46 protein-coding genes (1 of these 46 cut by a window edge) are annotated in these 57,671 nt (G+C 42.6%); 8 read left to right on the forward strand and 38 right to left on the reverse strand.

The features are described 5' to 3' along the window. Both BLT07_RS03845 and BLT07_RS03850 read left to right on the forward strand, forming a co-directional pair. On the forward strand, positions 1 to 101 hold the end of the coding sequence (locus BLT07_RS03845) for a TRAP transporter small permease (protein WP_175455245.1). 364 nt of this gene lie to the left of the window's left edge; the window shows 101 of its 465 coding nt (coding positions 365-465); its start codon lies off the left edge, out of view; its stop codon occupies positions 99 to 101. Further along, positions 98 to 1,372 (forward strand): TRAP transporter large permease, encoded by a 1,275-nt coding sequence (locus tag BLT07_RS03850; RefSeq protein ID WP_091865975.1) that lies wholly within the window; start codon positions 98 to 100, stop codon positions 1,370 to 1,372. The genes BLT07_RS03845 and BLT07_RS03850 overlap by 4 nt, the downstream gene beginning before the upstream one ends. 181 nt (positions 1,373 to 1,553) lie before the next feature. Here BLT07_RS03850 and BLT07_RS03855 read toward each other — a convergent pair whose 3' ends face one another. From BLT07_RS03855 to BLT07_RS03880, 6 genes are all read right to left on the reverse strand, one after another. Beyond that, positions 1,554 to 3,998 carry a hypothetical protein gene (locus tag BLT07_RS03855; protein WP_091865977.1) on the reverse strand — a complete coding sequence of 815 codons (2,445 nt, stop codon included), beginning with the start codon at positions 3,996 to 3,998 and terminating at the stop codon, positions 1,554 to 1,556. 38 nt (positions 3,999 to 4,036) lie between these two features. Next, entirely contained in the window at positions 4,037 to 6,328 is a 2,292-nt protein-coding gene (locus BLT07_RS03860; RefSeq protein ID WP_091865979.1) for a glycosyl hydrolase family 95 catalytic domain-containing protein, read from the reverse strand. A 39-nt stretch (positions 6,329 to 6,367) separates the two neighbouring features. Next, a complete protein-coding gene (locus BLT07_RS03865; protein ID WP_217633287.1) occupies positions 6,368 to 9,748 on the reverse strand; it encodes a ThuA domain-containing protein in 3,381 nt (1,126 codons plus the stop codon). Positions 9,749 to 10,058: 310 nt separating this feature from the next. After that, a complete protein-coding gene (locus BLT07_RS03870) occupies positions 10,059 to 11,594 on the reverse strand; it encodes a sulfatase family protein (RefSeq protein ID WP_091865984.1) in 1,536 nt (511 codons plus the stop codon). 335 nt (positions 11,595 to 11,929) lie between these two features. Next, the gene (locus BLT07_RS03875; protein WP_175455246.1) at positions 11,930 to 12,400 is read right to left on the reverse strand and encodes a c-type cytochrome; all 471 of its coding nucleotides are present in this window, start codon (positions 12,398 to 12,400) and stop codon (positions 11,930 to 11,932) included. 38 nt (positions 12,401 to 12,438) lie between these two features. After that, positions 12,439 to 13,764, reverse strand: coding sequence for a PQQ-dependent sugar dehydrogenase (locus BLT07_RS03880; RefSeq protein ID WP_175455247.1), 1,326 nt, complete (start codon positions 13,762 to 13,764; stop codon positions 12,439 to 12,441). Between the two features lie 681 nt (positions 13,765 to 14,445). Here BLT07_RS03880 and BLT07_RS03885 point away from each other — a divergent pair. Then, entirely contained in the window at positions 14,446 to 15,702 is a 1,257-nt protein-coding gene (locus BLT07_RS03885; RefSeq protein WP_091865988.1) for a tyrosine-type recombinase/integrase, read from the forward strand. A gap of 286 nt (positions 15,703 to 15,988) precedes the next feature. Here the strand turns inward: BLT07_RS03885 and BLT07_RS03890 are convergent, their stop codons facing one another. Continuing rightward, positions 15,989 to 16,576 carry an RNA polymerase sigma factor gene (locus BLT07_RS03890; RefSeq protein WP_091865989.1) on the reverse strand — a complete coding sequence of 196 codons (588 nt, stop codon included), beginning with the start codon at positions 16,574 to 16,576 and terminating at the stop codon, positions 15,989 to 15,991. Positions 16,577 to 16,697: 121 nt separating this feature from the next. On the opposite strand from BLT07_RS03890, the gene BLT07_RS03895 reads away from it, so the two are divergent. From BLT07_RS03895 to BLT07_RS03910, 4 genes are all read left to right on the forward strand, one after another. Next, the gene (locus BLT07_RS03895) at positions 16,698 to 17,894 is read left to right on the forward strand and encodes a FecR family protein (protein ID WP_091865991.1); all 1,197 of its coding nucleotides are present in this window, start codon (positions 16,698 to 16,700) and stop codon (positions 17,892 to 17,894) included. A gap of 241 nt (positions 17,895 to 18,135) precedes the next feature. Further along, positions 18,136 to 21,405, forward strand: a complete 3,270-nt coding sequence (locus BLT07_RS03900; protein ID WP_175455248.1) for a TonB-dependent receptor — start codon at positions 18,136 to 18,138, stop codon at positions 21,403 to 21,405. Positions 21,406 to 21,423: 18 nt separating this feature from the next. Beyond that, a complete protein-coding gene (locus tag BLT07_RS03905) occupies positions 21,424 to 22,872 on the forward strand; it encodes a RagB/SusD family nutrient uptake outer membrane protein (RefSeq protein WP_091865994.1) in 1,449 nt (482 codons plus the stop codon). 69 nt (positions 22,873 to 22,941) lie between these two features. Beyond that, the gene (locus BLT07_RS03910; protein WP_091865995.1) at positions 22,942 to 23,661 is read left to right on the forward strand and encodes a PepSY domain-containing protein; all 720 of its coding nucleotides are present in this window, start codon (positions 22,942 to 22,944) and stop codon (positions 23,659 to 23,661) included. An 86-nt stretch (positions 23,662 to 23,747) separates the two neighbouring features. Here the strand turns inward: BLT07_RS03910 and hutG are convergent, their stop codons facing one another. From hutG to hutH, 4 genes are read right to left on the reverse strand one after another with little or no spacing between them, the layout of a single operon-like run. Further along, positions 23,748 to 24,692: a formimidoylglutamase gene (gene hutG / locus BLT07_RS03915; protein ID WP_091865997.1), complete on the reverse strand. Its 945-nt coding sequence runs from the start codon at positions 24,690 to 24,692 to the stop codon at positions 23,748 to 23,750. Continuing rightward, positions 24,692 to 26,692 carry a urocanate hydratase gene (locus BLT07_RS03920; protein ID WP_091865999.1) on the reverse strand — a complete coding sequence of 667 codons (2,001 nt, stop codon included), beginning with the start codon at positions 26,690 to 26,692 and terminating at the stop codon, positions 24,692 to 24,694. Before BLT07_RS03920 ends, hutG begins: the two co-directional genes overlap by 1 nt. Further along, positions 26,689 to 27,948: an imidazolonepropionase gene (hutI, locus tag BLT07_RS03925; RefSeq protein WP_091866001.1), complete on the reverse strand. Its 1,260-nt coding sequence runs from the start codon at positions 27,946 to 27,948 to the stop codon at positions 26,689 to 26,691. The genes BLT07_RS03920 and hutI overlap by 4 nt, the downstream gene beginning before the upstream one ends. Before the next feature lie 41 nt (positions 27,949 to 27,989). Beyond that, positions 27,990 to 29,570 carry a histidine ammonia-lyase gene (hutH, locus tag BLT07_RS03930; protein WP_091866003.1) on the reverse strand — a complete coding sequence of 527 codons (1,581 nt, stop codon included), beginning with the start codon at positions 29,568 to 29,570 and terminating at the stop codon, positions 27,990 to 27,992. Positions 29,571 to 29,654: 84 nt separating this feature from the next. Between hutH and BLT07_RS03935 the strand changes: the two genes are divergently transcribed. After that, positions 29,655 to 30,533 carry a LysR family transcriptional regulator gene (locus tag BLT07_RS03935; protein ID WP_091866005.1) on the forward strand — a complete coding sequence of 293 codons (879 nt, stop codon included), beginning with the start codon at positions 29,655 to 29,657 and terminating at the stop codon, positions 30,531 to 30,533. A 562-nt stretch (positions 30,534 to 31,095) separates the two neighbouring features. Here BLT07_RS03935 and BLT07_RS03940 read toward each other — a convergent pair. From BLT07_RS03940 to BLT07_RS04070, 27 genes are all read right to left on the reverse strand, one after another. Then, the gene (locus tag BLT07_RS03940; protein WP_091866007.1) at positions 31,096 to 32,328 is read right to left on the reverse strand and encodes a phospholipase D-like domain-containing protein; all 1,233 of its coding nucleotides are present in this window, start codon (positions 32,326 to 32,328) and stop codon (positions 31,096 to 31,098) included. Positions 32,329 to 32,353: 25 nt separating this feature from the next. Beyond that, complete coding sequence (locus BLT07_RS03945) at positions 32,354 to 32,806, reverse strand: universal stress protein (RefSeq protein ID WP_091866009.1); 453 nt, start codon at positions 32,804 to 32,806, stop codon at positions 32,354 to 32,356. 83 nt (positions 32,807 to 32,889) lie between these two features. After that, the gene (locus BLT07_RS03950; RefSeq protein ID WP_091866011.1) at positions 32,890 to 34,107 is read right to left on the reverse strand and encodes an MFS transporter; all 1,218 of its coding nucleotides are present in this window, start codon (positions 34,105 to 34,107) and stop codon (positions 32,890 to 32,892) included. Further along, positions 34,107 to 36,215 carry a copper-translocating P-type ATPase gene (locus BLT07_RS03955; RefSeq protein WP_091866012.1) on the reverse strand — a complete coding sequence of 703 codons (2,109 nt, stop codon included), beginning with the start codon at positions 36,213 to 36,215 and terminating at the stop codon, positions 34,107 to 34,109. Before BLT07_RS03955 ends, BLT07_RS03950 begins: the two co-directional genes overlap by 1 nt. Positions 36,216 to 36,232: 17 nt before the next feature. Then, on the reverse strand, positions 36,233 to 36,526 hold the full coding sequence (locus BLT07_RS03960) for a phosphoribosylpyrophosphate synthetase (RefSeq protein ID WP_091866014.1): 294 nt from the start codon (positions 36,524 to 36,526) through the stop codon (positions 36,233 to 36,235). Positions 36,527 to 36,532: 6 nt separating this feature from the next. Next, the gene (locus BLT07_RS03965) at positions 36,533 to 37,186 is read right to left on the reverse strand and encodes a hypothetical protein (RefSeq protein ID WP_091866016.1); all 654 of its coding nucleotides are present in this window, start codon (positions 37,184 to 37,186) and stop codon (positions 36,533 to 36,535) included. Beyond that, on the reverse strand, positions 37,183 to 38,076 hold the full coding sequence (locus tag BLT07_RS03970; protein WP_091866018.1) for a ribose-phosphate pyrophosphokinase: 894 nt from the start codon (positions 38,074 to 38,076) through the stop codon (positions 37,183 to 37,185). The genes BLT07_RS03965 and BLT07_RS03970 overlap by 4 nt, the downstream gene beginning before the upstream one ends. Before the next feature lie 11 nt (positions 38,077 to 38,087). Continuing rightward, entirely contained in the window at positions 38,088 to 39,590 is a 1,503-nt protein-coding gene (locus BLT07_RS03975; RefSeq protein ID WP_091866020.1) for a thymidine phosphorylase family protein, read from the reverse strand. 7 nt (positions 39,591 to 39,597) lie between these two features. Next, entirely contained in the window at positions 39,598 to 40,989 is a 1,392-nt protein-coding gene (locus BLT07_RS03980; RefSeq protein ID WP_091866482.1) for an MBL fold metallo-hydrolase RNA specificity domain-containing protein, read from the reverse strand. 210 nt (positions 40,990 to 41,199) lie between these two features. Beyond that, complete coding sequence (locus BLT07_RS03985) at positions 41,200 to 41,454, reverse strand: hypothetical protein (RefSeq protein WP_091866022.1); 255 nt, start codon at positions 41,452 to 41,454, stop codon at positions 41,200 to 41,202. Between the two features lie 27 nt (positions 41,455 to 41,481). Further along, positions 41,482 to 42,351, reverse strand: a complete 870-nt coding sequence (locus tag BLT07_RS03990) for an ATP cone domain-containing protein (protein ID WP_091866023.1) — start codon at positions 42,349 to 42,351, stop codon at positions 41,482 to 41,484. A gap of 3 nt (positions 42,352 to 42,354) precedes the next feature. Next, positions 42,355 to 43,185 carry a universal stress protein gene (locus tag BLT07_RS03995; protein WP_091866025.1) on the reverse strand — a complete coding sequence of 277 codons (831 nt, stop codon included), beginning with the start codon at positions 43,183 to 43,185 and terminating at the stop codon, positions 42,355 to 42,357. A 78-nt stretch (positions 43,186 to 43,263) separates the two neighbouring features. Further along, complete coding sequence (locus BLT07_RS04000) at positions 43,264 to 45,648, reverse strand: phosphoketolase family protein (protein WP_091866027.1); 2,385 nt, start codon at positions 45,646 to 45,648, stop codon at positions 43,264 to 43,266. Between the two features lie 17 nt (positions 45,649 to 45,665). Further along, complete coding sequence (locus BLT07_RS04005; RefSeq protein WP_091866029.1) at positions 45,666 to 46,850, reverse strand: acetate/propionate family kinase; 1,185 nt, start codon at positions 46,848 to 46,850, stop codon at positions 45,666 to 45,668. After that, complete coding sequence (locus tag BLT07_RS04010) at positions 46,840 to 49,092, reverse strand: glycosyltransferase (RefSeq protein ID WP_091866031.1); 2,253 nt, start codon at positions 49,090 to 49,092, stop codon at positions 46,840 to 46,842. The genes BLT07_RS04005 and BLT07_RS04010 overlap by 11 nt, the downstream gene beginning before the upstream one ends. Positions 49,093 to 49,172: 80 nt before the next feature. Beyond that, positions 49,173 to 50,240, reverse strand: a complete 1,068-nt coding sequence (locus BLT07_RS04015; RefSeq protein ID WP_091866033.1) for a glycoside hydrolase family 130 protein — start codon at positions 50,238 to 50,240, stop codon at positions 49,173 to 49,175. Positions 50,241 to 50,357: 117 nt separating this feature from the next. Further along, complete coding sequence (locus BLT07_RS04020; RefSeq protein ID WP_091866035.1) at positions 50,358 to 51,419, reverse strand: class I fructose-bisphosphate aldolase; 1,062 nt, start codon at positions 51,417 to 51,419, stop codon at positions 50,358 to 50,360. Positions 51,420 to 51,430: 11 nt separating this feature from the next. Next, on the reverse strand, positions 51,431 to 52,444 hold the full coding sequence (locus tag BLT07_RS04025; protein WP_091866037.1) for a type II glyceraldehyde-3-phosphate dehydrogenase: 1,014 nt from the start codon (positions 52,442 to 52,444) through the stop codon (positions 51,431 to 51,433). A 105-nt stretch (positions 52,445 to 52,549) separates the two neighbouring features. Further along, on the reverse strand, positions 52,550 to 52,804 hold the full coding sequence (locus tag BLT07_RS04030) for a heavy-metal-associated domain-containing protein (protein ID WP_091866039.1): 255 nt from the start codon (positions 52,802 to 52,804) through the stop codon (positions 52,550 to 52,552). 117 nt (positions 52,805 to 52,921) lie between these two features. Beyond that, the gene (locus BLT07_RS04035; RefSeq protein WP_091866041.1) at positions 52,922 to 54,277 is read right to left on the reverse strand and encodes an APC family permease; all 1,356 of its coding nucleotides are present in this window, start codon (positions 54,275 to 54,277) and stop codon (positions 52,922 to 52,924) included. Positions 54,278 to 54,284: 7 nt separating this feature from the next. Next, positions 54,285 to 55,643, reverse strand: coding sequence for an NAD(P)/FAD-dependent oxidoreductase (locus tag BLT07_RS04040; RefSeq protein WP_175455249.1), 1,359 nt, complete (start codon positions 55,641 to 55,643; stop codon positions 54,285 to 54,287). 46 nt (positions 55,644 to 55,689) lie between these two features. Then, entirely contained in the window at positions 55,690 to 56,145 is a 456-nt protein-coding gene (locus BLT07_RS04045) for a universal stress protein (protein WP_091866043.1), read from the reverse strand. A 148-nt stretch (positions 56,146 to 56,293) separates the two neighbouring features. Next, a complete protein-coding gene (locus tag BLT07_RS04050; protein ID WP_091866045.1) occupies positions 56,294 to 56,566 on the reverse strand; it encodes a DUF5676 family membrane protein in 273 nt (90 codons plus the stop codon). Between the two features lie 30 nt (positions 56,567 to 56,596). After that, positions 56,597 to 56,812: an SHOCT domain-containing protein gene (locus tag BLT07_RS21545; RefSeq protein WP_091866047.1), complete on the reverse strand. Its 216-nt coding sequence runs from the start codon at positions 56,810 to 56,812 to the stop codon at positions 56,597 to 56,599. Between the two features lie 40 nt (positions 56,813 to 56,852). Beyond that, on the reverse strand, positions 56,853 to 57,071 hold the full coding sequence (locus BLT07_RS04060; protein ID WP_091866049.1) for an SHOCT domain-containing protein: 219 nt from the start codon (positions 57,069 to 57,071) through the stop codon (positions 56,853 to 56,855). 27 nt (positions 57,072 to 57,098) lie between these two features. After that, positions 57,099 to 57,314 carry a heavy-metal-associated domain-containing protein gene (locus tag BLT07_RS04065; RefSeq protein WP_091866051.1) on the reverse strand — a complete coding sequence of 72 codons (216 nt, stop codon included), beginning with the start codon at positions 57,312 to 57,314 and terminating at the stop codon, positions 57,099 to 57,101. Between the two features lie 17 nt (positions 57,315 to 57,331). Further along, complete coding sequence (locus BLT07_RS04070; RefSeq protein WP_245726441.1) at positions 57,332 to 57,610, reverse strand: hypothetical protein; 279 nt, start codon at positions 57,608 to 57,610, stop codon at positions 57,332 to 57,334. Positions 57,611 to 57,671: the final 61 nt, after the last annotated feature.

Below are 57,671 nucleotides of genomic sequence, written 5' to 3' on the forward strand. Positions count from 1 at the left end.
ACATGGGCGTAGCTTTCTTTAGCATGTTCGTTATGTCGGCCTCTATCTGTTACTATCTATGGATAAAAATCAGGAAAACCTTTAAAAGCTCGAAACCATGATATGGATTTTGGTCATTGTCTTTGTGGTGTGCCTGGTGTTGCGCTTTCCCATAGCCTTTGCGATGGGACTGGCCTGTTTCAGTTACTTGTTGGCCAAGGGAATCCCCCTGATCGTCGTGCCCATGAAAATGTATTCGGGTATCGATGTGTTCGTCCTTTTGAGCGTTCCCGGATTCATCCTGGCCGGTAATTTGATGAACCAGGGCGGACTGACGGAAAAGATCATAAAATTCTGTAACCATCTGTTGGGCCATATCCGGGGCGGACTTTCTTTGGTGAATATCGGGGCCTCGATGCTTTTTGCCGGTATCTCGGGAACGGCGATTTCCGACACGGCCAGCATGGGGTCGATTCTGATTCCCGCCATGAAAAAGGAAGGCTACGATACCGCATTTTCTTGTGCGGTCACCGCGGCCTCTTCCACCGTCGGCCCTATTATTCCCCCAAGCGTACCCTTGATCATTGCGGCGACCTTGAGTGGCCTCTCGGTAGGAAAGTTGTTTTTGGCGGGAGCATTACCGGGATTGCTATTAGGCCTCGGCCTGTTGTTAACCGCCTATTTTATTTCCAGGCGAAAAAACTATCCGAAGCACGAACGCAGTAGTTTCGGTCAGGTGATGCGCAGTTTTGTCGATACCTTTTGGTCGCTTTTAATGACCTTTATAATTCTTTACGGTATCATCGGCGGAATTTTTACCCCAACGGAAGCCTCGATCATTGCCGTGGCCTACGCCCTTGTTATTGGGAAATTTGTTTACGGGCGACTGAATTTCAAAAACATCCAAGTCATTTTTCTGGATAGCATGAAGACCTCGGCATCACTAATGGTCTTGGTAGGTTTTGCCAATCTTTTCGGATTCGTTCTCATTACGGAGCAGATCCCACAAACGATTTCCAGCGAAATTCTGGGGTTTACCACCAACAAATATGTAGTGCTACTGTTGATCAATCTTTTATTGATCGTTGTGGGCACTTTTATGGAGACTATTGCCGCATTATTAATCCTGTTCCCGATTTTACTGAAGGTGGCCTTGGCGGTAGATGTCGATCCCATCCATTTTGCCATTATTGCGGTATTGAACCTGATTATCGGCCTGACAACACCACCGGTCGGGGTCTGTCTTTTTGTGGCATCCAGTATCGGAAAGATATCGATAGGGGCGGTCAGTAGGGCAGGGCTCCCATTTTTGTTAGTCAGTTTGACCGTATTGGTTTTGGTCACCCTGTTCCCCTGGTTTTCGTTGGTATTGCCCAATTTGTTTATGGATTGATTTTTAGTTTAATACATACGTTGCGTTTCCGACCACCTCGGAATTGTGAATAAAAGACTATCCATCTGTACGTCAAAACCCTGAATTTTCTAAGGGACTAGAAAATCCTAATTATTGAAAAACTACCTTTTCAGCGTAAAATGTCCAAGGTATTTTTTGTCCTGACCTGTCCCTTTTCACGTCATTCTTGAATTTCCACTAGCTCTGGATTTCCGGTTGTTTTTACCTCCAGTTTAAGACCAGCTCCCTCTTTTTTGGTAGAAAAAGAACAATCTACCTTGATTTTATGATTTCCATTACCTAGTTCCAAAAGATTCGAATCTAGAGGTATACTTTTTATTTTGTTCCAAGTTTTGTTATAAAGTACCATCTCATTTCCGCCGGTATATTTTAGATACTCATCCACTGAAACGGTCGTGTTCAATTCGATTTTCTTAAAATTGTCCAGCTCGATGGTGATGTCCGATGCGGAAACGTTTTTCGTTGTAATAATAAATTGTAAGGGTTGGGCGCCATATTCATTTGTAAATTGAAAAACCGAGCCAATAGGCTCCCCAGGTTGCCGTATCTTAAAATTATGCTCAAATCGACTTATGGCGTAAGGAACCAAATTCCAGCTGTTTTCGGTTAATTTTTCCAAAGAGAACTCATCCTCGATATTTTCCATTCGTTTCTTTTGGTCTTTGGTAAAGGCGCCTCCCATTCTTGCCCTTTCCCATTGTTTGATTTTTTCCAATATTTCGTCTCCAAAGCCATTTTTACCGACCAGATCCACCGAGGTAACCAAGGCGTAGCCGGCATCAAAGGCCGCGCTTCTGGCCAGCATCCATTCAATATCCTCCAAACTAGTATTGTCGCGCATGCTGAACCACCCTAGCATGCAAGGAATGAAATTCCTGCGAAAATAATCTTGGTTCAAAAGTCTTAAGGAGGTCTGACTTTCCCTAAAACCGGCATACCAGGGTTCGCCCCAATTCATACGGGTGAACATATGCCAGAAATAATGTCCAGGTCTACTGGCATCCATAATATAATCGTTCTTGATCTCGGGTTGCAATTTGTTGTACCAGGCATCCACAAAAAGGAGTTCACCATAGGCGCCCATTCCGGTCGAATAATTTCCTTCGAGCCCATCAAAGGAGATTTGTTTTAAACCGGTTTCGTTGAACAGATCTGCGATCCGATTCGCCATCTCAATACCCAGGCTCTCGTTGGTCAGGAAGGTCTGATACGCGTGATCGGCCAATTTTGAGATTGCGCCTCCTTTACGATGTGGACCGACCACTGTTCCGAACGCCCCTCGCTGACAATTATTCAACATCCAAGGGGCCGTTTCCGAAACACTTTCGTAACGAATGATTTCAGTATCGATGACTACCGCGTGGAGACTATTGTTCTCCATTTGGTTAAAATAGGTGGGATCTTGGATTTCGATATTTTTATCGCCCGCAGTAATGGTATTGACAAGAACACTAGATCCTACCTTGGCCAACCTATCATCGGGAACGGGTGTCACATAGGGGTCGTTTGTGGTAATAAAGTTCGATAAAGTGTGTACGCCTAGTTTGAGCCCTGCTTCCGTTGCTTTGTCGACACACTCTTTCATGCTTTCCCAGTTTTTAGGGAAAGACTTCTTTTGTAAATCGAAATGTCCCCAGTTTTCAAAAGGTCCTGAATGGTATAGATACTTTAAGCCCGCTTTTTTTGTCAGTACAATGGCATCATCGATTGACGACGTACCAAAATCCTGGATCAGATAGGCAGAAGTAGCGGTTGTCGACCGTTTGCTCCATTCACCGTTTAGGGTGGGGTGGGGCAGTCCCTCTCCCAATTCTATGGCTTCCAATGTGTTCAGCACCTCCTCGGGTCCGCAACCGAACAAGGCAATTTTTGAGCCCACTATACCTTCATCCTTAAAGGCAGGTGCACTATAATGCGTATGGTTCATGGAAGCAACATCGCGGTCGTTGTTGCGGTTTCTGGTGTAGGCCTGTAAAGAACTGCCATACTCTTTGGGTAAGGCCGTATGGCCTCTGTATAGGATATTCAATGAATCGGATACATCAACCAAACTCGTGGTGCCAAAAATATTGTAAGAGGGGGTCGAGTCGTCTTCATTGGTGGGATATCCGCCAATGGTTCTCTTGTTCAAGGCCTGTATTCCGATAGCGAAATCCGTATTACGAACTACCCCGACAGTTTCACCGATAGTTTCTTTGATCTTGGTTTCAAAGGGCCCCCATAACACCAATTCGATAGCCTCTTTTTTGGTAATCGCACTAAGTTCAAAAGTGGTATATTTTTCTTTTCTCACGACTTTTATCTCGGCGTCTACGCCATTCTTAGGATAATTTAATTCCAGAATTTTTCCCTCTTGTTTCAGTTCAAAGGATTTTGGGTATTCCAAATCTCCGTTTACCCGTATTGCCAAGATGGATTTGGGATCGCTATCCGTATATTGATAGTCTCTGTTATTGTCTGTATCGCTTAAGGATACCAAGGCTCCAATTTCGTTAAAAGCAATATTTAAAGTGCCCGCAGTAAGGGTTTTATCGGTTTTTTTTTGGCACCCTGTAAATGCTGCCAATAAAAAAAGTATCGTAACTTTTAAAGTTAGATTATTCATACGCTTTCGTTTTAATTAATTGGCGATGCCCTCAAGCTTCAAGATCGATCGGTTTTCAAGGTTATCGTTTCTCCCGGTGTGGTTTCGAACAATAGCAGATCCCCATCCTTCTGATATTTTTTGGAAGAGGAAAACGCATTCTTCTTAAAGGGATTCCTCAATTTTAACAATTCTCCTTTTTCCGAAACAATGCCCACATGTATTACACGACCTTTTTCCATTTTTGCGGAAACCAGAAAAGCACCTTCCGTACGTAGTTGATTGAAACTAACGTCTCCCCAATCTTTTGGAACGGCGGGAAAAAGGAGTACGGTACCCGTATGACTTTGGATAAGCATCTCCTGTAGGCCAGAGGCAAAGGCAAAATTACCTTCCAGCGTAAATGGGCGGTAGGTGAACTCGGAATACCCCTTGCCAGACTGGTCGCCGTTCACATGAAAACTGTTGGGAAGGCAAAAGCTGGTCGCAAATATTTTCAGGGCCTCGGCCGCACCTTCACCGTCCATCGCACGGGCCTTCATATTTCCTAGCCAACTGAACGAATAGCCGACCCACTGGGAAGAACCAAGACTGTCTAATCTGGCTAGCGTATTGTCAATTATTTTCCGATCTTCCTTACCGTTGGAATAATCCACCAATCCCAAAGGGTGGTACCCCAATTGATGCGAATGGTGACGGTGCGACTCGGTCACTGCTTCGTCAGGGGAAATCATCAATCCCATCTTTTCATCCACGGCCAGGTCTGGCCATTGCTCCAGTCTATTGGACCAGTGTCTTGCCTCTGCACTCTTTTCCAGTTCGGTGGCAAGCTCGGCCGCGGTGCCAAAAGTCCAACGGATCAGGGCGAGGTCAAAATTGGTTGTGTTCCCGAACCAAGCTTCCCTGCTATTGTCATGGAATTCAGGACTGGCACTTATGGGTAGTTTGTATCTGCCATTTTTATCCTTTCCCATGATGCTTTCAAGGTGTTTAGCCACATCGGAAATCCAGGGATATGCTTTCTCGACTAAAAAATCACGGTCCATACTGTATCGCCAGTGCAGATAAAAATGCTGTCCCAGCCATGCCCCTACCGTCGGCCCCATGGCATATTGGATCCACCCGCCCATGGGTTCGCCGGTCATGGTGGTGACCCCGGGCACGTTGAGGCCCTCATTTTTGTAATAGCTCTTAGTATATTTCTTAAAGGTTTCCCTGTTCTTCCATAGCCAGTTGAGGAACCCTATTTCAAGGTCGAGATGGTTACCGCTATAGGCTGGCCAATAGCTGAGCTGGGTATTCAGGTCATGGTGAAAATCACCCTTCCATGGCGGTAGTTTTCCATTGTCCGCCGTCCAAACGGATTGTAACGAAATGGGCGGTGCATCGGCACGGGCCGCCGAACCAAATTTGTACTGCTCCAAGTACCATTGTTTCTGCAGTATGGAATCGGGCACCTGTAAGCTGGATTTTTCCCAGAAAGCTTCCCACCAAGTGGAATGGGCAGTAAAAGCCGAGTTGAAATCAGAATTTTTTTCCTTATCCAATATTTCCTTGGTCGTGGCACTCTTGTCCCAATCCGGAAAGCTGGAACTTATGCTCCAGGCTCCCGCCATGCCATTGTCGGTGGAGGTATTGGAGACCTGTACCTGATATTTAAAACCGCCCCAACCTTCTTGTTCGTACAAACGGCCATTTTCATTTTGCACCACCTCGCCCATGGGATATTCCAACCTTCGTAGGTCCTGTCCGGTAACCGGATCGCCGCCGCCATCGTTCGCTTTATTGTAGGCAGGCGGAATCAATTGGTAGTTCAATGGCTCTTTCAGCCCTTCAAAACGAAACCTTCCCACGGGATTTTTCGCATCGACAAAGGTGAGCAACCGTACACCGTTCTTCCATTTTACCTCGCAAATGGCATTGTTGAGATAAAGGCGTACCGAAGCGACTTCCCCCAAGGAAGCGATATCGAACTCCAACGCCGCCCCGGGGATTTTTGAGGGGGCGGGTAGACGGTCATAGGGAATATCGTACCGCTCCTGTACCGTTTTGTATTCGTCCTTTTTCCATTGTTCATAGACCCAGTTGTAATCATACTCGTCCAGCTTCAGGTTTTCCATTGGGCGCAGGTCCCAAAGGTCGGCACGATCCAATGACATCCGCAGCTTGCCGTCTTTCTGCCAGATCAAGGCACCTACCATGCCGTTGCCTAAGGGTATCCCTTCGTCCCAGACCGTAGGCAGGGCATCGAAATGCAGATCGCTAGGGGATTTTTCAAGCAAGATGCCTTCGTTTTGGGTCTTACAGGCCACGATGAACAGTGCAACGGATAAGGTTAGTACTAGTTTCATTTTTGTAGGGATGAATCGATGTTTAGACATGGAATGCTCTTACCGCAGATAATCAAAAGATATCCAATCGGCATGCCCCATATTGCGCAATTTATCCTTAGGATTTTTAAAAACGAGGTAAAGCCTGCCTTTTTCAATGGTAGGTTTTACGGGAATTTCATAATACATCGTTTTCTCCTTCCCATTATAATTTAAACGCTGTTGGCCAATGAGCGGCCCGTCAGGTGCGCCTTGCCGTATTTCCAACGTACCTTCGAACTGGTAATCGCCGTTATAGAATGTGGCATATTTCAAATGTTGCAGCCCTTTTAGTTTCAGGTTATCGAACCTTAAAAAGGAATTGTGCACCATGGCGCCGACCACTCTCGAATAGTTGGTGCTCCAAGTGTTGATGCCAGCACCGATCTCGTTTGCATTTTCGGCCTCTATTTTTTGGCTGTTAAATATAAATTGTTCGTTGGCCGTAAGCTCGGAGTCGGGCTGTTCGGGATTGCCTTTGTCCCGATAGGAAGCCATTAAAATATAAGTTCCCTCGCTCTTTGAGTCCAAATGCTTATCGAAGGTCAAGGTACCTTCCAAGGGTAGCGATTTCACCGCTTCCATTTTTCCGGGTTTGAGAGACAGAATGTAATCCACTATCCGTGTGACCTCCTCGACCTTGAGTTGGGGATGCGCCGACATGGCGCCTTCACCCCAGACACCACTTCCACCTTTGATAATCTTCGAGACCAAATAGCCGGTATCGTCTTTCCCATATTTTTTTGCGATCTCTAGATAACTTGGGCCGTTAACCTTTTCGTTACTGGCATGGCACGCCTTGCAATCGGAGGCATCGATGGCTTTTTTCCCTTCGGGAATTATATTCCTTTGGTGCCCTAAGGTCGCCTTTATAATATCCCTTCCTTCGGGAATGTAGTCGAAGGTCACTTTTACATTCTTGGGGTCTATGGTGCCATTCGTTGTTGCGCCGTCCTGTTTATCGCTGACTATAATTTTATAATCGATTTTTTTCCTGTCCCAATAGATCGAGTCGTTTTTAGCTACTTGTATGTTCAGGGTGGGCGGGTCGTTGCCGACCATTATTTTCGTATTGGCAGTTGCTGTATTTCCTTCAGAATCGGTAACCTTTAGACGCACATCATAAACTCCGTCCTTTTCAAAAACAAATTCCGGGTTTATTTCGGAGGATTGCACTGTACCATCTGTAAAGAACCATTGGTACGTCAGCGTATCGTTGTCATAATCTAAGGACTGGTCGCCGGAGAATTTTACGGTCAATGGTGCGGCACCTACCGTTTTGTCGTTCGTTATATGGGCCAAAGGTTTTCTATTGCCTGGCAAATAGGAAATACTGCTCAGGCGGGCATCCAAGTTTTGGGAATTCCATTTTTGTCCATATTCCAATACATACAAATTCCCATCGGAACCAAAGACCATATCCATGGGATGCGAAAATTCGGTGTCGGGCATAAAGGCATCCGCTTTTATATAATCTTGGTTATCGTTCAACGTAATCACATAGATCCAATCACGCATCCACTCGTATAGGAACAGTTTTCCTTCAAAATACCCGGGAAAGGGATTTTTGGCGTTGGGATGGTCCGAAGCGTGAAAAACGGGCCCGGCCATGGGATTGATTCCCCCATCTCCCATCCAAGGAAACTCTTCGGAGCGATAGTAGGTCATAGGTATCATCGAAGGTTGCGCTGGCGGCAGGTTTTTCAGTCCGGTATTGTTCGGTGAATCGTTGATCAGGCTTTGTGGGTCGAATTTTGACCCTGAAGAATCGGCAGCAAAATCAAAATCGTTATAAGGTTCGTTGAAACCCCGCGTGTAGGGCCAGCCCCAGAATCCCGCTTTTCGTGCCTGATCGTACTCGCCCATGCCGCTCGGTCCGCGTTCGGGATTCGACTTGCCCGCGTCGGGACCGATATCTCCCCAGTACAAATAACCGGTCTCACTGTCTATGGAATGCCGGAAAGGGTTACGATTGCCCATTACATAAATTTCCGGTCGTGCATTGGGGATGCCGGCGGGGAAAAGATTGCCTGTGGGAATGGAGTAGGTGCCATCGGCCTCGGGCTTTATCCGCAAGATCTTGCCCCGTAGGTCGTTCGTGTTTGCCGCCGACCGCTGGGCATCATACGCTCTTCTGCCCTCACGCTCGTCAATCGGTGCAAAACCCGATGACTCGAAAGGATTCGTATTATCGCCTACGGTAATAAAAAGGTTGCCGTCGGGACCGAATTCCAAAGCCCCTCCGCTATGGCAGCAATGGCGTTCGGTAGGTATCGTCAATAGGATTTTCTCCGAATCGAGATTCAATTTTTTATCGACCAGATCGAAGCGTGAAATATGCTGTTTCGATTCCTCACCGGATGCGGAATAAAAGAGATAGATCCAATGGTTTTCTTTGTAGTCCGGGTCAACGGCAATACCCAAGAGTCCGTCTTCGTTGCCGTAGAAAAGGTCGAGTTGGGACAGGACTTCCGTTTTTTCCGTTTTGAAATCGTACAGTTTTACTGCACCCCGGCGTTCTATCAACAAGATGCCCTCTCCCGGTAGTTCGTCAAGTTCCATCGGTTCGTTCAGGTTGAAATCCAGCACCTTTTTTACGAACCGGTCTTCTGGGGGAACGCGATCTGTTTTTGCCAAAGTGTAATCCAATCTGCCATCGCCCATGGCATATTGAATTCCCCCCAGCAGATGCGCTATAAAATCCGGATTTTCAAAAGTCTCGTCGGTATGTCCCATTTCGGTGTAGAAAGACCGACCGCCATCATATTCATGGTACCAAGAAATCGGATGTTCCTTGCCGTTCGTTCCACCTTCATAGCTGTTCTCGTCGATTTTTATGAGCACATTGATATCCGGATTTATATTTTTAAAGTTGTACCATTCATCACTTTTGGTCCAAATCGAATCCAAACCTACCGAAGAAAGATGGTCGGTATTTACGACCTGAAGATTTGCTTCCTGTACCTTGGGATGGCCGTCAAACACCGCACCGACCAATTTGTTGTACCAAGGCCAATCGTACTCGGTGTCCGTTGCTGCATGAACACCCACAAAGCCTCCTCCAGCTTGGATGTAACGTTCGAAGTCGGCCTGTTGTACATCGTTCAAGATATCTTGCGTCGTATTCAGGAAAACGATGGCGGAATAGTTTTCCAAAGAATCCTCGACAAAATAGTTCGTATCTTCGGTAGCGGTTACCTTGAACTTGTTTTTCGCGCCCAGTTTTTCGAAGGCCGCGATGCCGGCTTCTATGGAGCCATGCCTAAAACCCTCGGTTTTGCTAAAGACTAATACTTCTTTTTCTTTTTTTTCGCATGAAAGTATAGAGCTGACTAAAACAAAAACAAGAATGTATTCTGCAAACCTAGCGAACGAAAAATATTGAAGAGGACTAGTTTTCATCGATTTTTTTTGGGATGTACGTATGCATTCATCGAGGGCTATGGCATTGATTAGGAGGTGCCAATTTTTCTTAGAAATTGAATGGTCGGTCGTCATCGACCGACCATTCAAGACAAAACTAAATCAAAACTGACTCAAAAACTAACTCAACTCTTATTGCTCTTTTTTTGTTGAGCGTCAAAGCCACTTCCTTAGCGATTTGGCCACCTACATAAACGATTTGCGGGTTATTAACGGTATCCCAAACGGAATCGCGAACCATAGTGGTCGCACCACTATAATTGCTATATCCCTGTATGTGATATTCTATCTAGGCTTTGTTAAGGGTTTCGTTATATGTATCCCTCAAATCCAATGGATCGTCCTGTGTTTTTTGAAGCTCCATAAGGTCATCGAAAAGTGATCGAACCCTTTCCTTGTATTGCGGATCGTCGGCCAGATCGGTCATTTCGTTGGGGTCGTTTCTCATGTCGAACAACAGCACCTTTTTTATTTTCGGATAGACCAAAAGCTTGAACCCCTCCTTTCTGATCATGCGTTGAAAATCGATATAGGCACCATATATAGCCGGGTAATGGCTCTCTTGCAGTTCTCCCTCGATTATATCCATAAAACTATGGAACTGCACGTAATCGGGTTTGTCAACATCTGCCAGCTCAAGGCTGGTCGCCATGATGTCCTGTAAATATACATCCTGGTCCAATCGTTTTCCTTTTGGGATGCCGGGCCCCACGACCATCAAGGGTATGCGGATGCTGTGATCGAACAGGCTCTGTTTGCCGATCAGTCCGTGGTGACCGACCGATAGACCATGGTCCGCGGCGAAAAAGATATAGGTGTTGTCCATTTTACCTGTTGCTTCCAAAGAATCCAATATCGTACCGATTTGCTCGTCCATATGGCTTAAAAGCGCATAATATTCCCGACGGTGTACCTTGACCGCATATTCGGTCCGGGGAAAAGGGGCTAAGGCTTCGTCCCTAAGACCCGGGGAATCGCCGATATCATCTTTCCATGGATATTCGGGTAAGAAGTTTTCCGGAACCTTGATACTATCCAACGGGTACATGTCCAAAAACCGTTGTGGCGCCTGTCTTGGGTCATGGGTGGCGTTAAAGGCCAGATACATGAAGAACGGGTTGTCCTTTTTCTTTGCGGTTTCGATAAATGCCAGGGCATCGTCTCGCACCACCTCGCTCCAGTGTTTTCCACCTTCCCAAAAGCCACCTTGTAAGGTGTCGGTAGGGGACCATTCGATATCGTCCGGACCTGTTGGCCTACCGTAGCCCAGAGGCATATAGTCGTTCCAATCCTTCATGTCTCCCGATGCTGACTTCCATTTCTTTTGCGCCGCATCCAGTTCATCCCTTCTATCACCGGGCATTCCTGGTCTTATATGCTCTGCCTGTGAAAAAACCTCTTCAGCCGGTGCCAGCACATGCCATTTGCCGGTCATGTAAGTATCGTAGCCATTTTTTTCTAGCAATCTGGGCCAGGTCTGATTTAATGCCGTGGAATCCCCCTTTGCCCATAATGCGGTTTTTTTCTGGGCATTCCAGATATAGGACCCCGAAATGATCATCGCCCTTGAAGCTACGCAGATGGCACCGTTCCAACCGCCCATATTATATGCGTGGGTAAAGGAAGTGCCCGTATTCACCAATCGATCTAAATTTGGGGTATGGACTTCGTCAAAACCCAAGGCCGTGATAGTTTCGTAGGTCTGATCGTCGGCGAACAGGAACACGATATTGGGGGGATTGTTTTTACTTTTTTCCTGAGGGCCTTCTTTACAGTCCGCAAATAAGAATATCAAAATCAGCAATATGGTACTGTTGATTCTCATGGCTGTGTGATTTTATCAGTCTCAAAAATAGTTTAAAGTTAGCACTTTAGCGTATATCGCTTTGGCTTCGGAAATCACCTACTTTTGTCTTATGGGGGAACAAAAAGCATTGGGCCTACCGTTTCTCGGCTCATCGTATAACTAGGATACCTATAGATATTGAGTGTTGAAGGGAAGTAGTAATGCGCTGTCGAATACTCACCCTGCCGATTTGTAAGGCCGGTGGCACAATGAGGGAATACCGATACTACCGAAATGCTTGAAATAATATGGCGATGCTCGACGACATTCCCTGGTGCAAGACCCCCTTTGAACGGCGATAAAGCGCGGTAACCTTATTTCTGGTTTTCGCTCTTTGTTCGGAAAGTAGAAACCTCCCCAATTGTTACGGGAGTCGCGGAATTGCCAAAACTGTTCCGGATATAAGAAGCTACATGGGCCAGTTCAGTATCGTCTAGTTGCTTAAAGGAAGGCATGGCATTGGAATAGGTTTCACCTCGGATCTCCAGGCCTACGTTTGACCCATTGACAAGAATACCCAACAACCTGTTTTTGTCGCCTAACACATAATCCGTGTCCTTCAATGGGGGGTTGAGCCTGGATACTCCAGTACCATTGACCTGATGGCAGGAAAGGCAATATTGGGCGTAGACCTTTTGCCCTTCGGCCATATATTCCGGAACGTCGGCACTTTCGACCGGTGACGGCACCTCGCTCTCTTGCTCTGAAGCAGGTTTCGTGTGGGTGTCATTTTCTTTTTTCTTCTCGCCACAGCCGTAGATCGATCCAATTAGGAAAATGAACAAGGGAGCGATTTGGGCCGTCCTAAAATTCCGTGCTAAGATCATTGTTCGGCCTCATCGGTATAAACGATTCTGAACAGCGTCCCGCCTTGGTCATCCGAAACATACAGCGATCCATCGGGGCCTTGGGCTAAACCGGTAGGTCGGTGCTGTGCTTCATCAGGGGACATTATGGAATCGGTTCCGGCGAACCCGTCCGCGAATATCTCGTAATCGCCACTCGGCCTGCCATTCTCGAAGGGTACGAAAGCGACGTTATAGCCTTCCTGTTCTTCGGGGGCCCGGTTCCAACTTCCGTGAAACGCGATGAACGCACCGTTCCTGTATTTTTCGGGAAACATGTCGCCCGTATAGAACAACAGGGCATTGGGCGCCAAATGGCCTGGAAAGGCTACTATAGGATCTTGGATATCCTCCGCACCCAATTTTTTGCCATCGCCGCCATATTCGGGCGCCATTATTTTTTTATTCTGGTTCTGGTCGTAATAGATATAGGGCCAACCCGCATCGCTCCCTTCTTCAAGGCGGTACATGGTTTCCGCCGGAAGATTCGCCGAAGTCTCGATATCATAAATATCGGGGAAGAGCGTATGTAACTGATCGCGTCCGTGCTGCATCACGAACAAATGATTGTCTCGCTCGTTCCAGTCGAGCCCAACCACATTCCGTAATCCAGTTGCAAATCGTTTTCCCTCTCCGTAGGACTGCTTTATCGCATCCGTTCTAAACTGCCAGATGCCCCCGGCGGAATCTAAAATCGGGCAGGGTTTCATGCCCATCGATCCGAGCGCACGGTCCTCTTTTTGACAGGAGTTGGAATAGGCACCGATATTGACGTAGATATTGCCGCTATTGTCCAGTGCAATCGATTTTGAATTATGCTGCCTTCGGTCTATCAGACCGGTAATCAGTGTATCCACCGAGGCGGGATCGACCACTTTTCCATCGGCATCGACCTTATACCGAAACACTTCGCTATTGGAGGAGGCGTACAAGCCGCTTTTGTCAAGGAGAATACCGGTACCGCCATAATCGCCAAAGCCTTGTTTTACCTCCGCGGTCCCATTGCCATCATCATCCTCCAAATACAGGATGCCTTTTCCATCAACGGCATTTTCCAGTTTGACATAGATACCGCCTTGGGCGGTAACCGCAATATGTCGCGGCTTGCCCAAAGAATCGGCGACCTTCAATGCCCCGAAGCCGTCGGGAAGGGTCAGGCCCGCATTATCGGGACTTAGATCCAGGGCGGTTTCTTGCGTAGCATCGTTTTTTTGCTCTCCTCCACATCCTACAAGAAATACCAGGCCTAGGGCCCAAAGCAAATAGGTGGCCGTTTTTATCGATTTTTTAGCATATTCTTTCATAAATCTTTGAATTTAACGGGTGATGTGATTCTTCTTCAGCAAATCATCGTTGTTTTTTGTTATTGTATGTAAAAAATTACATTCGAGTACTATGCAATCACTAAAATTTTTGCCCTAATTACGTAAGACTATTGAATTAAGACTATTGAATAAGGTAGGGAATTAAAGAAAGAGCAAATATAGTTACTTAGTGATTAAGGGTTAGCAATTTTAAGTTTCTATGATTATCGCCTAAAGAATTCAGCATAGCAAGGCGCCAAATAGTTGCGCCTGTGAAATTTCCTAGTCCATCCAGATTTACAAAGTTAAGTAAATTATCAAATTCAAGTTCCAATCCTTATATCTGAATGAAACGAAAAAACGAACTATCTTGAATTGATTGTTACATAGGGTAAACTTCAAACATAAATACGTGTCATCTACGTGGAAATAAAAAAGACCTTAAAGAAATAAATCTTTAAAGTCTTGACTTTCAAGTGATGGCACTAGGATTCGAACCTAGGACCGCCTGCTTAGAAGGCGAAAAATTCTAAGCTATCTAAAAACAGCAACGAATACAATCAATTGATAACGTGTAATTTAATAGAATTTGAATTCAATTGATACCGTTTGATACCAAAAAAAAGTGTGCGTAAAGTGTGCGTAATTTTAGCTACATTTATGTTATAAATATAGTTAAAAATGGCACGAGCAAGATTAATTTTAGACACAAGAAAAAAGTCAAAAAGTGTTAATGAGAGATTGTTTCCAATCGCAGTTAGAGTGTTTCATAAGAAGCCGAGAATGATTCGTCTTTCTTATAGTACTTCAAAAGTTGGATGGGATGCTAAAAATATGATGCTTAAAAAATCAGCTTTCGCAAACAAAGATGTTGATTGTGATAAAGTCAACTCTGCAATTTATGAAAAGCTACACTCTGCTAAGTCTATCATTAACAAACTTGGAGATACTTTGAGTTCTATATCGGCTGACACGTTAGTTGAGAACATCAAGAAGTCTTGGGACGATAAACTGGATTCAAAGGTCAAAAAAGACCTTTCCAACGAAATTACCCTTGCTGAATGGGGACAGGTTCTAATCGACCGGAAGTTGAAGTCGAATAAACCAGCAACAGCCAAATGGTATAAAGATTCAATAGCGGCTTTTACACAATTTAATGACGATAAATCGGTAAAGCTTCATCAGATTTCGGTTTCTTTTCTAAAGGATTTCGAAATGGAGCATGTGTCTAGAGGCAATTCTAAAAATGGAATAAGTTCATACGTCAGGGCTATCCGAGCAATTTATAATAGTGCTTTAAAAGAGGATAGATTTTTACCGATAAAAAATCCTTTTCTACACTATAAAATTCCATCTACGGCGAGAACAAAGAAAAAAGCATTGTCCAAGGAAAAGATTGTCGCTATCAGAAATTTGCGATATAATGAAAATACTAATCTTTGGCATACCAAAAACTATCTGCTAAGTATGTTTAATTGTAGGGGAATGAATCTAATTGACCTTGCTAAGTTAAAAGTTAAGAGTATTAATGGTAGCAGGATTTTTTATGGTCGTAGTAAGACTGGCGACCCTCTTTCAATTCGCATTACGGACGAATTGGCCGTTATTCTAGATTATTACATTGATGGTAAAGATGAGAATGATTTTATTTTCCCCATCGGTTATGACGGTTCAGTAGAAACTTTCACGAAATATAGGTCGGATAGAAGATTGGTCAATAAGCTGCTTAAACGTATTGCAGAAGATGCCGGAATTGACGAAAAAATCACATCTTACTATATTCGTCATTCTTGGGCTACCATCGCCAAGAATATGGGCATATCCACGGAAATAATTAGCGAGGGTTTAGGACACCATTCGTTGAAGACTACTGAAATCTATCTGAAAAGCTTCGATAATTCTGTGCTTGATGATGCAAATGAGTTGATTGTAGGTTAAATGTACGTCGCAACATTTTGGCTATCTTACTTTACCATTTTGCAACATAGTTGCAAACAATTCTTGTTATCTTTTGCAACGCGAAATTCATAGCAATCATCAGGCGAAATATTATGCCAAGTATGGAAATGCAACCAGCAGTTAATAATTTATTTATAAATCTAAAGATATATTTTGTTACAACCCGGTGATTTATGTTTTACTTGGCCCTTGGTGAAGGCCGCCCTTCCGTTGAGTCTAATGTGGGCTGTTCCTTTATCCGTTAGTAATTTCGATTCGCTTAAAACTAACTCCGTAACCGCTTACTTCCGAACAAAACAAACATAAACGTTCCATACTCCTCGCCCAGTCTCTTTCGTAGCACCCTGAAAGATTTGGTCAGATGCGCCTCTACGGTCTTGATCGAAACCTTCAAATACTCCGAAATCTCTACATTGGTAAGCCCCTCTTTTCTGCTAAGCAATAATACTTCCCGACATTTTGGCGGCAAGTCTTCGATTTCATGGTTAACCCTGACCATGGCTTTTTCCCAAGAGGTTTCGCTATGTGATTGCAGCACCTTGTCCAAGGCCTCGAAATATTTCTGTTCCAAGACCATGGTCGAGCGGTTTTTATTATACTGGTTGATAAACTCGTTGTAAACGGATTTGAACAAAAAATTCTGTAGAGAGGTAGCAATGTGCAGTTTTTTACGCTTTTCCCATATGCGTAAAAATACGTTTTGAAGGATATCTTGCGCAAAGGTATGGTCGTTCGTTAGTGTCAGCGCATAACCGAACATCCTGCGGTCGTATAGGTCAACCAGTTCAATGAACGCCTTTTCTTCCTCATTTTTCAACCGTTCTATCAATTTCGTCGTTGCACCTTTATCCATAAAGTAACTATCATTTGTACCATAAATATATAAGGAAATAGGAAAATGTGAAAAAAAAGTCAATAAAAAGTTAGGGTATTGTGAACTAGCTTTGTCTTAACTATAAAGACCAAGCCGATATATGATTGCTGCCGAAACGGAAAACCGAATTATAAAATACCTTTTTAACGAGGCATCCGCAGAAGATTTGGATGAATTGTCCAATTGGATTTCTGTCGAGGGCAACGAGCGGATTTTTGAGGAATTTGTCCGGTCGCATTACGAAACCACCACTGCTATGAACGAACCGGATACCGATAAAATTAAGGAAGTCCTGAAGCGGAGAATGAAGAAAGATAAAAACGTCTTCCGTCGTCGAAAAGTCCGTTCGCTGATGAAATATGCAGCTGTTGGGCTAGTGTTTTTGACGATGGGGTATTTTTTCAATGAAAACCGATCGAAAGGCGATACTTCGAGCAAACTCGTTCCCATAGAAGAAGCCATCACAATTACCTTGGACAACGGAACCATTGAAACTTTAGATCCCACGGCGAACCGAAAGGTCAAGGATGACCATGGAGGCATAATCGGGAACCAAGAAAAATCGCAACTTACCTATCAGGTACCGGGGGCTGCTTTTGATGGAGATACCATTCCCCAAAAATTAGTTTACAACACCTTAAAAGTACCCTACGGGAAACGCTTCGATGTAGTACTGTCCGATTGCTCCCATGTTTTTTTGAACTCAGGTACCTCTTTACGGTATCCAGTGCAATTTTTAAAGGGACTTGATAGAACCGTTTTTTTGACCGGGGAAGCTTATTTCGATGTGACGAAAGACAAAAAACATCCTTTTACGGTACATGCCGACGAACTAAGCATTAAAGTGTTGGGCACCAAGTTCAACGTATCCCATTATCCCGAAGACACAAATATCAATACCGTTTTGGTCGAGGGGTCCGTCGAACTCTATAAAAAGGCGGAGGACAAGGAAAGTGGGGATGGTACTCTACTAAAGCCAGGCTTTAAGGCCGAATGGCGAAAAGTGGGGTACGACATTACCATCGAAAATGTAGATACGCAAATTTATACGGCCTGGATTCAAGGCAAACTCGTTTTTCGTAATACCCCCTTCCGAAAGATTCGACAGGCATTGGAGCGAAGATACAACGTCACCATAAAGAACAGGAATAAAGACCTGGACGACCAGTCGTTCGATGCCACCTTCGATATCGAGACTATCGAAGAGGTGTTGGAGTCTTTCAATAAAAGCTATGCGATCAGGTACAAAATAGAGAATAATGAAGTGATTATTAGTAACCTAAACCGGAATCTATGAAATTAAACCATTAACCTAAAGACCTTTGCAATTACTACCTGTAATTTGAATACTGAAACCAATTTAAGAACGCTAGATTATGAAAAAACTCTTTTATATTGAGGACACTAAACCGTACAAACTAAAAGTAAGTCTGAAAATGAAACTCACGGTATTTCTCACGATAGTTTCCCTCTTCCAAATTCATGCGAATACCTATTCGCAGAGCAAAAGAATATCCTTGGATATGCCGAACGCTACGGTGGCCGAGATTATCCAAGAGATAGAATCCCATTCCGATTTCAAGTTTTTATTGAATAGGAAGGATGTCGATTTGAATAGGGAGATTTCCATAAATGTCGAGAAGCAAAAAATTACAACGGTTCTTGCGGAACTGTTCTCGGAAACAAATGTGGAATGGCAGGTTATGAAGAAGCAGATTATCTTAAAAAAGAAATCGGGCAAAGTGGATTCTTCCGAGAATTCGACAGGCGATACGAAGAACGAGGCCAACCTCCAGTTTCAAGTGTCGGGTACGGTAACCAATGTCGATGACAGACCGTTGCCCGGGGCCAGTATTCTGGAAAAAGGGACGACCAATGGCGTACAGACCGATTTTGACGGTAATTTTTCCATAACGCTATCCGACCAGAATGCAACGCTGGTAATTTCATATATTGGATTTGCCTCAAAAGAAGTGGCACTCGATGGGCGGAAAAGCCTTTCCATTACCCTTGCCGAAAGCGCCGAAGGCCTGGATGAAGTGGTGGTGGTAGCCTATGGAACATCTGATAAACGTAGTTTTACCGGGGCGGCGGAAACCGTGAATTCTGAAGCACTTACACGCGGTTCTACAGCTAGTTTTGAAACTGCACTTCAGGGAAAGGTTTCCGGAATTAATATTTCTACCTCGGGGCAGCCGGGAGGCAAGTCTAACGTTCAAATAAGGGGTATTGGTTCTATTAGTGGTAATACCCAGCCTTTATACGTATTGGATGGGGTAGTAATCAATACCAATTCAAACTTAAGAGCCGGCGACGATTTGGTGGGAAGTACTGGATATAACCCATTGTCAACTATCAACTCTGAAGATATTAAAAGCATTACCGTTTTAAAAGATGCTGCAGCATCATCCCTTTACGGTTCCAGAGCCGCTAATGGTGTTATTATAATTACTACTAAAGATGGAAAGAAGGGTGAAACAGAAATCACTCTGGGAGTTGAAACGGGTTGGAGCGACAACCTTACCGAGGAAAAACTTATCAATAATGAACAATTCAAAGGTCTTTGGATCGAAGGTCAAACAAACCAGTACATCCAAAATAATGAAAACGCTGAATTTACGAGAGTCTATGGTGATAATACGCTCTACAATACCTATGAAAATCAGGCAGTAAATGATTATGAAGGTATATACGGAACAACCAATGCCAATTCAGATTGGCTTGATGCCATTTATCAGAACGGTTTAGTTCAAAAATATAATCTATCAGCAAGGGGAGGGAGTGATAAGACTTCTTTTTATGTTTCTGGTGATTACCTCGATCAGGCAGGTACGATTATAGAAACTGGGCTGAAACGATACTCAGGCAGAGTGAATCTTGAAAACCAGGCCAAAGATTGGGTTAAATTGGGGATAAATCTTTCGTTGGCAAAGACTGAAAGAAATGCTGCTAACTTTGATGGTACTTACGCAGGAGGGCTAAATCCATTATATATGGCCCGTGTTCTTCCACCGGCAGCACCGATAAATGATTCGGAAGGCTTTGGAGGTTTTGCCAATCTTCCCAATGACATTGAAAAAAATGCCAACCCAATAGGGGTATTGAAAGTGGGTAAATATGAAAATACTGAATTTAGGGTAAGAGGAAATGCTTATACTGAATTCCAAATTTTGGACCCTCTAACTTTTAAGACCACTTTTGGTATTGATCAGCAAGCAATTGATGAGACATTGTATGACAACAAAGTGTTTGGTGCAGGTGGCGGAATTTGGAACGGTGTTCTCAACCGTGTGAAGAGCGAGGTTTTTCAGTATACCGTTACAAATTTATTAAACTACAATGACAACTTCGGAAATCATGGTATCGAAGTTTTATTAGGGCAGGAATCACAAGTTTCAAAAATGAACTCAATAAATGTGTATGGATATGATATCTTGGATAGTGAACTACTATCATCAAGTAGTATTGGTACCCTTTGGAGCCATACAGGATATGCAGAGAATTATTCACTTCTTTCTTATTTTTCTCAGGCTTCCTACAATTTTGGACAAAAATACTATTTATCCACAAGCTTAAGACAAGACGGTTCTTCAAGGTTTGGAAAAGATTCTCGCTGGGGAACATTTTGGTCTATTTCGGGAGCATGGGTAGCGTCCGAAGAAGATTTTTTGAATATTGACGGATTAGATTATATGAAATTTAGGGGGAGCTATGGAACCAATGGTAATTTACCACCTCAATATTATGCTGCTTTGGCGTTTTTTGCGACAGATGAAAAGGGGTACGGTGGAGAATCCGGTTTGTCTTATGGGCAAATTCAAAATCCTGATCTTTCCTGGGAATTAAGTAAAAACTTTAATGTTGGGGTAGATATCAATCTATTCAATAAATTAAATCTAACAGCCAATTATTTTAATAAAAAGACTGAAGACCTATTGCTAAATGTACCTGTTTCACTTACCACAGGATTTATGACCCAGTTGCAAAACTTCGGGGAAATGACCAATAAAGGTTGGGAGTTTGAAATTGGGTATGATCTTGTTTCGACCGAAGATTTTTACTGGAGGACTAGCGCTAACCTGACCGTTCTTGATAACAAGATTACCAAGCTAAAAAATGATATTATTCCTACATATAGTTCAAGATACGGTCAGGATCCTTTGATTATTAAAGAAGGGGAAAGTATTTATTCGTTTTACTTAAGGGATTACGCCGGTGTAGATCCGTCAAATGGGTATGCGCAATATTACGTTTTGAATAATGGAGAAAGAACTGGTGAGCTAACAACAGATGCTCAGGAAGCTGGATACGGAATTTTTGGGGATGCTTTACAGGATTTTCAGGGAGGTTTATTCAACCAACTAAATTATAAAGATTTTACAATTGATTTCCAATTTACTTTCGGTCTGGGAGGTAAGGTATATGATCGCACCGCATTTCAACGCGATGACGACGGATTTGCTCCGCAGTATACCAATACAGTTGCTCAACTTGATCCATGGAATCCGAATAATACAAATGCCACAGTACCGATCAGGATTAACGGTAACCCAACTTTTTCAAATGATGTTTCTACAAGACATTTATACAATTCGGATTACCTGAAATTGAAAAACGTCAAATTGAGCTATAATCTTCCGATTTTATCAAAAATTATTAAAGGCGGGTCGATCTACATACAGGGAAACAATCTATTTCTAGTGACCGAACTGGACGGTTATGATCCTGAATCCGTTGTCGATGGGGTGAATTTCTTCCAAGTACCAACATCGAGGACTATTCTGTTAGGGCTTCAATTACAATTTTAGAACTTAAAAAGCATTAAAATGAAAACATTTATAAAAAGCATTCTGATCTCAGGATTAATTGTTCTTCAGGGTTGCAGCAAGGATTTGCTCGAGCAAAGACCGGATCACGTTATCTCGGAGAACTTGGTACTTAATTCGGTAGAGAAACTTGATAAGTTATTGACCGGCACTTACAATGAAATATCCCGAAATACTTATCTAGGGAGAATTTTATACAAAAGGGCGGCTGTGAAGGGTACTGATTTTAGATTTGTAGAAACTACGTATAATCCAAGGGATTATGAATTGATTGCCTATAAGTATGAAGAAAGTAGCAATAATAATGGTAGCTGTGAGGACTTATGGATTCAATCCTTTAAAGCTATAAATAACTTGGACCTGATTATTAATAATATAGAAGCTGCTGAAGGTAACGCTGCAGAAAAGCAGAAGATTTTGGGAGAGGCTTTAGGTCTAAGAGGGATGATTTATTTTGATTTGGCTAGAACTTTCACTTATCCATGGTTAAAAGCTGGAGCAGCTTCACAGGGTTTACCTCTTAAACTTTCTTCCGAAGAAATTGTTACGGAGAGAAGTAGTCTAGGGGTAACTTATGATCAGATTATACTTGATATGCAAAGCTCTCTTGATATGTTAGAGGAAAACAGCTGGGACCAGGGAAGCACCCAGTATCTAACCAAAACCGGAGTTAAGGCCTTATTAGCTCGAGTATATCTTTATAAAGAAGATTGGGAGAATGCACTTAAGTATGCCAAAGAGGTAATTTCTGCCAGAGGGGTGGAGAATCTGATGGGCGTGGATTCTTACGGTTTTGAGGATTATAATTCTGAATCTCTTTTTGAATTAAGTATTACAACCCAGAATTCTCTTGGGAGTAACGGACTGGGAGCTCAGTTCGATTTCAAAAATGGAGGACAAGGAGATATAATAGCTACTCAAACTTTCGTAGAATTATTGGGTGCCTATGAAGGTGATCCTAGAGCCGCATTGCTTGAGGAGGATAAGGAAGGTACCAATGCTGCATTCATAAAATACGTTAACCGCAGTGATGGTGGTGGATTAAGTGCCCACAACATTCCCGTAATACGACTATCCGAAATGTATTTAATAGCCTCGGAAGCAGCTGCGAACGGTGCTGGTGGAGGTGACTCCGAGGCAACGAATTACCTGAATATCCTTATTGGAAAAAGAACTACAAATTTCTTGGCCAATCAGGCAATAGAAACCGGCGAGGCACTAAAAGAAAGAATTGCGGAAGAGAGAAGAAGGGAGCTTGCTTTAGAAGGGCACGGGGTCTACGACTATATTCGGAGGGGCAAAGATATTAATCGCCCAGTTGATGAACATGTGAATACTGGAGTAAATGTATCTAATTTGGATGTTCAGGCTACAGATAACAGGACTATTTGTCCAATCCCTGCCAGTGAAATACAAGCTTCAGGAATGGAACAAACGGAAGGTTACTAAAAACTAAAAACATAAATGGGAATTTGATCATTGAATTCAATGATCAAATTCCCTCTTTATTAAAGAAATATGGTAAAAAGAAAAACAGCCTTGAAAATAAGGCAGGCACATAGGTACCTTGGCCTATTCATAGGGGTACAATTTATTATGTGGACCGTAAGTGGTCTGTACTTCAGTTGGACGGATATAGATGAAATACACGGGGATCAATTTCGTAAAACCGGAACGGTTCAAGCTGATTTTTCTAATCTAGGAAGTCCTTCTGAATTTAATGCTAGTACGAAGATCCATTCTATGGAACTCAAAGATATTGCCGGTGAGCCTTATTATTGGATCAATCAAAGTACCCTGCAGCACGCAAAAACAGGTATTATTAAAAAAGATCTTTCCGAGGCTGAAGCAGTCGCTGTAGCCAATCAAAATATGATAGATGGTTTGGATGTTAGTGGGATTGAGAGAATAACTTCCACAGGAAATCATCATGAATACCGAAGTGGACCCCTGCCGGCATACGTGATTTCTTACAAAACTCCTGAAAATTTACGAGCATATGTGTCAGTTGCTGATGGGACATTCAGAACTTTAAGACATCGAGATTGGCGTTGGTTCGATTTTCTTTGGATGACCCATACAATGGATTACGAAGGAAGGGACGATTTCAACAACTTAATATTAAGAGCTTTTTCCCTTCTTGGTCTGATAACCGTTCTTAGTGGCTTCTTATTGTGGTATACTTCTTCTCCAACATTACGAAAATTAACGAAAAAGAAGAAAAAAGTAAGCAACTAAATTTTAATTAGGGAAAAGTAATTCAATGTCGTTCAGTTAAATATTTTCATAGCTTATTACAAGCCGCGATATATAATTTTGTAGGCCTATGCTTTTAAGTCGTCCATCAATTGATAGATCAAACTTGAGGCGAGACGGGACGTGGCGTTGTCGCGATCATAATGTGGATTGAGTTCCACAACATCCGCGCTGACTAACTTTTGGGATTGTGCTAAAAATGCGATGGTTTTCATGGCTACATCGGCCTGAAAGCCCATTGGGGAAGGCGCACTGACCCCGGGTGCAAAGGCAGAGCTGAAACCATCCAGATCTATACTTAGGTAGATCAGATCCACCCTAGCCATAAACTCTAATAGGCTTTTCTGAATCCTCGCCCAGTGGGCCAAAGTAAACTCCGTATTGCTCAAATGGGTCACCTTGAGCTTTTTCGCGGTTCGGAAAAGTTCGCAGTTGTTGCCCGCTTTTTGAATTCCAAGACAGCAATAATGGAAATCCGTTTCGTCTTGGGCAATTTCCCAAAATGGAGTTCCCGAAGTTCCCCGTGAGCTTACTTCTCGCAAATCAAAATGCGCATCCAAGTTGATAATCCCTATTGATTTTTCTGGAAAGGCCCTACGGATTCCCTTAAAATGGGCATAAGCCAAGTCGTGCCCGCCACCCAAGACTATGGAAAAATAGCCCTTTTTAATCAGCGCGCTTACGGCGGTCGTCGTTTCGCTCTGCTGGGTTTCCAAATCATCTCCTTTACAGACCAAGTCACCAAAGTCATTGATCTTAAAACTGGAATCCCAATGATTGCTCAGTCCGCCCATCACTTTTCGAATCGCATCCGGACCTTCCATGGCACCTGCACGACCCTGATTCCTTTTGATACCGGCATCGCAACAATAGCCCAAGAGTGCCACTTCATTTCCTTCCGCTTTGCGAAAATTCTTCAAAGAGGCCAGTTCCACTTTTTCGTGCAGGTACAATTGTGCTTGGGACACCCTTCCCAGCCACATCTCCTGATTCGGTGCTTGATAGTTTTTCATTAATCCAAAATATTTAATATATCGTCATCCACCAAGTGAGGGACGGTGACCTTTAAGTTTGGGGTGCGCCGCATTTCCCGTTCTATAGCAAACCGCGCCTCTTTGTTCCGTGCCCAGCTACGTCTTGCAATCCCGTTGTTAACATCAAAAAACAACATATTTTTGATTTTATCGTCCACTTTCTTCGAGCCATCAAGGAACATCCCAAAGCCACCGTTGATGACCTCGCCCCAGCCTACGCCGCCCCCATTGTGTATGGATACCCAGGTCGCACCCCTGAAGCTGTCGCCGATTACGTTGTGCATCGCCATATCTGCGGTAAAACGGCTTCCATCGTAGATATTACTGGTCTCTCGGTAGGGCGAGTCGGTACCGCCCACATCGTGGTGATCGCGTCCCAAGACGATCGGGGCTTTTATTTTTCCTGTTTTTATGGCATCATTGAAGGCCAAAGCGATTTTCTGGCGCCCCTCTGCATCGGCATAGAGGATACGGGCCTGGGAACCCACGACCAATTTATTTTTTTCCGCTTCGGCGATCCAGGTGATGTTGTCCTGAAGCTGTTGCTCGATTTCTGGTGGGGCTTCTTTTTTGATGGCCTCCAAAACTTCTTTCGCCATCGCATCGGTAGTTTTTAAATCTTTAGGATCCCCAGAAGTACAGACCCAGCGAAAGGGGCCGAAGCCATAATCAAAGCACAAAGGCCCCAAAATATCCTGCACATAGGAAGGATACCTGAAATCGGTCCCGTTGTCTGCCATAACCCCGGCTCTGGCGCGAGATGCTTCCAAAAGAAAGGCGTTTCCATAATCAAAAAAATAGGTGCCTTTTGAGGTATGTTTTTTTATGGCTGCTACGTGTCTTTTCAGCGAATTGCGGACGTGTTTTTTAAAGGCTTTTGGATCCTCCGTCATCAAGCTGTTCGCTTCCGCGAAATTCAGTCCTACGGGATAGTAGCCGCCCGCCCAGGGATTGTGTAGCGAAGTCTGGTCCGAACCCAACTGGATATGGATGTCTTCGGTGTCAAACCGCTCCCAGACTTCGACCACGTTGCCCATATAGGCAAGGGATACCACTTCGCCGTTCCGTTGTGCCTTTCGCGCGCGCGCGACCAAAGTGTCCATGTCATCGATTAGTTCATCTACCCAGCCCTGTTCGTAGCGTTTGCGTGCCGCATCGGGGTTGACCTCCGCGCAAATGGTAATGCAGCCGGCGATAGTTCCCGCTTTGGGTTGTGCGCCGCTCATACCGCCAAGGCCGGAGGTAAGAAAAATATGTCCCGCAGGTGTCTCCTCTGGTTTTAGTGTTTTTCTGAAAGCATTCATTACCGTAATGGTGGTACCATGCACGATACCCTGTGGACCAATATACATAAAAGAGCCGGCGGTCATCTGGCCATACTGGGTAACGCCAAGCGCATTAAAGCGTTCCCAGTCGTCCGGTCTGGAATAATTGGGAATCATCATCCCGTTTGTTACGACCATGCGCGGGGCATCAGGCGAGGACGGGAACAGCCCCATAGGATGACCGGAATAGATATGTAGGGTCTGCAGCTGGGTCATCTGGGCCAGATACTGCATGGTGACCAGGTACTGTGCCCAATTCTGGAAAACCGCCCCGTTGCCGCCATAGGTGATAAGTTCGTTCGGATGCTGCGCCACTTGAGGATTCAGGTTATTCTGTATCATGAGCATGATGCCCGCCGCCTGGACGCATTGTGCGGGATAGTCATCGATGGGCCTGGCGTATAGTTTATAATCCGGTTTAAAACGGTACATATAGATACGGCCATATTCCTGTAGTTCCCGATAAAATTCTGGCGCCAAGGTTTTGTGCCACGTCTCGGGAAAATAGCGCAGGGCGTTGCGTACCGCCAGTTTTTTCTCCTCGGGGGTCAAAATGTCCTTTCGCCGTGGAGCACGGTCGTCCTTGGCATCGTAGGCTTTTTTTGGAGGCAGCTCTGATGGAATGCCCTGTAAAATCTGTTCCTGAAAAATCATGAAGTTACTGTTTTAAAAACCTGTTTTCCATTTTTGAAAACCTGATCGGGCTTTAACTGCCCCTGGTGGTACAAAATATTGGCATAAGAATCTGTTTTGAACAATACCAGATCTGCCGGATTTCCTTTTTCCAAAGCTACCGAATGTCCCAAATTCAGGGCTTTTGCGGCCCGTATAGTGATACCGGCGAGAATCTCGGCGTTGCTCAGTTTTTCAAAAGTCCCCAGAATGGCCGCTTGTGCGAGCAGGTCGCCCATGGGCGCAGATCCTGGGTTCCAGTCACTGGCAATGGCGAGAATGGCACCTTGATCGAGCAGTCTTCGGGCGGGGGCAAAGGCACAGCCCAACCCCAAAGTCGCACCGGGAAGGACTGTAGCTACGGTATCGGATTGCGCAAGAAGTTTGATCTCCTCCGCTGTACTGGCCTCCAAATGATCTGCGCTCACGGCACCAAAATCAACGGCGGCACGGCTCCCGCCCGTCGTGAACTGGTCGGCGTGCACGGTAATATCAAAGCCCAGTTCCTTCGCCTTTTTAAAATAGGGCCGAATGTTCTCGGGTGTAAAAGAGCTTTGTTCAATAAAGGCATCCACGCGTTTTGCCAGATGTTCTTCCTGTATTTGGGGCATTAGTTCCTCGATGATCTCCTTAATATATCCTGTAGTATTTCCCTTGAATTCTTTTGGGACCGTGTGCGCCGCCAGACAAGTGGGAATCAACGTGGCCGCAGTTTTTTCCTGAGCCTGCTGGATCGCTCGGAGCATTTTGAGCTCTTCCGTTGGGCTCAAACCGTAGCCGCTCTTGACCTCGATGGTGGTGATACCGCGGGAAATCAATAGGTCCGCGCGCTTCACAATCCCAGCGACCAGATCGGCTTCGGTCGCCTTTCGCGTATGCGTGACAGTGTCCCAGATACCACCACCGGCCTTAGCGATATCGAGATAGCTTTTTCCGGCGTTTCGCATGGCGTAATCATGGGCTCGTGATCCTGCAAAGCAGATATGGGTATGGCTGTCCAAAAACCCCGGCAGTGCGCAATACTTCCCATTTATGACATACATTTCAGCACCCAATTTTTCTGCTTCGGGAAGAAGTTTTTCGTGTTTATCTATACGGTCAATTTTCCCGTTTTTAATCAGAATACCTTGGTCGGTAAGGCGTTTCAGGTCTGAATCCGCTAAAGCCCCGCGTTCCGGAAGTCCGGTCATAGGAAGTACTTCGTGAATGGGACCAATATAATTATAGATATCTTTCATATGTATAAAATTCAATTTAACAAACCATATTTATCTTTCTCTTAGATAGTCTGAAATTCTTTGTGAAAAACATCAATTTCCTCAAGGGATTTTTCGGTGATGCATTGATGGTAAACTCCAATCAATTCGTGATTTTGTAAGAGCTGATGAGCCTTTTCTATATCTTCCGAAAAGATACGGTCCGCTTTCGTAAAAGCGATTTTCTTCCGAATAACCGTGTGAACCCGTTCTAAAAACGCGCTTGATTTCAGTGTGTCCCTAAAATCAAAGGCCTGTGCCGCTGTGAGCATCTCGATGGCCAGAATGCGCTCCACGTTCTGAATGACCTGAAGTGCTTTCCTACCGCTGATGGAACCCATGCTTACATGGTCCTCCTGGCCCAGCGAAGTAGGAATGCTGTCCGCGCTCGCCGGGAAGCACAACCCTTTATTTTCGCTTGCCAAGGCGGCCGTAGTGTATTGCAGCATCATGTAACCTGAATTAATGCCCGTTTCGCTGAGCAGAAGCTTTGGCACGCCGGCGTATTTGCCCTCCATTGCCAGATAGACCCTCCGGTCCGAGATATTGCCAAGTTCGCTGGCCGCCAAAGTTGTATAATCTAGCGCCATGGCAAGGGGCTGACCATGAAAGTTTCCACCACTTATCGTAAGGTTTTCATCAATCAGAACGGGATTGTCGGTGACCGAATTTAGCTCGACTTCCAGCAATTCCTTCAAGTGTAGCCAGGCATTGCGTGAGGCACCGTGCACCTGTGGCATACAACGTAGCGAATACGGATCCTGTACCCGATCACAATCTTTGTGCGAACTTAGGACATTTGAGCCTTCGACAAAAGATTTGATACGGGCGGCAACATGCCGGTTTCCCTTAAAGGGACGCAACCGATGAAGCTCTGGATAAAACGGTTTTACCGAACCCCACAACGCCTCAAGCATCAAGGCGCCGATTATATCGGCATGATCGAGGCAGTTCTTTAAGCGGTCGATGACTTTTACGGCGTGGGCGGCAATAAACTGGGTACCATTGATCAGGGCCAGACCTTCTTTGGGCTTAAGGCTGACCGGTTGTAAACCAAATTGCTCCAAAACTTTTTGTGCTGCCTGACGCTTCCCTTTATGCACGACTTCACCCAGACCCAAAAGTGGAAGGAACAAATGTGCGAGCGGGGCAAGATCGCCACTCGCCCCCACGGACCCCTGCTCCGGAACGATGGGCGCGATTTGATTATCTATAAACCAGAGGACACGGTCAAACGTTGCTTCGGAGATACCCGAGAATCCCTGTGCGAGCGCATGTGCCTTTAAGACCAGCATGAGCAGGGCGAGCTCCTCCGTTATGGGATTTCCGACGCCGACACTGTGGCTCTTGATGATATTTTCCTGCAAGGCGAGGGTTTCTTCCTTAGAAATTCTAGTGGTACAGAGCGGCCCAAAACCGGTATTGATGCCATACACCGGTTCGTTTTTTGCTACAATGTCGGCCACGTGTTGGCTGCTTGCCCTCATGTGCTCCAAAGTTTCCGATGCGATTTCGGTCTTCAGTTCTCTGCGGGCGATCTGTAGTGCCTTGCCGGCGGTAAGATGGTCTTTGCCCAAATAAAATATGGAATCCTTAGCGTTCATTATCGGAAGTTTACATTTAGCAGTGTTAAATTAAGACTTACCTTTAATAATCGGAAATACCGATTTTATCAACACCTAATAACTATGGGTTATCAATTAGAATTACGTCATTTCTCCTATTTTTTGGCCGTGGCCGAGGAACTGCACTTTAGAAAAGCGGCAGAGAGGCTGTATATCTCACAGCCCGGCCTGAGCCGGCAAATCAAGCAGATGGAAGACATTCTGGGCGTCAAGCTGTTTATCAGGGATAAGCGCAAGGTAAGCTTGACGGCTGCGGGGACCTATTTAAAGAAGGAGGTGGATTATATCATAAACCATTTGGAGTTTACTCTAAAGCAGACCAAACTCGTACAAACTGGAAGTCTGGGCGAAGTACGTATCGGGTTCTTGGGTTCGGCGATGCAATCGATACTGCCGGATTTGTTGATTAAGGCCAATGTGCAACTGCCACAAATCCAGTTCAGCCTGAAGGAACTGGCCAACAGCGCTCAAGTGGAAGCTTTGGAAAAAGACCAATTGGATCTGGGCTTTGTGCGTTTGTCACGTGTGCCCGAAAACCTTCAGCTAAAACCGGTTTTTACAGATACCTTTTCGCTGGTACTGCCCAAAGAGCATGTTCTGAATCACATGAACTTCACGGGGATAGAGCAGGTCTCCACCGAACATTTTATCCTGTTTTCTTCAGATTACAGTTCGCAGTACTATGACAAAATCATGAGTATTTGTGAAGACAAGGGTTTTACGCCCGTAGTTACCCATAGATCCGTTCACGCGCTTACGATTTTCAAATTGGTTGAAAGTGGACTGGGTGTGGCCATCATCCCCACTTCGCTTCAAAAGGGTTTTAGGATGGGTGTAAAGTTCCTCGAAATCCCTAATATCTCGCAGCGGGCGGTTTTATACGCCTTATGGAAAAAGGACAACCGAAACCCAGCCCTCCCGCCTATCTTGGACCTTTTGTGAACATGGAATTTGGCAGCTAGAGTAAGAAATCGCCCTCAAAAAGCTCATTGCTTACCTGCTGACACCCTTTAAAATACACTTAATCGATATCCTTTACTTGAGCGTTGTAATGAAACTCAAAACTTAATTGCCCAATGTCGAAAACGCTCAAGTCAAATTCACGTCTCAACCACAAATAAAAGATTGTCTTATTCACAATTATTTCATTCTAATAGCTAATTTTTTTAGAATTAAAGATTTAGCCTACTATGAGTAACAACTATTAACATGTTACAATCTAAGGAACAATACTTAGCGCTTTTTGACAAAATCCTAATGATGGTCGGTAAGGCACAATATGTCCTGAGATAGTCGGAAGCATAAATTGATGCCCGTAATAGTATCCCTCTTTAAAGTGACATGACCAATTTAAAAGCATGTTGTCAAATGTTAATTTACTCAAGTTTCGCACCCTGAAAAGACTGGTGTTTTCAGGGTGCGAAACTTGAGTACTTAATTCACAAGGGCACCACTATAATTGGACATGATAGGCTCTAATATAGTGAGGTGCTTTCAATTTCTTTTATGCATCATGTTCCCAACATGATTGGTTTTCAGTGTTTTCTAAACGGTAATTTTTAAAAACCCTTAAGTGCGGTAAAAAGGTCAGGAAAAGGATGGTTGTACGCACTAGGTGATAAGCGCCCCAATTTGCCAGTTTGTCAATAACACTTGCTTTTTTTTTGAGGGTATTAATTGTAACCTCACTGCATTGCTCTATAACTTGGTCAAAATCATTTCGCATGATTTCCGCAAAACTTTGCGAATAGATTTCCACGTTTATTTCTATACTGCCGTAACAACTAAGGCTGTTGAGATTGAAGGACCCTATCGTCGACCATTCGTTGTCCACTACGGCAGCTTTTCCATGCACCACCGACTTGTTCCACTCATAAACCGTCATATTATGGCGTAGAAACGATGAATATAGATGTGCCGCCGCACGACGAACCATGGGGACATCACTTATGCCCGCAAGAATGATCGTTATCTTCACCTTTTTTTTACCGGCTTTTTTTAATGCTTTCGCCAATCTTCTGCCAGGCAAAAAATAGGAGCCAATTATAATTATTTCCTTTTCGGCGCGAAGTATGGCATTGGTGTAAGCATCACAAACTTCCGTTTTACCTTTCAGCCAGTCGTTTTGTATAATTCCAACAAATGCCTTACCTGCCGAATGCAGCACGGGTTTAATTTTTTTTGAACTCCTTTCTTTAAAGTAATAATCGCTGCAAAGTTTTTGAAGATCACTGGCTGCTGGGCAGTCTAACAGCACGGCATAATCAAGCCAAGGTTTCAAATTCAGGGTTCCACGATACTTATCGGCTATATTGATTCCGCCGATCAATGCTACTTTTTCATCGGCGACCACTATTTTATGATGCATCCGTCTGCCGATATAAAAATTGTTCAGGGAGAATAAAGGCGAAAAAAAACGGACAAAGATGCCGTGTTTTTTCAGATCTTGTATAAAACTATTGGGAAGTGCCTCACTGCCATAGGCATCTAAAAGAACATATACCTTGACATTCCGTTGTGCGGCTTTCTTTAAGCAGGCCGCAACGCTGTTCCCAGTCTCATCGTTCTCAAAAATGTAGGTCTGCAAATGGATTTCTTTTTCTGCCTTATTAATTATTTCCTTCAACCGCAAAAAATAGTCTTCTCCCGAATGGACCAACTCAATATATTTTGTACCGCCGGCACCATTCTGAACTATTCCTACCTGATGTTTTTTAATTATCGGTTTATGTTCCATCCTAAAATATTTAGCAGTTACATTCCTAGATTGTCGATTCTACACTTTTATAATTTTCTGGAATAATCAATAATGGAATTTTTAGATGCTTAAGCAGCTTTTTTTCAATGCTACTCGTTAATAGGTGTTCAAAGAAATAATGGGCATGGTGGCCAATAATAAGCAAGTCCGCCTCCCATTTTTCCATGATCTTATTGATCTCTTCAGCTGGCCGACCGAGGGTTTCAAAATCATGGATTTTCACTTCTGGGTGCTCACTTTTAATTTTATCAATGAGTTTAATAGCTTTATCCTTTTCCTGAGCTTGAACGTCTGCCGGGAAAATACCGGCGTCAATTTTGCCGGGAGAGTATCTAATTATATAAACTACTTCCAATTGAGCATCGAATTGTTCTGCGATTTGAATAGCATAATTGGCTGCATTCATGGCAGAAGGGCTTCCATCGATGGCTACCAGTATTTTTTTGATCATTTTCATAAATGTGCATTAGGTTTAACCGGAATCAATCAGCAAAAAATAGTAATACCTATATTGAATAGGATAAATAAATCTTGGTGAGCCTATTTATTTTGTTGCTTCAAAAAATACACTAACCCCATGGCGGCCAAAGCGGTTGCACCAGCAATTATGAAAGGATAGAAAAACCCTCCCACTATTAGCCAGGTACCCAATACGGGCCCTAGAATCTGGCCGATACTATTTGTGGAACTCTGTATGGAAATGTTTCTTCCGGTATCCTTTTTTGATAGTAACGAAACTTCCGAAAGCAGATTCGGTGTAACCATGGCACCACCGGCCGCAAATACTACGATCAACCCATAGATGGACCATTCATCTGTAAAAAAGGGAAAGGCAATGAGCGAGGTGCCGACAATGAACATTCCTAAACCTATTTGTTGCTTTGTGGCCAGTATCTTTTCGCCATACGTGGCAAATACTGGCTGTAAAATAGCCATTACCGACCCGCATAGCATAAAACCGATGCCTACCTGATTGCTATTGAACGACAGCGCGTCTTTCCCGTAAATTGAAAATACCGTTTCAAAAAGCGTTACCACAAACTGCAATACAAAGGATAACAGCAAAAGCACCATAAAATAGTGGCTAAATGACCAACTAAATTCTTTTTTTTTCGAAGCAAACCTATTTACTATCTCTGTGTTTTTCAACCATTTCATAACCACAAGCAAAACAACGAGGCCCAAAAAGGACACTAGAATAAAAGGAATCGAAAAACGATCCAAGTGAAGGATGCCCAAAGAGTACTTATAATGAAAATCGCTCTGTGACAGAAAAGCCCCCAGAACTGGACCGAAAATAACGCCTGAACTAACCGCTACGCCTGACCATGACATAATCTTGGTCCTACGTTTTTCGGAGGTGATGTCGCTTAGATAGGCATTGCTGACCGGAATTACGGACGAGGTGAATATTCCGCCAAGAATCCTAGCGATGTAAAGCATCGTCAAAGAGGTCGCTAGTCCTGTGAGTAATTGCATCACAATAAATCCTATCAATCCAACAATTATAATGGGCTTACGGCCGTATCTGTCCGATAGTCTGCCCCATAACACGACAAAAATCAGCTGGAACAATGGATAGATACTGGTCAACATCCCGATATGAAAATTGATCAGACCGGTGTCCAAATTATCGTTTATAGCAAGCCGTTCCGTGTAATAGGGCAGGGTAGGCAGCAGAATGCCATACCCCAACATCACTACGAACAAACTCAACAGGACCAAGAATATCCTATTGAGCTTCTCCTTTTTAGTCATTATTTTTTTCCTATTTTCCTTTTCAACAACTGGGCATTAATGGCTACGATAATGGTACTCAAACTCATGAATAAGGCACCAACTGCCGGACCCAGAACAAAGCCTGATGAGTACAATACACCTGCTGCCAATGGTATGGCTACTACGTTATAGCCCGTGGCCCATATCAAATTCTGAATCATCTTATTGTAAGTAGCTTTACCGAACAAAATCAAGTTTGCAATATCCTGTGGGTTGCTGTTTACCAATATGATATCTGCGGTCTCGGCAGCAACGTCAGTGCCGGAACCAACGGCAATTCCAACGTTCGCTTTTGCCAAAGCGGGTGCATCGTTTACACCATCTCCTGTCATTGCAACAAACTCCCCTTTATTTTGAAGCTCCTCTACGATTTCTACTTTTTGATGGGGCAGTACCTCGGCATAATAGCCGTCCAAACCTAGTTTGTCGCTTACGGCCTTAGCGGTTTTTTCATTGTCGCCTGTGGCCATCAATACTTTTATATTGTTCTTTTTGAATACTTTGATAGCTTCTGCGGATTCTGGCCTTATTTCATCAGCAAGAGCGATATATCCGGCCAGTTTTCCATCAATTAGAACAAAAACAACCGTTTCGGCAGCATCACTATAGGCATCTTCGGGAATGGTAATTTTTTCATCCCGTAAATATCCGGGACTAACAACTTTTATTTTTTTGCTTTCCACATTTGCTTCTACGCCCTTACCTGTAATAGCATTGAAATTTTCGGGTTTAGGGATGGCAACCTTACCTTCCTTTACCTTCTTGATTATGCCAACCGCGATAGGATGTTCTGAACTTTGCTCCAATGCACTTGCAAGCCGCAATATTTCATCTGAAGAATACTTTTCATCTACCGATTTAATACGGGTAACCCCAAAATCTCCTTTGGTCAAGGTTCCTGTCTTGTCAAAAAGCAAGGCCGAGATTTTACGTGATTCCTCAAAAGCCGTTCTATTACGAATCAACAAGCCATTTTGGGCGGATACTGCAGTAGAAATAGCAACTACAAGTGGAATAGCCAGGCCAAGTGCGTGTGGACAAGCGATGACCATTACGGTAACCATTCTTTCAAGGGCATATACAAAGGGAAAGCCCAAAATCAACCATACGGCCAAGGTGCCAAAACCAATGGCCAAGGCAATATAGGTAAGCCATTTGGCAGCCCTATCCGACAGGTTCTGCATTTTAGACTTGGTCTTTTGGGCCTCCTCGACCATGGTAATCACTTTATTGAGATAGCTGTCCTTACCTGTATGCTCTACTTTTACCTTTAGCGTACTATTACCGTTTACCGAACCACCGATAACTTTATCGTTCAATTCCTTTTTAACTGGTTTCGATTCTCCGGTCAGCATCGACTCGTTCAAATAACTGGAACCTTCTGTGATAATGCCATCAGCAGGTACTTTTTCTCCAGGTTTAATCAGAATGACGTCATCTTTTAAGAGGTCCTCCAGTTTAATATCTTCAACGGTATCGCCTTTTACGCGATGCGCTTCGGCCGGCATCATGCTCACCAATAGTTGTAATGCTTTTGAGGCACCGAGTACACTCTTCATTTCTATCCAATGGCCGACAAGCATAATCGCTATAAGCGTTGCCAGTTCCCAGAAAAAATCGACCCCGGGTAAACCAAAAACTGTTGCGGAACTATAAAAGTATGCCACGCTGATAGCCATGGCTATTAGGGTCATCATACCAGGGGCACCCTTTTTTACTTCAGACCAAAATCCCTTTAAGAAGGGCCAGCCGCCGTAGAAGTATACTATTGTTGACAGTGCGAATAGTATGTATGGATTGCCTGGTAAAAGAAAGTCATAGCCCAAAAATTCTTGAATCATCGGGGAAAAGAACAAAATGGGTATGGTAAGCACCAACGTAACCCAGAACCGCTTTCTAAAATCTGCGATCATCATTTTATGATGGTCATGCCCTGCCATTCCCATGGGCACATTGCCCCCATGGTCTGAATGGTCCATTTTCGAGTGATCCATTTTTGGATGATCTTCTTTATCGTGATTCATTTTTGAATGGTCCATCTTTGAATGGTCCATTTTTTTGTCTTTGTGATCTTCGTGATTTTCCATGTTGTTCTATTTAAGGGTTATCGTAATTTTTTTCTCATTTCTTCAGAAATATTCTCGGCATATACGCCGTAGGCATCCACCAACGTACCTTTGACTCCATTTTTGGAAGAGATAGCATAGAGTATGCTATTGTCATCGGTACTGCTCATGCCTTCAAAACGGTGTAGTTCATCCACTTTAAATTCTTCGGGATGCATTTCCAATTCTAATGAAGCACATTTTAAACATTCGGGCTCCAAATTAAAGTCGTAAGTATATCCCCTGAGTTGTAAGTCATTAATTGCTTCTGAAAGTGTGTCGTAGTTTTTCATCCTTTATTATTTATAGGTCATTGTAAAATAGCTGCCGTCTTCTTCGGTAAATTTCTGAAAGGACAATAAGCCCTTATCCGTCAATTTTTCATTTGCAACATAGTCCAGTTGTTTAATTCGTATTCCAATAGCATAGGCTTTAATATTGATTTTAGATTTAATTGTTTTTCCATTTCCATTGGATTCCAACACCCGGTCATAAATCTTTATTATGCTGTTCGAACCAAAAAAGTTTAACAAGCCCGAGTCAAAACTCATTTCCAATTCTATATTTTCCAAGTTTTCCAAATCATATAGCTCTTTAAAATTTTTAGAAGTGGTATTTATTTCAGTTTCCTTTGATTTTGGGTTGGAAAACGGAAATGCCATTACCATTATACTGGCTTCATCTGGTTTACAGCGATACGTGGTAGCATATTTATCCGTTGATTTTCTGTTTTCATCAAAGAGTTCTGTAACCACCTCAATCTCATAAAAGCCTTTCTTCTCCTTTATTTTTCCGACCTTAAAGGTCTGTACATTAAGCAAAGTTTCTTTTTTATCAAAATTCTCCCGAATGACCAATCTATCCGATAGTTGCCCGATAAGCATCTCGTTTTGGGCTTTCACATTAATAAAGCTCAATAACAATAAAATGGATATGTAACGTACTTCTTTCATATGTGATGCATCAATTCCTTAACCTCTTTGGCAATTATGTCGCTTAAATCAATTTTGTTGGAAAGGTGTGGAATAGTGTTACAGGTAATAACATCATCCGCACCGGCATCGTATAGGTCTTGATAGGCATTTCCGGAAAACACGGCATGGATACCGATACATATCGGGGGTTTCATTCCGGCTTTTTTCAAATGCTCCACGGTCTCGATCATAGTCCGAGCAGTCGAGATAATATCATCGACCAGTACCGGGGTGGCTTCTTTATATTTGTCCACATCGGGAACGGAGACTTCAACATCCCTGTCACCATGCCTTATTTTTTGTAGTACGATGAAAGGAGCTCCTGCATTTTTGGCCACTTCCGATACCCATTGCTCGCTTTCCGAATCGGGTCCGATAAGCACCGGATTGTGGACGTTCTCCTTAATCCATTTTGAAATATCGTTGGCCGCATGGATTACCTTGTTGGGAATTTGATATACTTTACCTAACGAGCTTATCCTGTGCAGGTGCGGATCGATGGTAGTAATGCTATCGGCAAAACCTGAAATAAGTTTTCCGAAATAGGCTGAAGTCACCCCTTCCCCATCCTTAAAGACTTTGTCCTGTCGCATATAGGCGAGATATGGAGCGACCAAGCACGTGCACATAGCCCCCAATGACTTGGCCGTATGACTCAAGAAGTAGAGCGGCAAAAGCTTTTCATCGGGTTCGTGCAAAGTACAGACCATGACTACACATTTTCCCTTTACATCTGAAACAATACGGGTATAGGATTCCCCGTCAGGAAATTTCCTTAATTGCGTTTTACCGATTTCGGCGTTCATTTTTTTTGCCAGTAATTCCGTGAGTTCTTGGTTTCCCGGAAGACTGAACAGAATAGTTTTCATAGTGTGTCCTTTTATTCGATGCTAATTATGTCATAATGATTTTCGTAATACTCCAATGCATAATTCAATTCGCCCTGTGATTCTGCATACAGCGTATAGAGTAACTGTCCCTTTTCAATTTCATCGTTCAAATGAACGTTTAATAAGATTCCGGCAGATTTGGATTGCGGTGCACCCGAAAGTTTGGCGAGTTTTGCAATCTTTCTATTATCAATACGTTTCAAAGCTCCTGACTTTTCTGCTTTAATTTCGACTGTATATGGGGCTAAAACAGGTTGTGAAAAACGCCCTTGAGCTTTGCAAATGGCAAGGAATTTTTCGTATGCATTGCCGGATTTCAATAATTGTCTTGCCGTGGTGCTTCCTTTTCCCGATTCGACTTTTTCTGATAGTTCCAGTATTTCCCCAGCCAAAAGCACTGCTCTTTCCTTAAGGTCATTGGGTGCATTTTCTTCATTTTTTAAGACGCTCAACACATCGATAGCTTCTAATGTAGGGCCTATGCCTTTGCCAACGGGTTGTGTTCCATCGGTAATTACCACTTTCACTTTTAGGCCAACGGCTTCACCGACCGTTTCCATATGTTCCTTTAATTGCCGTGCCATCTTTGGGGTGCGCACCTTGGCGGTTTCACCTACAGGAATGTCTATAACCACATGGGTCGAGCCTGCCGCCGCTTTTTTGGAAAGTACCGAGGCGATAAGTTGACCTTCGCTGTCTATATCCAGTGCCTTTTCCACTTTTATGAGGATATCGTCCGCCGGACTTAGCTGAGCGCTGCCGCCCCAAACAATACAGCCACCTTCCATTTCTACTACCTCCCTAATTTTTTCTGCCGAAAGGGTGACATCGGTCAATACTTCCATCGTATCCGCTGTTCCTGCAGGTGATGTAATTGCACGGGACGAGGTTTTGGGCATCGTTAACCCATAGGCGGCAACAATGGCAACCACGATTGGAGTGGTTCTATTGCCGGGAAGGCCGCCAATACAATGCTTGTCCACCACAATTTCCTTCTTCCAATCCAATTGTTTTCCGGATGCTATCATTGCCTTGGTCAGGTCGGAGATTTCATCAATGTCCATACGGTCACCTGCACATGCCGTAATGAAGGCGGAGAGATGGATGTTGGAATAATCACCTTCAACGATATCGGTAATGATTTCACTAAATGCTGAATAATCCAGTTTTTGATTGTAAATTTTGGCCCTTACATGGCTTAATGAATCTATGGGTTCCAAATGGGAAACATATAACGTTTCACCACCGGTCACCCTAAGCTTTTCTGCTGCTGTATCGGATAGTCCTATTTCGCCCTGAAGCAATACCTCCGAAGTGATCATATGTAAGCTGGCCACTGTTGAGGTCTTTAGATTGGATACCCGTATGCGGGTAAGGGCCTCAAAACCTTCGGAGATACACACGTGGCAATCCTCCCTCATATATACCACATACTCATTTTGTGTGTGGATGCCAAGATGCTTGTATTTTAGGATATTTGATTTTTCTAACATACCCCAATTATTTTTTAGGATTATTTTCTATTTCTTCAATCGTATAGAGCTGCGGGATTGAAGCATTCCATCCATACATATCTCTGATTCCTTTTTTAAGTGCTTCCGCGCTTTCTTTCTCGCCATGGACAATGAATATCCTTTCCGGTTTGTTTTTAATCTTACTTAACCAATCCATGAGTTCTCCGTGGTCGGCGTGTGCCGAGAGGCCTTCTATATCTGCAACCTGCATATTGAATGGGACCCATTTGCCATATACCTTTAATTCTTTATCGCCCTCCAACAATTTTCTGCCACGGGTTCCTTCCGCTTGATAGCCCACAAAAAGCAAGGTATTGTTTGGGTTTTGAGCCTGCGTTTCGAGATAATTCAATATTCTACCTCCGGTAAGCATTCCGCTCCCAGCGATAACTATTTTAGGCGTATCATCGCTTCTCAGTTCCATAGTTTCGCGATAGCTGCTCACAACGGTGAAATAGGAACACATCTCATCACATTCATCTTCTTCAAGTTTGTGCCAATCCCGTGTATGGTGAAACAATTCCAGTACATTGGCCCCCATGGGGTTATCCATAATCATTTGTACCTTGGGTATTTTATTCTCCTTGAGCAATCTCCAAAAAATAAGCATCATCAATTGAGCTCGCTCTACCGAAAAACTTGGAATGAATAGGCTACCACCTCTGTTCATGGTTTCATTGACCAATTTTTCAATCTCTGGAACCGCTTCTGACTCTTCGGGATGAAACCTTCCGCCATAGGTAGATTCTATAAAAAGTACATCGGCCTTTTTAGGTTTGAAGGGGGGATAGAGCAGTAAATCGTTTGTCCGACCGATGTCGCCGGAAAAGACAAAGCGCTTGCCAAGAACATCCAATTCGATGTAGGTTGCCCCAAGGATATGGCCATTGTACTGAAACCTTGCTTTAACACCTTTTACAATGGGCAACCATTGGGAAGGCGGTACTCCCTTAAAATAGGGTACGGTCTTTTCCACATCCTTTAGGTCGTAGAGCGGTTCTGCCGGACTGTGTTTGGAATAGCCCTCCTTATTTGCCCTTTGGGCTTCATGCTCCTGTATTTTAGCACTATCGTTTAGGATGATCCTGGCAATATCCAAGGTGGGATAAGTGCCATAAATAGGCCCCCTAAAGCCTTGTTTGACCAACCTTGGCAAGTATCCCGTATGGTCCATATGACCATGGGTGAGCAATACAGCATCAATTTCGGATACGTTGACCGGAGGATATTCCCAGTTTTTTAGGCGGAGTTCCTTTAGGCCTTGAAAGAGGCCGCAATCGATCAAAATTTTCCGCTCCCCAGTATCCAGTAGATATTTTGAGCCGGTCACGGTACCGGAAGCTCCTAAAAAATGTATGTTAATTGAATTTTCTTTCATCATTGTCTAGTTTACTGTTAATGCAGGGTGTACAATTTCAATGAATCCTTTAAAATATTCTTGCGCCTTGTTTTGGGAATCCCTGTTTCCTCCAACAATTACGGACGTTAAATGTCCCGTTCACAACATTCACTGCCCTTGATTATTGGTGGTAGTAAACCTGTTCATTGAATGAAATCAAGTTGTTCGAAGCCATTTATTTGCCCAATTTTAGAGCCCTCCACAGCAGGAAGGCGTGTCTCCTTTGTCTTGTTGCGAAGGACACAATGCCGCTACTTCCTTGTATAAACCGTGAAATTCCTCTTTGATGAGAAGTGCCATTTTTTTGGCGGATTTAGGACTGGTGCTCACCATCTCCAATACGTTCTCAAAAGCTTCCTCCAACAACTTCGGATCATCCTCCAATGCTTCGTAAAATGGCTCTAGGTCGATACTGTCCTGTTTCTTCAATTCTTTTGTTTTCATGGGTACTGTTTTAGAATTAGTGAATATTTATTTAATTTTTTTATTGGTGCTATTTAAATGTGTCGTGCATAGTTCTTCTGAATCCTCAAGTATTTTTTTATGTCGTTCTTTGCCGATTCCTATTTCTGTCAATAGACTTGGTTTTTCGATAAGCTCCTTACAGAGCACAATGCCCGTGTCCAATAATTTTGTTTTTTCGGCTTTGGTCAACGTTGTCAAGGCGGTCAACGGATGCAAACCTGACTTATCTATCCGCTCTTTAAGTCCGTTTCCCCTTGGGTAATCCCAACTTGTCAATAGCAGTCCCACACAATTTCCGTACTGGATAGCATCCGACGTAAAGCGGGTGTTGGTGTACACACCACCTTGATGGAATTTTGTTTCGTGCCCTTTTTGGTGTTCCCATTGCTTTTCTACATCCAAAAACCTTGACTGGATATACAATGGGATCTTCACATTGCAAAACTTTCCTTGGTCGCTATGATATTTACACTCGATCATGTAATGGGTGTTGTCTTTTTGTGCGATCACATCCACTTCGTGTTGCACGCAATTGCCTTGAACAATTACCCCCACTTTGGTTATAAAGCCTTCCTGTTGCATTATTTTGCCTACTACCTTTTCAAAAGGAAAACCGGTAGGCCCCAATTCCATCAGGGCTTTTTTGAGTTTGTATTTGGAAGCACTTACCCTCGATTTACTTTTTAACATCTTGAACGCCATTCGGTATATCTCCTTAGTGGTCATGCCCGCTACTACCTTGCGCTGTATTTTATCGGCAATTTCTTGAACAAGTTCCTCACTTGCCTGCGAGCGCCGCAAGGAGTTGATGAGTTTGTTGATATCGAAATCGGCCCATTCGCCCGAATATTTTTTTATTTGAACCTTCTTGGCCATCTTTTAGATTTTAATGGTCATTACGGGGAGGGACGAATGATTGGCGACCCCTTCGGCGATACTCTTTGAGAACAGGCTTAAAAACCCTGTGTTGCCGCGCGTGCACATGGCGATCAAATCGGCCTGCTGGTAGTTTAGAAACGAATTGATCCCGGTTTCGACGGAAGGCTCATTGTTCACGTACATCGAATAATTTTCGAGCTCTGGGAACCCTTTCAAAAATTTTTTGATAGGATTCAACCCTGCTTCGACACTGTTGTAATCGGTTCGAGTGTTGATCCTGAGTAGATGAATATGGGCATTACATTTTTCTGCAATGGAAACAACCTCTTTAAAGGCGCTACCTACATCCCCTAAAAAATCCGAAACAAAAACGATATTCTTAAATGGGAAGTTGACTGGATCTTCCTTGACAACGATTACAGGTACTTCCGATCTTCGTACAATTTTTTCAACGTTGCTGCCTACTAGCTCCCGTACGGTACCTTTTGTGCCACTGCTGCCCGTAATTATAAAATCATGGTGAAAATGGCCTGAATGCTCTAGAATACGGGATGTTTCAACCGTATACTGCACGAAAGTCTGGCATTCCAAATTTTCCTTTTCCGCCTTTTTTTCCAGTTCCCGCAATCTTGATTTTGCAGTGCCGATCTGCCTCAGGGTTTCGGGATATCTTTTTTCCTTAAGCTTGTCCAATTTCACCCAGTCCACAGGTGTTCTTATCAAGTGGAAGAAATGGATTTCGGAATCGTAAAGTTTGGCCATGGCAATACCGAGGTTGGCGGCTTTGTTGCAGTTTTCGGAAAAATCAGTGGGCACAAGAATATTTTTCATGATAACGTTGTTTTTATGTTACTGTATTTTTGTTTTCATTATTTTATTTCTAACTAACGGACATCTAAGAATGGGCACTCAGCCTTTCCATTCCCAATTTCTGATCTCGGGCATATCCACCCCGTTTTTTCGGATATAATAGTTGTGCTCGATCAACTTATCCTGCATTTCCTGTTTTAGATAGGCTACTTCATCCCCCAAATTTGGCAATCGGTCCAAGACATCCTGCACCAAGTGAAAACGGTCCATATCGTTCAGTACCGTCATATCGAAAGCCGTCGTTATGGTGCCTTCTTCCTTGTATCCACGCACATGTAGGTTGATGTGGTTGCTGCGATTATAGGTTAGTCTGTGAATCAACCATGGATATCCATGAAAGGCAAAAATGACTGGTTTGGTTTTCGTGAATAACATATCAAAATCAGCGTCGTTCAACCCATGTGGGTGTGCTTTCTCGGATTGTAACTTCATTAAATCGACAACATTGACGACCCTGATTTTTAGATTTGGCAATTTTTCACGTAATATGGATACTGCTGCCAAAGTCTCCAAAGTAGGTACATCCCCAGCACAGGCCATCACCACATCAGGTTCTGAGTCTTTATCATTACTTGCCCATGTCCAGATACCTATTCCTTTTGTGCAATGGATGACTGCTTCCTCCATTGAAAGCCATTGTGGAGCGGGATGCTTTCCGGCCACAACCACGTTCACATAATGTTCGCTCCGAAAACAATGATCCATTACTGATAAAAGACAATTGGCATCTGGTGGCAGATAAACTCGTATCACAGATGCTTTTTTATTCATTACCACATCAAAAAACCCAGGATCCTGATGTGTAAACCCATTATGGTCTTGCCGCCAGACATGCGATGCCAAAAGAATATTCAGGGAAGCAATCTTTCTTCGCCACGGAAGTTCTGCTGTAACTTTCAGCCATTTTGCGTGCTGGTTAAACATAGAATCAATTATATGGATGAAGGCTTCATAGCAATTGAACAATCCATGTCTTCCTGTTAAAAGATATCCTTCCAGCCAACCTTCGCATTGATGTTCACTGAGCATTTCTATTACCCGGCCATCTTTCTTCAAAAATTCATCTGTTTCAATGATTGGTGCTTCCCACTGGCGGTTAGTCACTTCAAACACTGCATTCAATTTGTTTGACAACGTTTCATCAGGGCCAAACAACCTGAAGTTTCTTTGCTCTTTATTCTCAAGCATCACATCTCTTATAAACTTGCCTAAAATTTTTGTGTCACCCGGTCCCGTTTCACCACGTTCCTTTTGTTCAAAACCATAATTACGAAAATCAGGTAGCCGCAGCTCCTTTAGCAGTAGGCCGCCGTTGGCGTGTGGATTGGCGCCCATTCTTTTATTTCCCTTTGGTGCTAAATCTTGTAATTCCTGTAAAAAATGGCCCTGCTCATTGAACAGCTCTTCCGGCTTATAGCTTTTTAGCCAGTCTTCCAATTGTTTTAAATGTTCAGGATTTGAGGTAGGACCTGTTATTGGAACTTGGTGGGAGCGAAAAGTTCCTTCCACTGGCAAACCATCAACGAATTTGGGCCCTGTCCATCCTTTGGGAGATTTCAAAATAATCATAGGCCAAATGGGACGTTCAGCAACAGTGTTTTCAACAGCGTTATTTTTTATCGCTTTGATTTCTTCGATCACTTTATCCATCAACTGCGCCATTATTTGGTGCATTTCCATTGGGTTATCGCCCTCAATTAAATAAGGCTTCCACCCATAACCTTTAAATAGCTGCTCCAATTCTTCACTACTGATGCGGGCAAGCACCGCTGGGTTGGCAATTTTGTAGCCATTCAAATGCAGAATAGGTAGTACCACACCATCTGTGACAGGATTTAAAAATTTATTGGAATGCCAAGCTGTGGCTAACGGCCCTGTCTCGGCCTCGCCATCGCCCACCACACAGGCCACAATTAAATCAGGATTATCAAAAACCGCCCCGAAAGCATGGCTAAGAGAATATCCTAACTCACCACCTTCGTGGATGGAACCAGGACATTCGGGCGAAACATGGCTGGGGATACCACCTGGAAAAGAGAATTGCTTAAATAATTTTTGTAAACCTTCTTCGTCCTGACTGATGTTCGGGTACACCTCACTGTAAGTTCCCTCTAGGTAAACATTACCCACGATTGCTGGACCACCATGACCGGGACCTGAAATGTATATCATATCAAGGTCGTGCTTTTTTATAATCCGGTTCAGATGGATATAAATAAAATTCTGCCCCGGCGTAGTGCCCCAATGACCCAATAGCATAGGTTTAATATGCTCCGGTTTTAGCGGTTGGCGCATAAGCGGATTGTCCCACAGATACATCTGGCCTACAGATAGATAGTTCGTTGCGCGCCAGTAGGCATTTATTTTTTGCAATACCTCAGGCGACAGGGTTTCAGCAGCTGTATTTATATTTTCTCTTTCCATAATATTTATATTTATAATTATTTCAAAAAATCATCAACCAGTTTTGCAATCATCAATTCCTCATTGGTTATAATTACATATACCTTTACTTTACTTTTGTTAGAGGAAATAACTATTTCATTATTCATATTGTTTATCTCGTCCAATTCTATTCCCAGAAATTCAAGACCGTCACATATTTTACTTCTCACTTCGGGAGAATGTTCCCCAATTCCACCTGAAAACACCAGTGTATCCAAGCCTTCGAGTGCCGCTGCAAATGAGCCGATCCATTTTTTTGTTTGATAGCAAAACAGCTCGATCGCCGCGGTGGCGCGGCTGTCAGTTTCTTCATAATCCATTAGTTCCCGCATGTCAGAGCTTGATTCTGAAATACCGAGCAAGCCAGATTCGTGATTAATAAGATCGCTGAACTTCTTTGGGGTAAAATTTTCATTATGCATTAAATACCAAGCAACCCCTGGATCCAAATCACCGGTGCGCGTGCCCATGGGCAATCCTGATGTTGGCGTAAAACCCATGCTGGTGTCGATACTTTTCCGATTTTTTATCGCTGCCAAACTTGCACCGCTGCCAAGGTGCGCCAGAATTATTTTGCCTTTTGCAGCTTCCATTCCAGCAATACGATCAAGTTCCTCCAGTAGATACGCATAAGAAAGCCCATGAAACCCGTATCGGCGTATTCCCATTTCATAATAGCGACGCGGAATGGATAATAACTTTGCGACCACCGGCATGGAATTATGAAATGAAGTATCGAAACAGGCTATTTGTTTTATACCGGGATGGCGTTTCTTAAACACCTCTATCAGTCTAATTTCTTCGGGCAAATGTTCAGGATCAAAGTCGCTGATTTTTTTTAATTTATTCAACAACTGATCTGTAATTAATTCTGGTTCGGTATGTTGCATCCCATGAACAATGCGATGCCCTATTGCTGAGACTGAAGTAAAATCTTGCTGCTTCTCCAGCCAGTCAACCAAATGGTTCGCTGCTTGTTGGTGGTTTTTAGCTTCAATATCATACCTGATTTTTTGTGGATTATGAGCGGTAGTAAAATTGAATTTAACCTTTTTGTCACCGATGTTTTCTATCGCTCCATAAAGCAACCTCTCAAGAGGTTCTTTTACCTTATATAAAGAAAATTTGATGCTGGAAGAGCCACCATTAATCGTAAGAATATATGACGTTTCAGGATTCATAGCTCATAATATTAAAAGTTTCGGATTCATTTTTCGTCTCCCATTTATCAATAACTAGTCTCGCCAGAAGGAAACAAACTGTTGATTCCGCACCTTGGTTAATATTAATATTTTCTTTTTCCAAACCGTCGTAACTTCCTCCGTTAACAGGATTGTACATTATTTGAGTGAGATGATTATTGCCAAGAAACCAACTGAATGCGATTTGCAACTGTTCTTTATATTTAATTTTTTGCGTTACCTGATAAAACAATTCAAGTGTGAACATAGTGTAGGCTACCTCTATAGGTTGTTCTCCAAAAAATGTGCGTTCATTTCGTTTGTGAAACCAGCCTTTATTAGGAATTACCTGAATTTTTCCTTTCATGAAATATTGAGACAGAAGAAAATCAAAAGTGACTTCTGCTATTTCTTTGTATTTTTTATTTCCTAAAATTAAGTACGCATTCATCATGGCTTCAGGCAGAACACTATTTGCGTAGGTAAGATAATCTTCATACCAGTTCCAGTCTTGATCAGATGTGACTTCATAGTAGCGCAATAATTTTTGTACCATTATCTCTGTTACTGCTTCAACGCTTTTTTTAGAAGTGGTATTGAAATAATAAAGTCCCTTTAAGGCGAAACTTATCGCTCTCGGCGAGGTAAGTGAAGCGATGTTTGGCAAGGCTTTTACAAAACAATTTTCAGCCGTTGCAATGATATTATTTGGTATTAAAAGTTTTTTAGACAAAACATATCCTAAACTCCAAAGTGCTCGACCATTTGCATCTTCAAGATTGACTTCATGATTTTTAGAGGTAATTTTACCATTAATATCTACATAATTTTGAAACCAACCATTGTCCTGCTGAACAAAATCCATAAAATTTATATACCTCGTTGCCAAGGTTAATGAATCTTCTTTATTAAATTTCTCATAGTACATAATGATTGCAATCAAGGCACGGGCATTATCATCTAAAGTATATCCTGAAGTGAGATCAGGTGTATCAAATTTAGAAAACTGAAGCATCCCAAAATTGGTAGTCAATTCTTCAAAATGCAAAGTGTTTATTACAGGTAATTGATAGATTAAGTCTTCATTTTTATTTGTGATCTTTCCGAAAATCCTTCCATATCCTATTGCTACATTTTCCCAACAGGTTGCGCGCATTTTTGAGAATGCATTTCTACCCATCTCTGTTCTTTTTTCGTTATTATCTAACAAGCAGATAATCGCATCTTGAAATTGTTTTGGATTGTTAAAATCATTCAGCAGAATACCATTTGAATCATTTATTAATTCTTTTGCATGCGGAAAAGGTGTAGAAATAACAGGACAACCCGTACTCATGGCGTAGGCTAATGTTCCGCTTACTGCCTGATTAGGATCCTTGGAAGAAAATAAATACAGGTCTGAAAGTTTTAGATATTCCAGCACTTCGTCAAGTTCCAGATATTTATTAACAAATTGAACGTTTGCTGTGAGATTCAGGCTGGTAATAATTTCCGTTAGTCTTTGTCGGTATTTTTCACCGTCGTTTTTGATAACTTCGGGATGCGTTTTGCCTAAAATGAGATAAATAACATTTGGATATTTTCCTATAATTTCTGGTAAAGCATAGAGGACGGTTTCAATATTCTTATTTGCGCTTATAAGCCCGAAAGTAGATAGTATGATGTTCTCCGTAAATCCATATTTAGTTTTTAATTTTTCCTTGTCTTTCCATAATACACTATGCGTTCCGTGTGGTATCACCTCTATTTTCTCTGTGATTATATTGTATTCATTTTTCAAGATTTTTTGGGAATTCTCTGTGAGGACAATTACTTTTTCGGACAGATCACAAAGAGCCGTTACAACACTTTTTAATTTGCTTTCCGGATTTGGAAGCACTGTATGAAAAACTAATACTATTGGTTTATTAACAGCCAGCATAAATGACAGAATGTTTTCGCCAAAGTCTCCACCGAAAAGACCAAATTCATGTTGAATGCAAATCATCCCCACATCATCACGTTCATTTATGGCATTAGCAACTCTTCTATATTCGGCTAATGTTGGTGCATGCAAAGTATCCGTTACTTTATCTCTTTTTACACATTTCTCCAGATCATTTTCCAAAGCGTAAATTTCTAAAGGCAATGTATGTCCGTAAATCTTGCGTATCGCATTAGAGAGATCCTGTGAGAATGTCGCAATGCCACATTCCCGTGGAGGAAAGGAAGAAATGAGTATCATCTTTAAATTCGTCTTCATAATTCCTATTTTCAAAATTGTGTCAGCGTTTTACTTCTCATGTTATTTAATAACAAATTGCCATCTAACTCTTCTAAATTTTATACTTTATTCTGTTGTAATTCAGAAATCAGCGATTTTAAACTAACTTTCGCTACAGCAATATACTTGTCTGCGGCGCCGTAATAAATGTAAAGATCATCATCAAACAAAGCGGTTCCTGTAGGAAATACAACGTGGTTTACTACACCATTTATTTCCCATTCCTCTGAAGGGGAAAATAGGGGATAGGGTAACCTCCCAACCACTTTTGTAGGGTCTTTGATATCTAATAGGGCGACAGCGGCGTGATAGGTTTTTCTGATGTTTGTTTCACAAACACCATGATAGATCACTAGCCAACCATCCTTTGTTTCAATGGGTGGGCTACCTGCCCCAAGATAATTTATTTCGAAATTATAATGGGGGTCTAAGATTATGTGGGATGAGAGTTCTTTTATATAGTTTCCCCAGAATTCCTTAGTAAGATCTTCCCAATTCTCGAATTGTACCATTTGAATACCAGGCCAGATTCGATGTAGCATCACAAATTTTCCATTAATCTTTCTGGGGAAGAACACAATATCCTTGTCTCGTAAGAACCTATGCTCTTCATCTATCAGTCCTATTTGGGCAAAAAGATTGTAATAGTAATAATATTTAGGGTTCAACTTTTCCTGATTACAGTGTTCTAGATGATACTTATATTCCTTATAGCTAATGGGAGGTGTTATAATTCCCTTTTTCTCAAAATGTTTTAGATCTTTAGAAATGGCCAGAGCACCCATAGCATTGATCCCGTCATAGGCTGTATATGTCAAGTAATAGAGGTCATCGATTTTAACGATTCTTGGGTCCTCCACCCCGTGTTTTTCATAGTCAAAATCACGGGTCATTAAAGGGTGCTTAAGCCTTTCTACAATTTCGGACGGACCATTTGATTTGGCATAGCCTATCGTTGAAAAATTGCCATCTTCCACGGCACGGTAAAAAATATGCACCTGTTCGCCCTCTTGGAATATTCCTGGATTTAACACACCATTATTTTCAAATCCCAATTTGCTGGGACTAAGTATGACCCCTAGTTTTTCTATGGATATTTTAGTATTAATCTGATTTGTATGCTCCATGTTGCTTCATTTATTTTGGTTCTATCTGGTTGTAGTTGTTCTTTCCCTTTTAGCTGTAAATATGTCAATGGTTTAATTTTTGATTCATAATTATCTCTTTCCGTATTTATAGATAAGTTAAGCCACTGTTATGCTCTTTTCCAGATATACTTGTTGCACCATGTGCAATAATCCAACTCCTTCGCCAAAGGGTTTTTGAAACGCCTTTCTGCCCATAATCAAACCGGAACCTCCCGCTCTTTTATTGATGACAGCGGTTGTCACAGCTTCGGTCAAATCTGACTCACCTTTGGAACCTCCGCCTGAATTAATCAAGCCTATTTTTCCCATATAGCAATTAGCAACTTGCAACCTGCATAGATCAATGGGATGGTCTGTAGTAAGGGTTTTGTACATTTCATCATCATATTTTCCAAACCCAATTTCTTTGAATCCGAAATTATTGGTCGGTAATTTTTGCTTGATGATATCTGCCTGAATGGTTACGCCCAAATGGTTGGCCTGTCCTGTTAAATCGGCAGCCGCGTGATAATCTTCTTTTTCAGTTTTAAAAGCTTCGTTTCGGGTATAGCACCATAAGATGGTCGCCATTCCTAAATTATGTGCTTCTTCAAATGCTTCTGCTATTTCTTTAAGCTGTCTGTTGCTTTCATTAGAACCAAAATAGATGGTGGCACCTACGGCAACTGCTCCCATATCCCAAGCCGATTTTACTTTACCGAATAAGGTTTGGTCATATTTAGTGGGATAGGTGAGGAGCTCATTATGGTTAAGCTTGACGATGAACGGAATTTTATGTGCATATTTCCGAGCGTTCAATCCCAATACGCCAAACGTAGATGCCACACCATTACAATCAGCTTCAATAGCAAGTTTTATAATGTTTTCCGGGTCAAAATAATCGGGATTTTTATAGAATGAAAATGCTGCGCTATGCTCAATGCCTTGGTCAACAGGAAGAATACTTAAATACCCTGTGCCTCTCAGATTTCCGTGATTATACAATTGGGCAAGACTTCGCAATGCCTGCGGATTTCTGTTGCTATTGCTAAATACCTTTTCAAAACTATTCTTACTAGGGGTTTGCAATTCATCTTTCGTTATTTTTTCACAAACGTGATTCAAATAGAAGGATGCTTTATCTCCTAAAATTTCTGATATACTTTTCTCTGTTTTCATTTTAATAAAGATTAATGTATTCCTAAACTTGCATTTGTTTTTGAAATTGACTTGGCTCCATTTGTTTCAATTCCAGTAAGTGCTCGAATGGCATCAATAGTTTCTGGAATAACAATGGCCTGATTATCGACCACGTAAGCATAAAACAATTCATCGCCTACTACTTTCAGCATATCTTCCCAAAGAGCAACTTCATACATATCGCCCCAAGGCCTTCCCATGTCCAAGAACATTTCCTTAATGGTATTGTTGGAAACCAAACCTTGGTCATATTGAATCAGTTTAATACGGCTGGAGGTTTTAAAGGCCTTTATAACTTCTTCCTTTGTGGTTTGTTTTTTCAATTTTACATTCCAGTAGTGCATATGGCTTAATGTTTCTGGCACTTTTACTGCGGAAGTGATGACATCCAAATCTGGATCGACACTTTGAGCATCAGGGCCTTGATGGCTCGGGATATCTCTTTCAGGAACCATTGTGTTCATAATACCACCTAAATGGCTTTCCCAAGGATCTGTTGCTCTTCTTAAAAGCGTACCTCTGGCATAATCCAATAATCCAGCTCTTTTTAGAGCGGTTAATGTTCTTAAAATAGAGGTGGTATTGCAGGAAACAACCCGTGTAGCATCTACATTTATAGCGGATTGATAATTGTTTTCGGCACTAAAGGAATGGCCTGTGGTTTCGTGTTTTTCGCCACCTTGAACAATAAATTTGATTCCTTTTTCTTTATAGATTTTTACATTTTGAGCCGCAATTTTTTTAGGCGTGCAGTCCACGACGAGGTCTGATTTGGTTAAAAGTTCCTGCATATTGCCTTTTACTGAAATACCTTCGGACTTCATTTTATCAGCTGCATCTTCGGTAGCTGCATAGATGTCATACTTCTTTCTTACGGCATTTTGAATGCGCCAATCGCTAATTATATCGCACACTCCCACAAGTTTCATATCGTCTTGTAGATTGATGGCGTCGGCTACTCTTTTTCCTATGACTCCGTAACCTATAACTGCTATGTTTTTCATTATTTTTATGTTATTGATTCAATACGTTTTCTCTGATGAGTTTTGATTTTAAGCTATCTATAACGGCCTCTATCAAGAAGAGGCCGAAGTTTCCAGAACTGATGGTTATCCACAGCATCCACCACCAGATTTTTTTTGTTCATTGGCCGCTTGGGTTCCTGCAATGCTATAATTGCCGGCTTTTGATAATGCCGTCTGCAATTGTGCCGTGCTTACACTGCTATCTGCTTGTATCACTGCTTTTGGTGGAGAAAGACTTACCGATACCGATTTCACCCCTTCTATTTGACTCAATGCTTTTTCAACGGTTTTTACACATCCGCCACAGGTCATTCCTTTAATTTCTACTTGTTGTTCCATAATTTTGATCTTTTTAATTGTTATTAATTTTTATATAAACTGTTTTTACTCCTTCTATCAATTATCTACTTTTTATTGTTGTTTTTCTATTCCATAATTTTGAGAATTAAATAGTTATTACATTTTTTCATTAACAGGTTTGTTGTCTTCCATTCCCATCGGCATATTGCCTTCATCGTCTGTATGCGAAATCATAAATAGTCGTTCCGAAATAATAATTAGAATAATCCCAATTGCCGCTACAATAAGTACCAAAGGATCGTTCAGGTATTTTAAATATAGAAAGGCAGTGAGCACCGCGATATCCATTACTATGGCTATTAAAGGAATGAGAGGTTGAAATTTCACTTCTTTTTTTAGGTGGCGGAAAAGCCCCCAGTGAATTGCAATGTCCATAATGAGATAAAATATAGCTCCTATGGAAGCAATCCTTGTTAAATCGAGTAGGGCAGTGAGTAAAATGGCAAGTGAAACCGTCAATATGAGGGCGGGATTTTTAAGGTTTCCCATTCTTTTTAAGGAAGGTACTTGCTTCATATTGCTCAACATCCCCAATAGGCGTGATGATGAAAAAACACTGGCAATAACACCAGATACTGTGGCAATTATTGCAATGCCAATGGTAAACCAAGAGCCCCATTCCCCAAAAATAGGTTTTGCGGCCGCCGCAAGGGCATAATCTTTTGCAGCAATGATTTCAGGAATGGTTAAGCCTCCCGCCACTGCCAAAGCCAGTGCTACATAAATGATCGTACAGATTAGAATAGAAATAATAATGGATCGTCCCAGGTTTTTATGTGGGTTTTTAATATCGCCGCCCTGATTTGTAATGGTTGTAAACCCTTTGTAGGCGAGGATTGCCAATGCCAATGCAGCTACAAAGCTTAATCCCTGTGGTAAGGCTTCGGTATTTTGAGAGATGTAATTTCCTGTAATATCTGCAAACCCGGAAGCTATAAGACCCGCAATGGCGAGCAGTGCAATACCCAGAACTTTTATAATTGCTGTAAAGGTGGCTGTTGCACCAATTACTTTATTACCTGAAATATTCACGATATAGGCCATTACCAAAAGTAGAATACCAAGAACCGATGCATAACTCGTGAAACTCTCTGGGAACAACCGAAGTGTATATGCGCCAAAAGTGCCTGCTACCAGACTTTCTGAAACCACCATAGAAACATACATCAATAAAGAAAAAACTCCTGTTGTTGTTCCTGGCCCGTAAGATTTATTTAAAAATTTGACAACCCCTCCAGAGGAAGGAAAAGCATTTGAAAACTTTACATAGGAATAAGAACTGAATCCTACCACAATGGCACCTGCAATAAAAGCAATGGGGAATAAATCGCCCACCAACTCTGCTATTTGTCCCATTAGCACAAATATACCAGCACCAATCATTACGCCTGTGCCAAGAGATATGGAACCTATTAGGGAGAGCTTGCTATTTTTACCTGTGGTGTCTTTCATTTTTAGACTATTTCTTCGTGTGAATAACTGATTTTGGCTTAAAATTTCTAATAATTACGCGGTTGCTCTTTTCATAACTGAAATAGCTTACCGCCCAATTAAAACCAACCATCAATCTATTTCTAAATCCGCTTATGGATAACAAGTGCACAATAGACCATAGCAACCAAGCGAAATAACCTGCAAACTTGAATTTGCCCAGATCAGCCACTGCCTTACGTTTTCCTACTGTCGCCAACGACCCCTTATCTTTATATTCAAAAGGTTTTACGGCCTCACCCTCCATGATTTTTAATAATGAACTACCCAAATATTTGCCTTGTTGAATAGCTGTCTGTGCTACTTGCGGATGTCCTTTTGGTGTTTGTTCTGTAATTATAGCCGCTATGTCGCCTATAGCAAAAATGTTTTCGTGACCCTCCACTTTTAAATTGGAATCGGTTTTTAAACGGTTGCCCTTAACCACGTGTTTTTCATCTATTCCTTTCGGGAACTGCCCTTTTACACCAGCTGTCCAGATTAGGTTTTTGGCTAAAATGGTCTTTCCACTTTTTGTGGTAACCTGTGAGCCGTCATAATCACTCACTGATTCATTGAATAGTACTTTTACATTTAAGTCCTTCAAATACTTTAAGGTTTTAGAAGATGCTTTATCAGACATTGTGCTCAACAATTCATCAATGGCTTCTATTAAATATATTTTCATTATCGAAGAAGGGTACTCCGGATAATCCTTCGGTAGAATGTATTTACAGAATTCTGCCAAGGCTCCGGCCATCTCTACACCAGCAGGACCGCCTCCCACAATAACAAAATTGGTCAGAGCATCCCTTTCATCATCATCACAGGTAATAGCAGCCTGTTCCAGATTTTGCAGCATCATATGGCGGATGTTGAGGGAATCACGAATATCTTTCATCCCCAAACTGTTTTCCTCAACGGAATCCATTCCAAAAAAATTGGTGGTCGTACCTGTTGCCAGTACTAGGTAATCGTAATGAACTTTTCCTTTGGAAGTTATTAGGGTATTTAAAGAAGGTTGAATTTCCTCGACTTCGACCAAACGAAACGCTACGTTTTTATATCCACTGATTTGTTTCCTGAATGGAAATACAATACTGTCAGGCTCCAAAGCACTCGTCGCGACTTGATAAAATAAGGGTTGAAACTGATGGAAGTTATTTTTATCGAACAAAACCACCTGAAGCTCCTTGTGCTTCAATTTTTCTACCAAGGCCAGTCCTGCAAATCCTCCACCAATGATAACCACACGCGGAAATTTTGAATCTGGAAGACAGATATCATCTGTTACCTTGCAAGCAGCTTCCATAGTATTTTCAGATGTGCGATTATTTTTAATATCCATAGTGTATTTACTAATTTTTCCAATTCGCACTCAAACGAAACATTTTCTATTCATCCTGTTTGCGCACTATCATGACCGAACAGTGGGCATGCATTGCCACGGACTGGGAAACGGAGCCAAGCAGAAATCGGGAGAATCCGCTATGGCCATGTGATCCCACCACGATCAGATTTGCCCCAAAGGCTTCCGCCTCATCTAGGATGGCATGTTTTGGAGAACCGACCTGAACTGTGGTAGTTAGTAACAGCAACGGATTCTTTTCCTTCAATAATTTAGCTGCTTCTTTTGCCTTGCCCATTGCCGCTTTTCTAGCTATGGCATCTGCTTGTTGAAGGTCCCTCGACCAACCGCCCATAGGTGTTCCTTCCGAAGTGATCAATAGCGAATTGTCGAAGACCGATATGATTCGCACTTCGGTTTGTGGCGAAAATGGCATCTTCGCAAGTTGGTTAACAGCCGCTTGGCTGTATTCCGAACCATCTATAGCTAATAGTATTTTCATTATTTATTTAGATTTATGATTAATTCAAGATCATCATATCGTTTTGGGTTTAATCAGTTTTCTCCATTATCAATGCTCGTAAAGTCCCGACCGGTAGATGCCGAAAGTGAACGCGAATAAGCAAACAGATGAAACATACGTATTGCAATTACTTCTTAATTTGTACGTTATAAAACGCCGCGATACAGGCACCTATAAGCCACCCCAAGATGAAAGTTTGGACGAATCCAAAAAGGGCTTCCAAAAGGGGAACATCCATTCTAATTATATTTGTGACATCGAGCCCGTGTAAGAGGCTGTTGAAGAAGGTTATTGTACCTTCTTGTCCGGCTGTTGCCATTACGATCATGCACCCTGCATAGACCAAGGCTCCTGTAAAACCAAGAGCAAAGCCGAATTTTTTTACGTTGATACGATTCATGATTTTTGTTTTATGTTAAACACACATTACCTATTTCGATTTTAGAATTTTTTTCGATTCCTCATATTCCTCTTTAGTGATCTCCCCTTTCGCAAATCTTTTTTTAAGAATTCCGAGTGGGTCTTCATTCTTTGATTTTTTATAAGGGATGTCATATGGAACAAAGAATATCCATATCAAGAGGATCAACCATATGATCCACCATACGAAGTGCATACCGCCGAAGTGTCCGTCAAAAAAATGCATAGTTTTTAGTTTTAAGGGTTAATAGTTGTTTGTGGTTGGACTATTTGTCCGATTTTAAGAGGCTCTTTGATTCCTCATATTCCTGTGCGGTAATCTCGCCTTTGGCAAACCGTCTTTTGAGCGTTACCAAGATATCGTCTTCCTCTTCTTCTGGATAAGGCCAGTTCGACGGGCCAAAGAAAATCCAGCCTAAAGCCACGAGCCAAATGCCCCACCAGATTAGGTGCATGCCCCAAAAAAATCCATCTCTAAAAAACATAGTGTTACGTTTAAGGTTATTATTATTTTAAATGATTTCCGTAATGGTATAGCCATCTAATTTGTTGAGTTGCCTTTGCAAATCTTCTCTCGAAAGTTCTTCTTTCATACTTATGATCGTGGCTCCCTTTGGATGAAGGAAAATCTCGGTTTTCTCAATATCAGGATGTGCTTCCAGGGTTTTCTTGACCCGTGCCACACAACCGCTACAGCTTATTCCGTTTATTTGATATCTGTGTTTCATTTGCTAGTAGTTTATCTTCAATGGTGCCTATGCCCCTTATGTTCTTCTTGTGTCCCTTCGGCAGGTACTTCCTTTCCGCGTTCAGGGTCGCTGTTTTCGCTCGGTCGACCATGTGCGCCGTGTGCATGTCCACCACGGCCGTGCCCGCCGTGGGGCATAATTAGGTGAAACACGAACATTAGGAATATAAAGGCAAAAAGCCAGCTATTTCCAGTAATACCTAGTGCGGGTGCGAAAAAAATCAACAATAGCGGAAGACCGCATCCGATGACCATCCAAATCCAATGACCTTTCATAATTTTTATTTTTAGCGTTAAATGTTATATTCTTTAATGATGGTCGCCATGGCTTTGGCTT

It is taken from the genome of Pricia antarctica, from assembly GCF_900101815.1.
GTDB classification, from domain to species: Bacteria; Bacteroidota; Bacteroidia; order Flavobacteriales; family Flavobacteriaceae; genus Pricia; species Pricia antarctica.

Excerpts from the sequence above, each read along its gene's own strand:
- BLT07_RS04050 (WP_091866045.1), bottom strand. The coding sequence starts at position 56,566 with ATGAATCGTATCAACGTAAAAAAATTCGGCTTTGCTCTTGGTTTTACA.
- BLT07_RS04010 (WP_091866031.1), bottom strand. The coding sequence starts at position 49,092 with ATGAAGACGAATTTAAAGATGATACTCATTTCTTCCTTTCCTCCACGG.
- hutG (WP_091865997.1), bottom strand. The coding sequence starts at position 24,692 with ATGAAAAACTATCAAGCACCGAATCAGGAGATGTGGCTGGGAAGGGTG.
- BLT07_RS04040 (WP_175455249.1), bottom strand. The coding sequence starts at position 55,643 with ATGGATATTAAAAATAATCGCACATCTGAAAATACTATGGAAGCTGCT.
- BLT07_RS03885 (WP_091865988.1), top strand. The coding sequence starts at position 14,446 with ATGGCACGAGCAAGATTAATTTTAGACACAAGAAAAAAGTCAAAAAGT.
- BLT07_RS04035 (WP_091866041.1), bottom strand. The coding sequence starts at position 54,277 with ATGAAAGACACCACAGGTAAAAATAGCAAGCTCTCCCTAATAGGTTCC.
- BLT07_RS03995 (WP_091866025.1), bottom strand. The coding sequence starts at position 43,185 with ATGAAAAATATTCTTGTGCCCACTGATTTTTCCGAAAACTGCAACAAA.
- BLT07_RS03990 (WP_091866023.1), bottom strand. The coding sequence starts at position 42,351 with ATGGCCAAGAAGGTTCAAATAAAAAAATATTCGGGCGAATGGGCCGAT.
- BLT07_RS04025 (WP_091866037.1), bottom strand. The coding sequence starts at position 52,444 with ATGAAAAACATAGCAGTTATAGGTTACGGAGTCATAGGAAAAAGAGTA.
- BLT07_RS03895 (WP_091865991.1), top strand. The coding sequence starts at position 16,698 with ATGATTGCTGCCGAAACGGAAAACCGAATTATAAAATACCTTTTTAAC.
- BLT07_RS04000 (WP_091866027.1), bottom strand. The coding sequence starts at position 45,648 with ATGGAAAGAGAAAATATAAATACAGCTGCTGAAACCCTGTCGCCTGAG.
- BLT07_RS04070 (WP_245726441.1), bottom strand. The coding sequence starts at position 57,610 with ATGAAAGGTCATTGGATTTGGATGGTCATCGGATGCGGTCTTCCGCTA.
- BLT07_RS04060 (WP_091866049.1), bottom strand. The coding sequence starts at position 57,071 with ATGTTTTTTAGAGATGGATTTTTTTGGGGCATGCACCTAATCTGGTGG.
- BLT07_RS03855 (WP_091865977.1), bottom strand. The coding sequence starts at position 3,998 with ATGAATAATCTAACTTTAAAAGTTACGATACTTTTTTTATTGGCAGCA.
- BLT07_RS03970 (WP_091866018.1), bottom strand. The coding sequence starts at position 38,076 with ATGAAAACTATTCTGTTCAGTCTTCCGGGAAACCAAGAACTCACGGAA.
- BLT07_RS03905 (WP_091865994.1), top strand. The coding sequence starts at position 21,424 with ATGAAAACATTTATAAAAAGCATTCTGATCTCAGGATTAATTGTTCTT.
- BLT07_RS03920 (WP_091865999.1), bottom strand. The coding sequence starts at position 26,692 with ATGATTTTTCAGGAACAGATTTTACAGGGCATTCCATCAGAGCTGCCT.
- BLT07_RS03950 (WP_091866011.1), bottom strand. The coding sequence starts at position 34,107 with ATGACTAAAAAGGAGAAGCTCAATAGGATATTCTTGGTCCTGTTGAGT.
- BLT07_RS04045 (WP_091866043.1), bottom strand. The coding sequence starts at position 56,145 with ATGAAAATACTATTAGCTATAGATGGTTCGGAATACAGCCAAGCGGCT.
- BLT07_RS03865 (WP_217633287.1), bottom strand. The coding sequence starts at position 9,748 with ATGAAAACTAGTCCTCTTCAATATTTTTCGTTCGCTAGGTTTGCAGAA.
- BLT07_RS03975 (WP_091866020.1), bottom strand. The coding sequence starts at position 39,590 with ATGTTAGAAAAATCAAATATCCTAAAATACAAGCATCTTGGCATCCAC.
- BLT07_RS04015 (WP_091866033.1), bottom strand. The coding sequence starts at position 50,240 with ATGGAGCATACAAATCAGATTAATACTAAAATATCCATAGAAAAACTA.
- BLT07_RS03880 (WP_175455247.1), bottom strand. The coding sequence starts at position 13,764 with ATGAAAGAATATGCTAAAAAATCGATAAAAACGGCCACCTATTTGCTT.
- BLT07_RS04065 (WP_091866051.1), bottom strand. The coding sequence starts at position 57,314 with ATGAAACACAGATATCAAATAAACGGAATAAGCTGTAGCGGTTGTGTG.
- BLT07_RS03980 (WP_091866482.1), bottom strand. The coding sequence starts at position 40,989 with ATGAAAGAAAATTCAATTAACATACATTTTTTAGGAGCTTCCGGTACC.
- BLT07_RS03955 (WP_091866012.1), bottom strand. The coding sequence starts at position 36,215 with ATGGAAAATCACGAAGATCACAAAGACAAAAAAATGGACCATTCAAAG.
- BLT07_RS03870 (WP_091865984.1), bottom strand. The coding sequence starts at position 11,594 with ATGAGAATCAACAGTACCATATTGCTGATTTTGATATTCTTATTTGCG.
- BLT07_RS04030 (WP_091866039.1), bottom strand. The coding sequence starts at position 52,804 with ATGGAACAACAAGTAGAAATTAAAGGAATGACCTGTGGCGGATGTGTA.
- BLT07_RS03935 (WP_091866005.1), top strand. The coding sequence starts at position 29,655 with ATGGGTTATCAATTAGAATTACGTCATTTCTCCTATTTTTTGGCCGTG.
- BLT07_RS03985 (WP_091866022.1), bottom strand. The coding sequence starts at position 41,454 with ATGAAAACAAAAGAATTGAAGAAACAGGACAGTATCGACCTAGAGCCA.
- BLT07_RS21545 (WP_091866047.1), bottom strand. The coding sequence starts at position 56,812 with ATGCATTTTTTTGACGGACACTTCGGCGGTATGCACTTCGTATGGTGG.
- BLT07_RS03850 (WP_091865975.1), top strand. The coding sequence starts at position 98 with ATGATATGGATTTTGGTCATTGTCTTTGTGGTGTGCCTGGTGTTGCGC.
- hutH (WP_091866003.1), bottom strand. The coding sequence starts at position 29,570 with ATGAACGCTAAGGATTCCATATTTTATTTGGGCAAAGACCATCTTACC.
- BLT07_RS03890 (WP_091865989.1), bottom strand. The coding sequence starts at position 16,576 with ATGGATAAAGGTGCAACGACGAAATTGATAGAACGGTTGAAAAATGAG.
- BLT07_RS03860 (WP_091865979.1), bottom strand. The coding sequence starts at position 6,328 with ATGAAACTAGTACTAACCTTATCCGTTGCACTGTTCATCGTGGCCTGT.
- BLT07_RS04020 (WP_091866035.1), bottom strand. The coding sequence starts at position 51,419 with ATGAAAACAGAGAAAAGTATATCAGAAATTTTAGGAGATAAAGCATCC.
- BLT07_RS03960 (WP_091866014.1), bottom strand. The coding sequence starts at position 36,526 with ATGAAAAACTACGACACACTTTCAGAAGCAATTAATGACTTACAACTC.
- BLT07_RS03910 (WP_091865995.1), top strand. The coding sequence starts at position 22,942 with ATGGTAAAAAGAAAAACAGCCTTGAAAATAAGGCAGGCACATAGGTAC.
- hutI (WP_091866001.1), bottom strand. The coding sequence starts at position 27,948 with ATGAAAGATATCTATAATTATATTGGTCCCATTCACGAAGTACTTCCT.
- BLT07_RS03965 (WP_091866016.1), bottom strand. The coding sequence starts at position 37,186 with ATGAAAGAAGTACGTTACATATCCATTTTATTGTTATTGAGCTTTATT.
- BLT07_RS03940 (WP_091866007.1), bottom strand. The coding sequence starts at position 32,328 with ATGGAACATAAACCGATAATTAAAAAACATCAGGTAGGAATAGTTCAG.
- BLT07_RS03945 (WP_091866009.1), bottom strand. The coding sequence starts at position 32,806 with ATGAAAATGATCAAAAAAATACTGGTAGCCATCGATGGAAGCCCTTCT.
- BLT07_RS04005 (WP_091866029.1), bottom strand. The coding sequence starts at position 46,850 with ATGAATCCTGAAACGTCATATATTCTTACGATTAATGGTGGCTCTTCC.